Here is a 57671-nt window from a genome sequence, read left to right on the forward strand (position 1 = left end):
TGCTTGCCTCGACTCGAATAAATTTCTTTCTTATCTAATACTTTGAGAATCTTTTTATCTAATGTCCAAAGTTGAAGTTTCTTACCTCTAACTTCATTAATAAGAACTGAATCAATTAATCCTATGCCTTTATCAATATGCTTGTTTTCAAATGAAAGCTTACCTGCTGATAAGAAACTACCATCTGAAGTTAAGGTATTTAGATTTTCCCAATATTCTAAGATAAAAGATACTTCGTTCTTATTTTTACAGCCTTGGAGTAATTCACCAAAGACAACTTCATGAACTATCACTTCTGATGATTCAATAAGATCTTTTAATTCACTGAAATAAGGGTCATTTCCCCGGAAGAATTCGATCCAAACAGACGTATCTACAAGAATCATCTGTTACGGTTCAGATTACGGATATTTTCCCCGGAAAAGCCTTCCTGGAACGAAAGTGGAGATTTATGTAGCTTAGCATTCAAATTCCTTATTTTGGCCTGTTTTAACCACTCTGAGAGCGCTTTCTGGAGGGAATCAGTTATGTTCTTACCTCCGGAATACTTTTGAACCTCAGCAATTAGATCATCTGGCAATATCGCAGTCACTTTCATACGATACAATATACGATATTGATTCGTATTTTCAAGCTTTTAATGGGAAATTCTCTAAATAATGGATTCTCAATTCCCTATTACTAAATTTCCAGATGGATCAAAATTTTGGGCAAGCATGTTCGGCTAACTCTGACTTTCTGCTAGTTCGCCCATCTGGCACAAAAACGGAGCATTGGCGAAGGTGCGTAAATCATAATTCATCCAGCGGACTTTTTATCTTAGAAACCATAGGGTCGACAATGCGAGCATAAATTTCAGTGGTTTTGACGGAAACGTGGCCAAGTAATCTTTGGATTAGCTTGATGGAAGTTCCGGATTCCAGGAGGTGGATCGCAAATGCATGTCGAAGATCATGGATCGAGACATCTTTAGTGATTCCTGCTTTTACCTTCGCCATAGTGAAAATTTTTTCCGCGCTTCGGACACTTAGATTTTGGTTAGGGATTTGGCCTTTAAAAATCCAAGACCTCATTCCTTGCTTATGTAGTATATTCAACAATTCATTTTTGCAACTAGTGGGAAGAAGAGTGAATCGGTCCTTTTGCCCTTTCCCTTGACGGATACGAATTGACTTTCGCTCCCAATCTAAGTCATCTCCTCTTAATTTCACAAGTTCACTCACACGAAGGCCTGCCCCATAGCAAAGCCGAAGAAGAAGGCGATGTTTAAGGTTCGACGCAGATTCAATCATTCTAGCAACTTCGGATCTCGATAAAGATTCTGGAATTCGCTTCTCCCGTTTTGGATAAGGATAAGTTTTTAAATATTTCTTACCAATTACGATATTATAATAAAACTTTAAAGATTGTAGAATGGATTTAATTGAATTGGAAGCTAAGTTCTTCTCATATAAAATCCTGTCCAGATAAGATTTTAAATCAGATTCGGTTACTATATATGGGTTTTTGCCTAAGGACTTTAATAAAGCCCTGTTGTAAAAAAAATAGGATCTTAAAGTTTTCCTACTGTAGTTTCTTCTTAGTAGTTCCGTTTTAAGGGGGATTAATATAATTTCAGGATCAGCATCAATTCTCTCCCCATAATCCGAAATAAATTCGGAGAGAAACGATTCGGAAAATGGAATTTTCCAGACTCTTTGAACATTATCCCAACGAGAATTCAGGACCTTTCTTATTCTTTGATATAACTCCGTGTCATACGAAAACGAAACTACCGAGAAACATTTTCCATTCTCCCAATGTTTCCAAATTTTGATTCGTTTGGGCATAGGGAAAGGATAGAAATATACTAAATATTTGTATAGTAAATTATTTTAATTATAAGATATAGCTCCGCCCCTTCAGTCACACTGAAACAAAAAAAATTCATTCGAAAGGAGATCGTCAGCCCTCATTTGACGTTTCTGGTGAAATTTTGCCTTTTTTATTCGTATTTCGACTTATTGCCAGCAAATTCCGAATTTTCCAGAATATTACCTGAAAAATATCCGTTATACGCTTTTTTAGGACAAATTAATTGAAGCTAACATTAGAAAAAATTTTACAAGGCTACTTACCTCATTTTTGTATTCGCTTATACTGTTTTGATGGAGAATTTCGGAATTTTTCTCTAATACCTCATTACTCAAAGGATAATTCTTTACTGACAAAAGTTATTCGGTTCTTTAAAAACGGAGTGATTCTAATGGATCTTTTGCGGATAATAGATATTATATTTTCTTCGTATTCTTTAATTTTGAAATGAGTTCGTTTATTCTTAGATCAATTTGTATCCCTGTATTAGGCAAACCAGATGGATCGTTCTGACTCATTAAGCCCTGATTTTCGCCTTCTTTTCGAATCTGTGCCAGGCTTGTATTTGGTACTTTCTCCCGAGTTCAAAATTATAGCAGTAAGCAACGCCTATCTCAAAGCAACTCTGACTGAAAGGGATAAAATTCTAGGCAGGGGAATCTTTGAAGTTTTTCCGGATAATCCGGACGATCCGGATGCAACCGGTGTAAGTAATCTTCGAAGCTCCCTCCTCCGCGTTTTGGAAACGAAAGCTCCGGACACCATGGCAGTCCAAAAATACGATATCCAACTTCCGGAAGAAGAAGGTGGGGGTTTTACCGTTAAATATTGGAGTCCTTTAAATATTCCGGTCTTAGACAAAAAAGGAAAGGTACATTGCATCATCCATAAGGTGGAAGATGTGACCGAGTTTGTTCTCCTAAAAGAAAGAGGAGAAAAACAATCGGAGATGACCGAGGCTCTTCGTTCCCGCACAGAAGAGATGGAAACGGAGATCATCCGACGTTCCCAGGAATTACAATCCGCGAACAAAAGCCTAAGAGAAACCGAAAGGATCAAAAACGAATTTTTTGCGAACGTTTCCCACGAGCTTAGGACCCCTCTCAGTTTGATCCTAGCTCCCGTGGAATCCATCCTTCTAGATAAAAGATCCGGTCTTTCTCCCAATAACATCCAAATGTTAGAAACGGTTCACAACAATTCCGTACGACTTCTTCAAATGGTGAATAGTTTATTAGATTTTTCTAAATTTGAGGCGGGGAAGATGAAGGTGGAATTGGAATCCACGAATATCGGCGACCTGATCCAAGCCATTCTGAAAGATTTCGAGCCGAGCGCTTTGGAGAAGAATATTCGGATCCACCATGAAATACCTTCTTCAGATCTTAATGTTTTGATCGATCGTTATCTTTTCGAAAGGATCGTCTTTAACCTTCTTTCAAACGCGTTAAAATTCACGCCAAAGGACGGGAATATCTCCGTTATCGTAACGTATTCGGAAGATCAACTTTTTCTCTCCGTTCAGGATTCCGGAATTGGGATCTCGGAAGCGGACCAGAGGATCATCTTTAAAAAATTCCAACAAGCCGAAGGTTCTACCACCAGAAGGTTTGGCGGAACAGGACTCGGTCTCGCAATGGTAAAAGATTTTTCGGAACTTTTGGGCGGTTCTGTGGAGGTTTCCAGCAAACTCGGATTAGGGAGCAAATTTAACGTAACCATTCCTGCCCAAAAAGTAGACCCGGATGAGAAGGGAACTTCTTCCAAAATTTTCTCCCATTCTCCTCAATATTCTAGTTTAGAGATCTCTAATGCAGCAGATTACAACTTTTCCGATAAGCCGAAAGTTTTAATCTGCGAGGACAATGAGGATCTTTCCAATTATATTTATTCCCTTCTCTCTCCGTTATACCGGGTGAAATCCGCTAAGAACGGAAAAGAAGGGCTTAAGTTGGTATACTTCTGGGAACCGGATCTGGTCCTTTCCGACGTGATGATGCCTGAGATGGACGGATTACAACTCTGCAAAGAGATCAAGGCAGATCCTAAAATTTCCAAAACTACCGTAGTATTACTTACCGCATTAACTCACAGAGAAGCCATGTTAAAAGGTTGGGAAGCCAAAGCGGACGAATACTTGTGTAAACCTTTCCATCCGGAAGAATTGATGGTAAGAATGAAGTCACTTCTGACCATCGCAGAGGATAGAAAGAAAAATTTAGAGGCTTTGGAGCAGAAAAATTTCGAATTAGAATTTGCAAATGCGGAATTAGAAGCGTTCTCCTACTCTGTTTCCCACGATTTGAGAGCGCCTTTGAGGGCCATCCAAGGTTATACTCAAATGATCTTAGAAGATCATAGTTCTGTTTTGGACGTTGAAGGGATCCGATTCCTGAATGTGTTAATCGAATCCGCAAAAAGAATGGAAAATCTGATCGATAACTTATTAGAATTCTCTAAAGTAGGGAAAAAGGAACTAAAAGACTCCACCTTCGATCTCACGGAAGTCGCTCAAACCGTTGCAAGCCAGATCAAGGACCAAACGGATCATAACGCGGAAATTATTGTCCATCCCCTTGCTAAAGTGACTACCGATAGGGATATGATGTCTTACGTGTTCCAGAATCTGATCTCGAACGCTGTAAAATATTCGGCTAAAAAAGAAAAACCTAAGGTGGAGATCGGGGTCACAGATACGGAAAAAGGGAAAACATTTTTCGTAAAAGACAACGGCGCCGGTTTCGATATGAAATATTATAACAGACTTTTCGGTGTTTTTCAAAGGTTGCATAGACAGGATGAATTTGAAGGTACAGGTGTGGGACTTGCCATCGTACAAAGGATAGTCACCAGATACAAGGGTTCAGTCTGGGCAGAAGGTAAACCGGGAGAAGGCGCCTCCTTCTTCTTTACCTTGGGAGAAAAAGCAGGGACCGCGGTCGGTTTTCATAATTGAAAAAACCCGTCACTCTATAATTTCTTTACTTAAGAGATAAATTTCATTTTCAAAGATAGGAATCTATCCGGCGAAAACGTCTTATATTTTAAACCTAGAAACTTTCTCCTTGAGCCGAAGGAGCGGCGTTCGAAATTAGTTTTCATGGGAACGGAAGTCCAAACTTTATCCTGGTTCAAATGGACTCCTTACGCGATCCTTCCTCTATTTAGTCTTTTTCTTTCCATTTTCACTTTTCGTTTAGGTTTCAAAAATAGACAAACTTCCGGAGCGCCCGAATTCATTCTCGTATGTCTCGGAATCACACTTTATAGCTTCGGATATTTTTGGGAAATTGTCAGCACCAAACCGGCAAGTATCATTTTCTGGGACAATTTTCAATTTATCGGCCCCGACATTCTGATCGTTTCTCTTCCGTTCCTATGTTTGAGAATTGCCAATTTAAGTAGGTTTATTCATCCGATCAGTATCGTTCTTTTTTCAATCATTCCAATCTGCACTGAACTTGTAGTCTGGTTCGGACAAGAAGAATGGATCCGCCCTTCTCTCAGATTCGATAACTCTGCTCCCTGGCTGGCCTTGATCTATGAATACGGTCCTTGGATGCAGATATACGTAGTCAATTTCCTTTCCGTATTCCTACTTTGCATTATAATTTTATTATATGGAGTCTGGTCACAAAGGGCATTTCATAGAATAAGATGTTTGGTATTCCTGATCGGCATTTCCCTTCCATTTGGCAGTCAAATAATGACCGCCGGAGGTTTTGTGCCGTTTATCCATCCGAAGTTGGATATTTTTCCTTTGGCGGCCGGTTTCGCATTACTTGTCTGGATGTACGGTCTTTTTTATTTTAGGATATTAAATCTGATCCCTTTGGCAAGAAATCAGGTTTTTGAATATATACAAGATGCGGTTTTTGTAATGAATTCCTCCGGGGTCCTTCTGGACTGTAATGTTTCCGCTTTAAACCTTCTCGGAACGGCTAGATTAAGACAAGATCAGAAACTTTCCGAATTCCTTCCGGATTTGGACACTCTTGTGGAAGAATGCCATATTTCCAAAAAAACCAATACGGAATGGAGAACAAACCACGGAAAATACTACGATGTTTCCGTTCGTTCTCAGAAAGCGGAAGGTTCTCAATTTAAAATTGTCGTACTTAGGGATGTGACACAAAGGGCAATTTCGGAAAGAAAACTTTCCGAAAGAAGGGACATTCTACAGAGTATTTTGGACTCAACTAGTATTCTTTTCTTGGTCTTGGACGGCGACGGAAAATTAATTTTATTGAATAAAGCCTGTTTGCAGATCACAGGATTCGACCTAATGGAGTTGGAAGGAAAAGTTTTTTGGGAAACGGAACTATTTACGGACGAAAGAAATTCGATCGCGAAGGTTTTCGAGAAACGTTTTGCAAAGAAAAGATTCCCAAAACATACAAGCGTACTTCTAAGGACCAAAGACGGAAAATCCAGGAGGACACTTTGGGAGCATAAGGAAGTCAGAGATCGGTACGGTCTTTTGCAATACGTAATTTCCACAGGAACCGATGCTACTGGTTTGGAGGAAGCGGAATTCAGGATCGATACATTACAAAGAGCGAATAAAGAGATCTTGGCTCAAAAAGCGATCATTGAATCCCAAAAATCCGATCTGGAAGAAGTTCTACAAAATCTGAAAAAAACCCAGGCAAAATTGATCCAGGCGTCTAAGTTAGCGGATCTCGGTCAGCTAGCCGCAGGTATAGCGCACGAGATCAATAATCCGATCGGTGCCATCCAAGCGGCAGGTTTTAATATACTTTCCTATCTGGAAAAGATCAGAACGGAATTAAGATCTATCCTTCCTCTTCTCTCCTCTTTATCCGATGATGATTGGAATTCCTATAAAGAACTGATCTCAGTCGGTGTTTCTTCCAAAGAAATACTGATCGGCCTGGAAAGAAGAAGAGTTCTTGCGGAGATCAAAATGGAGATGAAATCCGTAGACATCCTTTTTCCGGAAGAAACTGCGGAATTTTTTGTGGATTTCGGGGTAGCTTCTTCTTGGAGAAATTTCGAGAGTATATTAAAAAATCCGAATGCAAGGGAACTTCTCCCCTTCTTTTTGAATCTTTTGGGACCGGAACAATGTGTGGATACGATCAAAACCGCAGTGGATCGTTCCGCAAAAATTGTATACGCACTTAGAAGTTTCGCACATTTCGAGTCGTCTCATAAGAAGAGAAAATTCTCACTTAAAGAAAATATAGATACCGTACTGACATTATACCAAAATTTATTTAAACACGGTGTCGAAGTTTCGACTAATCTGGAAGGGATCCCAGAATTTTTGGGTTTTCCGGACGATCTAATGCACCTATGGACAAACTTGATTATGAATTCCGTCCAGGCAATGTCGTATAAAGGTTCGATCGGGATCAGCGCCTATTTGAAAGAAAATGAGGTAATCGTTTCCATCCAGGACAAGGGGCCCGGGATTCCGGTGGAAGTGCAAGACCAAGTATTCGATGCATTCTTTACAACTAAACCTTTGGGTGAAGGTTCCGGTTTAGGTTTGGACATTGCAAAACGTATTGTGGAAAAACATAAGGGAAGGATCTGGTTCGATTCTTCTCCCGGGAATACTATATTTTATGTGGGGCTTCCCTTCGAGGTTTGAGTTTTTGTGATCGCATTTTTAGATAATTTTTTCATCTATAATACTTCTGCTAAACTTCTTACGGCTACGTACAATCCTTGGTTAGTTGTCCTTTCCGTTTTGATGGCGATATTCGCTTCTTATATCGCTCTTCAGATCGTAGGACAGAAAGTACCGGAATCCGCTCCGCCTATTACCAAATATTTAATTTCATCCGCTGCTAGCCTGGCACTAGGTTGTGGTGTTTGGTCCATGCATTTTATCGGAATGCTTTCCTTCGAATTATGTACGACCGTTCAATATGATAAAAGCCTGACTATTTTGTCCGTCGCTCCAAGTATTCTTGCTTCCGCAATCGCATTGTCATTCGTGAATAGACCCAAAATTTCAGGCGCAGAATTAATATTAGGCGGTCTACTTGTGGGTTCCGGAATAGGGGCCATGCATTATACCGGAATGGCTGCCATGCAGACAAGCGTGTTCTTACGTTATGACCCATGGTTCTTCGCGTTATCCATAGTGGTTGCCGTAGTTCTTGCGATACTCTCTCTTTGGGTACGATTCGGTTTGGAGAGTTTACAATTACGGACTTTCTGGCCTTCTTTTATTTCGGCCTGCACCATGGGATCTGCTATTTCCGGAATGCACTATACGGGTATGGCCGCTGCAAGATTCATAGGAGAAGCGGATACTAACCTGGCTTCACAAGCTTCCGATTCCACCTTCCTTGCTCTTGCAATTTCTTTGATCACGATCGCTTTCACTCTTTTTGCATTCGCAGTCAACTGGTTCTTAAGATATAGGGATCTTGTGAATAATCTCCGGGTAAGCGAATCCAGACTTAGGACCATCATCACTACGGCGGTGGATGGTGTGATCACTATGGACTCTCAAGGTAAGATTCGGGAATTCAACCGTTCCGCCGAGTTGATATTCGGTTATAAAAACAAAGAAGTGATCGGGAAGAACATTAGAGAGTTAATGCCGGATCCGTACTATAACGGCAGAGACAAAAATTCCCAAACAATGTTGAGCGCTGGTTTCGCTAAAATTATAGGAAGTAGTAGAGAAGTTATCGGGATCAGAAAAGACGGCTCCGATTTTCCAGTACGTTTAGCGATAGGACACGGCAAATTCGCGGGGGAAGATCTATTCGTAGGTTTTGTAACGGATATCAGCGAAAGAAAAATGATCGAAAACGCATTAAAACAAAGCGAACAACAGGTGCGTTCCTTGATAGAAAATATACCCGGCATTACTTACAGATGTCTTCCTAATAACGATTGGAAGATGTTATTTATGAGCGACGCTTCCGAATCAATCACGGGATATCCGGTCCAGGATTTCGTAAGTGCAAACTCGATAAGATCTTTCAAAGATATTATCCATCCGGACGATCTAAAAAGAGTGGAGTTCGAAGTCGATGCGGCAGTTTCAGGCAAAAGGGCCTTCACTTTAGAATACAGGATCCTCCACCAAAGCGGTGAGATCCGATGGCTTTGGGAAAACGGTTGCGGAGCTTACGGTGGAAATGGAGAAGCGATCTTTATAGACGGAGTTATTCTAGATATTACCGAAAGAAGAAGAATCGAAGAAGCGTTACGTAAAGAAAAAGAAAAAGCCGAACTTGCGGCGATCACTAAAACTTCTTTTTTGGCAAATATGAGCCATGAGATCCGTACTCCCATGAACGCGATCCTCGGATTTACGGAAGTACTTCTTTCGGAAGAATTGGAAAAAAATCATAGGAGCCATTTGGAAACCGTCAAAAGTTCCGCGAAATCTTTATTAAGACTTTTGAATGATATCTTAAACACCGCGAAGTTGGAAAAAGGAGCGGTGGAATTGGAAGAAATTGACTTCTCCCTTTTGAAATTAGTCGCGGAATTAAAATCCACTTTGGGTATCAGTGCCAGAAAGAAAAATCTGGAATTCGAAGTTATCCAAGATCCGGAACTACCTGAATTTTATAAGGGAGATTCTTTGCGGATCAGACAGATCCTGACGAACCTGATCGGTAACGCCGTCAAATTTACGGACAAAGGAAAAGTCAGTCTAAAAGTGACTAAAGAAGCAGGGAAACTCCATTTTGCAGTCCAAGATACCGGGATCGGGATCCAAGCGGATCGATTGGATAAAATTTTCGAACCCTTCACGCAGGCGGATATTTCCACCACTAGACGTTTTGGCGGAACGGGACTCGGCACCACAATTTGTAAGCAGCTAACGGAATTGATGGGTGGGAAAATTTGGGTCGAGAGCAATTTAGGGAAAGGTAGTACTTTCCATGTTCTTCTCCCTTTAAAAGAAGGAAAACATAAACAGGAAAACAAGATCCAAATAGGGATCAGACTTCCTCCTTTAAAGATCCTAGTCGTCGACGATGTGGAAAAGAATACGGAACTCGTAAGCCTTCTTCTGCAAAACCTAGGACATCAGGTAGAATCGTCGTATAACGGAGAAGACGCGGTAAAAAAAGTCACGACCGGTTCTTTTGATCTGGTCTTAATGGACGTACAGATGCCGGGACTGGACGGTCATCAGGCAACTAGGGTTATCCGAATGCATGAGATCCAGGGGAATGTTCCTAGAACCCCTATTTTAGCATTGACTGCAAGTGTTTTTGAGGAGGATAAAAGTGCGGCAAGTTCCGCCGGAATGGACGGATTCGTCTCTAAGCCGGTGGAAATGGACCAAATGATTGCCGAGATCGCAAGAGTATTAGGTTATTCGGAAAGAATTGCCGATCCGGAAATCTATCTTAACGAAAAAGAAGTGGAATGGGATCCGGAAAGAGCTTCGATTCTCGCCAAAGAATTATCCGACTCCTTTCAAAGAGGTTCGATCGAAGAAGAATATGTGGAAGAATTTTCGGACCTGATCCGAACAAAAGTGGAAAATTCCGATTTTAAACTTTTTAGTTCTAAAATAGAACAATTCGAATTCGAAGAGGCTTATACTCTTCTCAAAAAATTCAGCACCCAACTCGGATTGGACACGGATCTCGGAAAATAGAATGAGCCATCTACTCGATGACAGACCGAAAATTTTAGTCGTAGACGACGAAGCGGCAAACCTACAAGTACTCAAACAAATATTACAAGAAGATTATAGACTATTTTTCGCAAAAGACGGGATCAAGGCTTTAGAGCTTGCGATCTCCGAAAGACCGAATCTCATCCTTTTGGACGTGATGATGCCCGGAATGACAGGACATGAAACCTGTAAAAAACTCAGGAATGAGTTCTCTACCTCCAGGATACCGGTGATATTTGTAACGGCAATGGCGGAAGAAGAAGACGAGGCGGACGGTTTCGAAGCGGGGGCCGTCGATTATATTACGAAACCCGTTAGCCCCGCCATCGTAAAAGCCAGAGTAAAAACTCATCTTTCCCTGGTTCGGAACGATGAACTAAAAGAGACAAGACTTCAGATCATTCAAAGATTGGGCCTCGCCGCGGAATACAAGGACAATGAGACCGGACTTCATGTGATCCGAATGAGCCATTATTCCCAAACTTTAGCAAGGGCCTTGGGTTATTCGGAAGATACCGCCGAAAAAATATTACATGCTTCTCCTATGCATGATATCGGTAAGATAGGTATTCCGGATAGTATATTACAAAAACCTGGTAAACTTGATCCGGAAGAATGGGAAATCATGAAAACTCACCCTACGATCGGAGCCGAGATCATCGGAGACCATGATTCGATACTTTTGCAAATGGCGAAAAGTATCGCTTTGAACCATCACGAAAAATGGGACGGGAGCGGTTATCCGAACGGGATCAAAGGAGATACAATTCCGGTGGAAGCGAGAATAGTCACGATTGCGGACGTATTCGACGCACTAACAACAGAAAGACCTTATAAAAAAGCCTGGAGTATAGAAGACGCAGTCAATCATATACGAAAGGGAGCCGGGTCCCATTTTGATCCGGGTCTTGTACCGGTATTTCTGAATCTGATGCCTGAACTTTTGGAGATCAGAGAACGTTGGGCAGAAACTTAAAATTTATAGTCCGTCCCAAAGTATAAGCTATCGGTCAACCAAGTCACGGGCTTCATGAGACTGAACCTTTTGGGACAGGCCCTTATAACACACCCTTAGGTGGAAGAAAAAGGATCTCGTCCTGATTAAAACTTGCAGGAAGAGAATACAAACTTTCCAAAAAGATCGCAGCATCCGAAGCAGGGATCATATCTTCTCTTTTAAATCCTTCTCTACCGTCCCAGATCGGAGTGTCTATCGCTCCCGCAAACACGGTAGTCACTCTTATCCCACGATCTTTTACTTCTTCCCGGATCGCTTTTGCAAAGCCGGCAATACCGTGTTTAGAAGCACAATAAGGAGAAGACCCCGAGAATCCTTGCCTCCCAGCGGTGGAAGAAAGATAACAAAGTAGAGATCCCTTCTTTAATAAAGGTAGAAGTTTAGAAGTCAGTAAAATAGGTGCGCTTAAATTCAGGATCAGATGTTTTTGAAGATCTTCCCATTCCAGATCTTCTATTTTTAAGAATAGACCGTCTCCGGAAGCGAAATAGATCGCATGGATCTCTTCCCAACGCTCCGAAATAAAAGAGGAAATTTTTCGTATTTGATCAGGCTCAGCAAGATTGCAGTTATAATTCTTTCCTCTTTCGAAACTTTCCTCCAAGGGCCTGCCTCTCCTGGAGATCCCGATCGGAAAATATTCGGGATTTGCATTCAATTTTTCTAATAAAGATCTGCCGATCCCGGAACCGGCCCCGACTACCAGGATATTCTTGGAACCCATACTATTACTTGGACATCGCCCGCACTTTTAATAAAAAATCGGCGGCTTCTAAATGCCGATTCGCCTGGACCAGATCCTTTCCCCAAACGGTAATCCCGTGTTTTTCTATAATACAGAAGGGGACCCTAGGTTTTGCCTCGATGAGATGTTTCTCCAAATGATCGGAAATATCCTGCACATTCGGATAATTGTATAGGACAGGGACGGATACGTTCGGATCCTCATCCCAGATACCGAACGCCTTGATGATCTCTAAGGGAAGAAGCGGAAGATCCTCGATCGGATTCTCTTTGGAAACTCCTATTTCGATCAGATTGGATTCCGGTGTATGGACATGAAGAGAACATCCCATTTCTGGAAATGCTTTATAAACTGCTCTGTGTATGGAAGTTTCCGCGGAAGGTTTCAGACCTTCTCGACCTTTCCAACCTTCTAGTACTTTTCCGGATTGGATCTCTACCGGAAGAAAATCTTTTCGGGTCAGTTTGTTCTTATCCAAACCGCTTCCGCTTACCCAGAATATGTTAGGATCTTTTTCGTCCTTGATGGAAAGATTGCCCGCAGTTCCGGGCATCCATCCTTTGGAATGATACAGGACCCCCGACTCCGCGAGGCGGGTCAGGATCTTTTTTTGGGACATTTTTCAGACTAGGGCCGTAGTTTCTTCTACGTAATTCGGGACCCAGCCGCTCATGTCTTGGAAATAACGGACCGCCTTAATTCTTTTGTTCTCGTCCAAAGTGAACCAATGGTTCGTATTCTTTGGAACGGAGATGAAGTCGTCCTTCTCCACCTTTACTAAAAACTTTTCACCCGCAAGTGAGAATCCGAAAATCCCGGAACCGTCCACGATATAACGAACTTCGTCGTCGGTATGATAATGCACTTTATCGAATTTGGCCAACATCTCGTTCAGGCCTGGGACTTGCGGATGAAGAACGATCAGATCCCTGGATTGATAACCTTCTTTTTCCTTTAAGGTTTCGAAACGACTGTCCAAATTTTTGAGAAGAGTTTCCTTCTCCTCGTCCACGAGAGTCAATTTATCCGTAAGAGAATAAGAACTAGTAGGAACCGGCCAATGATCGTACTCGATCCCTCTCTTATTCAGAAAAGATTTTACTTCGGAATTGTCTTTGATTTCCGGAAGTCCCGGTTTTTGGATAATTATCGCCATTTGTTCCTCCTTTAGGTGGTTTCCCTTTTTTTAGCTCCGCACCCTCAAGCGGCAGTGACGGCCTAGTTTGTATGTAAGGCCGCTTTCAAGTTCCTTATTTATTGACCCTTTCCACGTAGGTAAGATCTCTCAAGTCGATCCGGATAGAATCTCCTTGTTTGATAAAAATAGGTACGTTGATCTCTCCCCCGGTCTCTACGGTAACTCTTTTCAGAGCGGTTCCGGAGGTATCACCTTTTAGACCTTCTTCCGCATACGTTACTTCCAGGATCGCAAAGTTCGGAGGAGTCACTCCGATCGGTTTACCTTCGTAGAAGGAAACTTCCATAGCCGTCTCTTCCTTTAAGAACGGAAGAATATCTTCCAAGTATTCTTTAGAAACAGGAATCTGTTCGAAGTCGTTTGTGTCCATGAAGATGATATCATCACCTTCGGAGTAACAGATAGTCATCTGTCTTTTTTCCAATTCTACGGATTCTAATTTTTCCGCAGCCTTGAAGGTCCTTTCAATGGAACTGTTACGGACCAGGTTCTTTAATTTTGTACGGATAAAGGCGGATCCCTTTCCCGGATTCACGAATTCGCTTTTTACAACGGAATAAAGTTCTCCTTCTACCTTGAGGACCATTCCTTTTCTAACTTCAGTGATGCCTAAGTTCATAAACGACCTAAAATAAAGATTACGCTCTTTCTATATCCTTGTAGGAAAGCCGGGTGTCAAGCGATGTACTCCGGCTACCTTCGTTAATTGTAATATTTCAGGACTAAAATTCGGTTCGACTTTTCCCCTTACAAGAGGAGAATCCCCTTTTGGAAAAGATTTCCGGAGAACCAAAGATTCGATGAAACAAAAATTAACGCTCTTACTCCTTCTGTTTACCGTGTTAACGGTTACCAATTGCAAAAAAGAACCCTTACTGATCACCGGCTCCGAAACCATGCATACCTTGCTAAACGTGGTAGCGGCCGGATACGCTAAAAAGAATCCGAAGATAGAAGTTACCGTCCAAGGTGGAGGTTCCTTCGAGGGGATAGAAAAATTATTCGAATCCAAAACGGATATAGCTGCCTCTTCTAGAACATTAACTCCGGAAGAACAGACCCAATTCGAAAGAAAAGGAAGATTCGAGAATGTATTGATCGGCTATGATGGGATCGCAGTTGTAGTGAACCCTGCAAACCCCGTTTCCAAATTTACCTTAGAGCAGATCTCCAAAATATTCTCCGGAGAAATAAAAGATTGGTCGCAAGTAGGCGGAAAGCCCGGACCGATCCATGTGGTCCTTCGAAATGATAAAAGCGGAACTGCCGCTTATTTCGAAACTCATATCTTAAGACAAAAAGACCTGGGAGAAAAAGAATACCAAGCTTCCAAAAAGAAAGAGTTCACTACCGATTCCAAGGTGGTGGCGGATAACGATGAGATGGCGGATCTGATCGAAAAAGATGCAGCCGCAGTCGGATTTATGGGGATGGGAAGCGCACAGATCCAAAATAAAGGAAAAGTGAAAGCGGTTTTTTATTCGAAAACAGGAAAGGATCCTTATGTGGAGCCGACGATCCAAAATGTTTCCGAAAGAAAATATAAACTCTCTAGAGGGTTGTATCTATTCTATCTATCCGATAGAGGTAAAAAAATCGATGAGTTCATTACCTATATCACTTCCGAAGAAGGGCAAGCTCTGGTATTAAAAAGCGGCTATTTACGAAGTACTTTAAGTACTGTGGAAGTGGAAGCTACCAAACAATAAATTCCGATTTTCCCCTCGAAAAAAGGTTGCGAAAGCCGTTTTGTTCCGTCTAAGTTTAGGTAGTTATGAAGCGGCTTTGGCTTTTGCCTATAATCTTATTCATGGTAGTAGCCCTCTTTAGTGAGGTCGCGTCCAGAGATTATAGTACGGTCAAAAGTTATTCCTTCCAAAAGAAATCAAGGACCCAATCCTTCCGAGATGGCGACGATCAAGGACTTCCTTCCTTGTTCTCCGCGGGCGCAGACGATGCGGTCTTCGGACTTATCGCTAAATTCTCTCAAACTGCCTGCGGATTAAAGAGCAGTCTTCTGCCAAACGATCCAGGTCGCAATTTTTACTTTCACACCCTAGCCTATCGTTATCTTTTCCTTCCCCCTCCGGTCTGACCGGTTTTCATTCTGTAAGTCCTCGGGAGGACTTTTCCCCGTAAAAAGCTAGATAGCGGTTTCGGGCAAAATTCCGCTTCGGCAAAAATAGAAAACGGGAAATCCGGCTCATCCTTCTCCTAAGTCTCCAACTTTAATCGATGGGCATTCTCCTTGAGGTTATATAAAGAAACAACTCGAATGGAAACCTATGTTTGGTTTCCTTCTTTTTTATACGGATACTCGGTTGACTATAATTGCCGGCATGAGAATCCATCAGTAAGAGGGCTTCTTGGAACTCGTTTCCTCATATCAAAAACAAAAGACCGGTTCCGGTCCGGAATGGTTGGATTGGAAATGGCAGATCCAAAATCGGATCAAAGATTCATCCGAGTTAGAAAACTATATCCGGATCAGTTCGGAAGAAAAAGAAGCATTGCTAACCTGTGGCGAAGTGTTCAGCTTCTCCGCTACTCCTTATTATCTTGGCCTCGCGGATCCGGAAGATCCGAACTGCCCTATTCGATTACAAGTCATACCAAGAAAGGAAGAGTTAGATACGAGAGCCTGGGATAGAAAAGATCCGTTGGCGGAAGAATCCTACATGCCGGTCAAAGGAGTGACCCATCGTTATCCGGATCGTGCACTTTGGTATCTTTCTCATGTATGCGCGGTTTATTGTAGGTTCTGTACGAGAAAAAGAAAGGTGTCCCAGTCTGCGGAAACTCCGGGAACAGAAGATTGGAAAGACGCAATCCATTATTTTAGAGAACACACTGAGATCAAAGAAGTGATCCTTTCCGGGGGAGATCCTTTAAATCTTTCCGATTCCAAGCTGGACTATCTACTTTCCGAATTAAAATCCATCCCGCATATCAACCAGGTGCGGATCCATACTAGGTATCCTGTTACACTTCCCATGAGGATTACTCATGAGCTTTGCCAGGTCTTAAAAAAACATTTTCCGATCTATCTGGTCACTCATTTCAACCATTCCAAGGAACTTACGGAACTTGTGAAGGAACGGATCGGGATGTTAGCGAAAGAAGGTGCCGTTACAGTCCTAAATCAGGCTGTACTTTTGAAGGGGATCAATAATTCCGTAGGAGCTTTGACGGATTTATTCTACGGACTGACCAAAATAGGGATCAAACCCTATTATCTGCATCATTGCGACGAGGTATTCGGGTCTTCTCATTTTAGGGTCCCAATAGAAGAAGGTGTGGAACTCATGAAGCAGATCCGAGGAAGTATCAGCGGACTAAGCGTTCCGTTATATGTGGTGGATCTGACGGGAGGAGGAGGAAAAGTGCCTCTGCCTGCGAACTATCTGGAAGAAACCAAAAATTCTTCCTATGTATTCCGAAATTATAAAGGAGATCTGTATGAGATCGGTTTCTAGAATTGTAATTCTACTCATATCCGCCCTGGCCCTAGAGGTATGTAAAAGCCACCAAGAGAATCCAAGCTCAGTCACACCTGAAAATCCGTCGGCACTTCGACTCAATTACGATGTAGTATATTATACCGGAGGACATTCCGTTTTACTCAACTCCGGAAGATTATTCGCCCGGGGTCTATTTTACGAATGTAAAATATCGGACAGCAATTCCAGTTTTGAAAGTTTCCGGGCCTCCTCTTACACGGAAGATAATTCCAACGATTTCAGACAATTGGTATCCGAAACGGACCAGTCCAAATTCAATTCTAGACAATTCCAATATTTCCCTATGGGAGAAAATTCCAGAGCCACAGTATTCTCAGGTTGTGCCAAAGGATCCGGGGCAGAAAAATGTTACGTCCGATGGGAATGGCAGAAAGAGACCTTCATTTTTGTGTTCGAAACCCAGTTGGAAAACAAAAAGGGATTGGGCACTGCGGAATTAGGAAAAGAATTCCACGAATTCGTAAGTCGGGGAATAAAAGCGTTTTAAGAGCGTATTTTCTTGACCGATTTCGATCCGGAAAGTATTTTATCCGGCGGGGAGAAGAGATCCCGGGGATAAGATAAAATGTGGTTAAAATTGGGGGATACCGAGGTCATTAATCTAGACTATATCTCCTCGATCAAAAAGAACATGGCGGCAAACTCCATAGAAATCACCTACCATGACTTCAACCATGTTAAATCATTACCCTTCGGAGATCCGGAAGATAGAGATCGGGCCTACAAAGCCATTTTGGAAAATCTTTCCAGAATGCGTTTGTTTTTCGAATAGAAATATCTTCTTATATTCCTAGAGTAGAGACCAAAGCGATCTTAAGTCATGGAACGTATTAAAGAAAATCTATCCAGTGTCTCCTCCCTAAAACCATTCGAACTTATATTTTTCGGGTCCAGACAAAGAGGAGAAGGAGACGAATTATCCGACTTCAATTTTCTTGTGCTCGCAGATCCTTCCGATCAGCTCAAAGGAAATTTTATCCGAGAGATTAATAGAGCTATGGAACCTCTCCAAAGCCAGGGACAGGTAAATTTACTCGCAGCAGACTGGGACGGATTCCGCACCAGAATGAAAAGTTACGACCCGGGAGCCATCCATATCTGCGAATTGGGTGAGCCTTACTTTGGATCGGAATACTTCCCGGTAATTAAAGAAGAATGGGACAAATTCAAATCCGAGCCTATCGACGGAAACACCGCTGGCAAATATTTAAGAAAACGTTATAGATTCTATAAAGGGATCGTACCTCGCAACACGAAGGAAGACGTGGTTCGGATGGAAAGACTTCTAACAGTCTATCTCCAAAACTGGATGTTCCGGTATATTGAAGATCTGGGAATTGCTGAGATCGTAAACTCGGATATTCCTTCTAGGATCGGGCCGATGTTCCGCGCCCTTTACTCTAAGGAAGCCAAGGGAAATACTTTGGAGCTACTTGAACTATATGAAGAAGTTCTAAAATTGAAAAAGGAACTCCGTTCTCCCGAGTCTCCTTTCTCAGTGGAAAGATTCAACCAACTCAAAGAAACTCTCCGCTTCGAAGAAAAAGAGATCCGCATTTTAAAACTGAATTATTGAAAGGCGGCCCCCACCCTGCTTTGGGAGGGGGGAGAGGCTCGTGGGAATTTCGAAAATTTCTATATCACAAAAAAAGCATTTTCACAATGCATATTTTTGAGGGGCGCGTGTAGGACCTCCTACAAATTTTTCTTTGAAAAATCGTTTACCTCTTTTGCAAAGATTGAAACGGCAATTTCACCACATCGTTTGCATCCAACGCAATAACGATCGCATCCGGAAAAAGTTCCGGTAAACGTGAAATCGTTTTACGAGCCTTTAACACCTACATAAAAGTATGAGAGACAGAAGAAGGCTCGTAGTATAGCAAGGAACTTTTTTCATTAGGATTTTCTAATTTCTTAATTCTCTCAGAATATCCGCATTTCCAGTTACCGCTAACGCGGCGGCCAAGCCCCCCATCATTGCCCCTGCAATGCCGGGAGAAGCCGCGTCCGCGCCGGTCAAATACAAACCCTCGATCGGGGTCCGCACATCGAACCAAGGACATTTTTCCTTCTTGTATCTTTCCGGCACACAGGCCAAACCGTAGATAGCTCCGTCCGGATGAGAAGTAAAGTGTTCGTTCGTGATCGGAGTGGAAAGTTCCGCAAATTCCACCAATTTAGTGAGGCCCGGGAATCTTACCTCCAAGGTGGAAAGTATACGATTTATAATTTTCTCTTTTAAGTTTTTATAATCTTCTCCCCTCTTCTTCCAAGGTTCGTCTTTCCAATCCGCAAAATTGGAATAATCCGTGAATGTGATCACATCCATCGTATGAGACTTCGCTTCCGGATTTTTTAAACTCGGAAAAGAAAGATATAAGTTCGGTATCTCTCCACTTTCCGAAAGCCAATCATTTCTTTCCGAAAAATTCTTATCATGGTCCGGAGAAGAGAAAATCCAATAATTCTCACCTTTAAATCCGAATTTTGCAGGACTCTCGGAAAGACCAAGATAGAGACAAATACTTGTGGTCATTCTTTCTCGATTATAAAAATCTTTTAGCTCCTTTCTGAAAGGTATCGGAACGGAATCCGGGATCAATTTTGTATATGTAGGATAGGCTCCTGCACATGAGATCACCAACGGAGCAAAAAAGTCCCGCTCATGGCCTTCTCCCCTCAACGCTTTTGCCTTAACACCTACTACCTTTCCATCCTTGATCAAGATCTCCTTTGCTTCTACGGAAGATAGTACTGCGCCTCCTTTTTCCTCAAGGATCGGTTCTATAGAATCGAAAATTTTACCGGCGCCTCCCACAGGATAATAACCTCCGTTTAGATAATGTTGCACTAACGTTGCATGCATCGCAAAAGCAACTTTAGAAGGAGGAAGACCGTAATCTCCCCATTGGGCTGCTAAAATTCCCTTCAAATCCTCACTCTTGAAATTTTTATCGAAATAATCCTTGAGAGTTACTATATTCCCCTCTCCAAGCAAGCCTGTAAGAGAATCTAGTGGAGGAGGAGAAAGCCTCATCATGATCGCTTTTCCAAAAAGGCCCGAAGTCCTTTTGATATCCTTGAAATATCTCTCGATGGCCTCTAATTCTTCAGGGAATTGACTGATCAAATCCGATTTGAACTTTTCCGGATCTCCATAAATATCGAATTTTCTAGACGGAAAGACCAAACGTTCAAAAGGTTCCGGCATTCTTTTCCAAACAAGTTGCCCTCGAGTGATCTTATCGGAGATCTTCCTGCAAAGCCCACCTTCATGCATGTCGCCTACATAGTGAATACCCACATCCCAATGGTACTTTCCTTGTTTTCTCTGGAATTCATGAGTAAAACCTCCCGGTTGAAAATGTTTTTCCAGGACCAGAACCTTCTTCCCTGCCGATTGGGCCAAAAGACTGGCGGTACATAAACTTCCCATGCCGGAGCCTATAAATATAATATCGAATTCGCTGCCTACTTGATCAATATTCATTGACAAACCTCTTATTCGCATTCAATGTGAACACTGAACACATTAGTAAGTATAATTAGACCCTTTAATGTAATACGTGTCAACATGAAAAATCTCCAAGAAAAAAATTCCTACCACCATGGGGACCTAAAAAGAGCCTTATTGGACGCCTCTATAAAGATCTTAAAGGAAGAAGGTTATAAGGCGTTAAGCCTCAGAAAGGCTGCCACCTTGGCCGGAGTCAGCCAATCCGCTCCCTATAGACATTATCCGGACTTGGAATCCTTATATGCCGATATTGCGGAAGAAGGATTTAAAATACTGGCCGAACGACAAAAGAGGTTAAGAGGGAAATATAAAAAGAGACCTTTACTTCTATTCAGAGAATCGGGAGTTTCTTATGTGGAATTCGCATTAGAAAATCCTGATCTATTTCGTATCATGTACGGAAATCAAATAGAAAGCCACCTAAAATACGATTCTTTGATCAAAACAGAAGACGAAACCTTTCAGATTATTGTAGCGATCATTAAGGATTGTCAAAAGGCGGGTTTGATCCCGGAAGGAAATACGGAAAAAGCGGCCACCTCCGCCTGGACTATGGCTCACGGAGTCGCAGTACTTTTATCCGGACAGCAGATGATGTTCAGGAATATCGATATAAAACAAGCAAGAAAGATCACTAAGGATCTAATCCAATTCTTATATACCGGACTGAAAGTGTAATTCGTAATTTAACGGCAAGACTACGAATTACACTGTTTTTGTACAAAAGCGAAAGTTTTATATTACGGAAGATATTCTACCTCTTATCAAAAAGATAATGAGAAACAATCCATTCTTCTCCGTTTTTGTATTTCCAAAGTTCTGCACAGGCCATAAAGAATGTTTTCCAATAGACAAACCATTTCACCGCCTGTTCTTTACCGTAAGTTTCCCCTAAAATTTTCAGGACTTCTTCTTTATTCTTATACATATTGGAGAGCCATGCTTCCGAAGTAAGAGCATAATTTTTACCGTTTACCACCCATTGGTTACGGATCTGAAAATTTTTCTGGAAATATAAAAAGAGATCATGAGAAGGCATTTGCCCTCCCGTAAAAAAATATTTAGCCATCCAATCCGTATCATCCACTACTTCGAAAGAATAAGCGAACTTTTTGTGAGTGAATATGTGTACAAAAAATTTTCCTTTCGGTTTTAGAAAATTTGCCAACCTTTCAAATAGGGCTTCGTAGTTTTTCATATGCTCCAACATTTCTACGGAGACGATCCTATCGAATTTCTGACTTGTTTTAAATACGTTCATGTCAGCGGTAATTATATTCAGATTCTTTAATCCTCTTTTTTTGGCTTCCGCATCTATGTACTTTTTCTGGCTTTTAGAATTGGAAACTCCCGTTACTTTGGATTTCGGATACTTCTCCGCTATATAAAGAGAAATAGATCCCCAACCGCAACCCAAGTCCAAAACGTTCATCCCATTTTCGATTTCCGCTCTTTCGCAGGTCAGATCCAACATTGTTCTTTCGGATTCATCTATTCCAACATCGGGAGAAGTCCAGTAACCGGAGCTGTACTTCATGTATTTTCCCATCACCAACTTAAAAAAAGCGGCAGGCACTTCATAATGTTGCTCATTCGCAGCCTGCGTATCTACGGCGATAGGAGATTGTTTTAGCGCATTCACATATTGAATGAGATGTTCTTGATTTTTCTCCAGACTTCCCTTGTCTTCCGTACGAAGTCTTTGACGCAAAAGTTGACGTATCCTGAATCGGATCAACCAGTCTGGGAAAACGTCTCTTTCCATTAAAGTATAGATCAGACTCATATTCAATTTTCCTATATTCTAAATTGTGGATCTACTTTTTGCGGAACCAAGGGAAGAAAGAGCTGGTCTTGGATTTGTATTCCAGGTAAAGATTACCTTTGGATCTTATTTGCCCGATCTCGTTTAAAGGGATCCCTGTGATCTTCGTTAAAAGGATCAACATGATTAACGGGGAGATAAGACCGATCCATCCCCAAGGCGAAGCGAGAGAAACAAGACCGAAAGAGACCCAGATCACCCATTCAAAAAAGTAATTCGGATGTCTACTGTATCTCCAAAGACCAACATCGCAAACCTTTCCTTTATTCGCTGGATCCAATTTGAATTCCGCCAATTGAAAATCGGCTACCGATTCCCCCCAAAGCCCTATTATAAAAACACAGAGACCGATCAATTCCAATGGATGTGTTTGTATGGAAGGATTTAGCGCGGGAAATAAAAAAGGAAGGCTTAAGATCGTCCCTAGGATTCCCTGGAATTGGAATACGTTCGTAAAAAACTTTCGATCCACCTGGTCTCCGTATTCTTTTCTGAATTCGGTATATCTTGCATCTTCATGGCCTGTCAGAACTCTTGTGGTAAATATAAAATAAGAAAGTCTCCAACCCCAAACTGTTGCCATAAAAGCAAAAATCGCCTTTCTAACCGAATAAGCGTCGCCTAATAGAAAATATATGATTGCAATCGTGGAGATACAAAGCCCCCATCCCACGTCTACTATCGCGTAGTTTTTGATCAACTTCCCGATCAACCAAAGGAAGCTCATCAAAAAAAATACGACCACCCAGGCAATGAACATCAAGGATACGGCTTTTTCGTACATTAGGATACTCCGATATATATGGATCTTACTTACGAACGATCCGGCTTGCTTTTCTGACCAGGATCAATAATAGAAAATACGAGATACCTGCAGGTATAGGTACCATACAACTCCAACCCAAAACCGCATATCCTGCGGAATGAGAAAGACCTTCCAAAACCTGGGAATTGTCCCCTTCTACAAGTTTATAAGCCCAAGCCAGATCCAATTCCTTACCCGATAAATAAGCCCCTAGTTTTAAAAAAGGGACAATTAGAATAACTTGAAATGGATACATCGCATAATTCGCAATCTGGATCGAGACCGGGTTTAATCTTAGAATGAAACCTAAGAACGCACATAACGCCATAGTAGTCCCGATCAAAGGAAAAATTCCTATTGCTCCTCCTATAGCAAGAGACAACGCGATCTTTTCCGGGCTGGTTCCGGTTTTTAATTCTTCTAAGATCCTTGTTTTTGTCTTAGTCAAAAAAGAAGGTTTCCATTCTTGGTTTTCTAATTTTGTCACTGGGTATTCAATCCGAGATTATTCGGCCTGGTATACACTACCTGCACCACGCTGATGTTTCTCATATAGAAGGCCGCGGCGCAATACGAAAAATAATATCTCCACTTACGCAAAAAGGATTCGTTATAACCCATGTTAGCGATCGCAGAAAGATTCTCTTCGAATCCCTTCTGCCATGACATTAGAGTACGATCATAATATCTTCCTATATCTTCCACTTCGTGGAGGAACATATCTCCAGTTTTATTGATCGCCTGATTGATCCTTGCAATGGAAGGTATAAGCGAACCGGGGAAAATATGTTTTTGAATAAAATCCACGCCCTTTCTAAAAGACTCATATCTTGAATCCGGGCAAGTGATGATCTGGTGAGCCATAAGTCCGTCTTTTTTCAGGACCCGATTACACATGGCAAAGAAATCTTCGAAATATTCGTGCCCCACTGCTTCCAACATTTCCACAGTTACGATCTTGTCATAAGATCCTTGCACTTTCCTGTAGTCTTCGAGCCTGACTTCTATTTTATCTTCGAGACCCATTTCGGAAATTTTTGTTTTTGCAAATTTATATTGTTCTTCCGAGATCGTATAAGAAGTTACTTTGCACCCGTAGTTTTTAGCGGCATACGTAGAGAAAGCCCCCCAACCTGTTCCAATCTCCAAAAGGTGATCAGAGGGTTTAATTTTTAGTTTTTTACATAAATTTTCTATCTTTGCAATCTGTGCTTCCTGCAATGATCTTGCCGGATCGGAAAAATATGCGCAGGAATAAGTCATTGTAGGATCCAAGAACTTCTTATAAAAATCGTTCCCTAAATCGTAATGTTCCGTAATATTCTTTTTACTTCCTCGAACGGAATTTTTTCGGAATAAATGTAGGAGTCGATTCCCCAAATTCATTAAGGTAAGATGAAGAAAGTTCTTATTAGAGCCGCTGACAGAAGGTGTACTTTCCAAATTTAAAAGAAACCAACAGATGATCGCACGAATATCATCCGTATCCCAATCACCGTCCATATAAGATTCTGCAAGACCAATATCTCCGTACAATACCAATTTTTTGAAAAACTTTCTGTCTTTTACTTGTAAGATCGCATGATGAAACTCAGGAGGATCAGAAGAATTCGGATTTCCTAAATATCTTTGTCCACCGTCCGGAAAAAGAATGCGTAAAGACCCTCTTTGCATTCCCGACAAAGCGGAGAAAAAGAGTTTTTCATAAAAACTTAAAGTTCCGGTTTCGGAACCTGAAGTTTCCTGTAACGGTTCTACTTTTACAATATTATCGCCTTCCAAGATGCAAACCTCTTTGTTTGTCCAACCCTTCGTTCTTTCGTATGAAAGGTAGTTTTTTTAGGTAAAGAAGTAAGGCCTGCCAGTGAATGAGTCCGATTACCCTAATAGTTACGAAAGGATATTTTAGGAACATTCGGATCAGATTTAGATCCGTTAGATCCAAAACCTTTCCGGTATAAGTTGTCACCATGACCCTTTCTCCTTTTTCGAAAGCGTCTATCCTTAAGTTTATCTTTCCACCTTGGGGCGGATTTAAATAAAATTCGAACTCCGAGTCCAAACTGACGAACGGAGACACATAAAAGAACTTCCCCTCTTTTTTTTTAAATCCTTTTTGATCAAAGGATCCTTTTCCAAGGAAGTATAACTTCATTTCTCCGAATGTATTTCCAACCTCGGCAACGGCGCAGAGTGGATTTCCGTCCTTATCCTCGGCAAAATAAAACGATACCGGATTGAAGACGTAGCCGAATACTCTTAGGTTGGTGATTAGCGTTACCTTTTCTACCTTTTCTTTGACTCCCTCTTGTCTTAAGTACTCTAAAAAATTTTCTTTTAACCCTTCTTTTCCGAAGTTTAAATGGTCCTTATCCTTAAAAGAAAATACTCGAAACTTATTATTTCCAAGCATCCATAAACGATCGTTTACTCGATCAAGTTCGTCCAGGTCCAATTGGAATGTAAAGATCCCGTAATTAAACCGATTCGGTTTAGGGGTCTTACGATCGTGCATAACCCTGGCTTCGACTATCTTGGAATTTAGTTCCATACCTTCCTTCCCAGCAGGGTCTCCGATAATTCTTTCGCGGACCAAAAGGCATCTTCATGGAATCCGTATCTAAAATAACTTCCGCAGAAATAGATCGGTCCCTTACTATTCAATTCGGATAATCTTTCTTGGGCTTTCAGGGATCCGACGTGAAAAAGAGGATGTTCGTATTTTATCCTTTTCAAGACCTTTTTAGGATCCAGAAGCCCAGGGTCTCCTATGGAAAGAAAGTAATCCTTCTTTTTGGAAACTCCTTGTAAGCTGTTCATCCAGTAGATCGTATGCGGACGTATCTGTCCTTGGATCAGGTCCATTCTATAATTCCAAGAAGACCAGGCTGACCTTGTATTCGGCATCACAGCATCATCCGTATGTAAGGTTGCAATATTCTCCTGGTATTCGAATTGAGATAATAATTCTTTCTGCAAAGTTGACGGCTTTTTTAAAATATTTAAGGAACTGTCTGCATGGCAGGCAAGTATCACCTTGTCGAATACTTCGGACTTCTTTCCTTTGAAAGTAAGTTTGGCCTTTCCGGCCGGAGTAACTTCTACACCTAAGACCGGTGAGTTAGTATGAAATCGATCCCGATTTGGCGTGATCAACCTCTTTACATACTCAATCGAGCCTCCATCCACAGTGTACCATTGGTGTTGAGTGTTTAACCCTAAAAATCCATGGTTTAAGAAGAAGCGAACTAAAGAATAGGCGGGAAATTCCAACATCAAATCTTCCGGAGTGGACCAAACCGCCGAACTCATCGGTACAAGATAATATGTCAAAAGATCAGGATGATACCCTTCTTCTCGGATATATCTATGTAAGGAATACTCTTTATATTTAGGATCTTGTAATATTCTAGGGGATTCCTGGTTGAATCGATTGATATTTAAGAGCAAACGTAAAAATCGAAAATTGAATATATTCTTTCTTTGGGCGAATAAGCCACCCAATCCGGAACCGCAAAATTCCAAATCATCAGGAACATGTTGGACGCTGAAAGACATACTCGTCTTTTTTGTAGGAACGTTTAACTCTTCGAAAAATCGTTTTAAGTTCGGATAGGTAACGTGATTGAATACTATAAATCCGGTATCTATAGGGATCTTCTTTTGTTCTTCCGGAACGAATACGGTGTTTGTATGCCCTCCTACATAGTCGGCTTTTTCAAATACCGTAATTTCGTAATGGTCCCGTAAAAAATAAGAACAGCCCATTCCGGCAATACCCGAACCTACAATGGCAAGCTTTTCCTTTTTTTTCTTGGGGATTTGTTTAGATTTCTTTTTGAGGGGAGGATTCTTTTTCAAAAACTTCCTTCTTCCTTACTGTTCCGTATCTCATTAGAAAACCTTTCGAGAAAAGATTCCGAAGGTTTCTGTATAGACTCGGTTTTTACGAATACGGTTTGGAAAATTTTTTCCAAAACTCCGCCATTAAAAGGAAATTCCTGATTTTAGTAAAAACAAATTCGTATCCGTTTAGATTCGGTTTGTTTAAACCTCGTAAGAATATTATAAGCTCTTGTATTTCTTAAACTTACAAGCCGAACCCATAAGCAAGAGTAATATATCTTAAGATACGAAGCGAAAACACTACCAATGCAAAGATCCAAAACTTCTGGCGAAAGAATCCGGAAAGTACAGTGATCGGGTCTCCTATAAATGGGAGAAAAGAAAAGCCCAAGGCCCAGTATCCCCATCTGGACATTCTTTCGGCCCAGCCGGCATACGTTTTCGATCTGGAAATCCTATCTTCTATTTTTTTTCCGAACCAATAGCCCAGAGAATAGTTGAATGCGCAGGCGGCACAGTTCCCGATCGAGGCCCAAAATACCGCTTCGGCTGGAGAAAATCCGGACCAGATCGCCCCCATAAGTGCTGCCTCGGAACTGAATGGTAACAAGGTAGCGGCGCCGAAAGAAACAAGGCTTAGTCCAGGGCCTGCGTATGCCTGTAGAAGTCCCGACAAAAATTTTGATAATTCCAACGGAGACTCCAGGGCCTATATTTTTTTCAGTACAAATCCAATTTCAAATGACCCCTTCGAGCCTTGAAGAGGATATGTAAAGTAAGACAATTTTGGTATAAGAGCGCCTAACCTAGTAAACAATAAATAGATTTTTATACTATAACGTTCTTCATCCATTACATTTTTGACCGGAGCCCGATACGTGAGATCCACAAAACTCGATAAAAAGATAATATTCTACCTTCTAGTTTCCCTTTTTACTCTTTTTCCATTCTCTTTATTTGCGGAACCTTTTACCCTAATTGGAGAGGGAACTCAAACCTCCCCTTTCACTGCAAAGATAGGAGTCGGAGCTGGACAAGCAGAATATCAATACGGTCTTGCGGGTAGATCCGAAACTTTCAGAGCGGGCATCGAATATAATCCCAGAAATTTGGGTTTCGAACTCGGAGTCAACCGTGCTAGTTATTTCGTTCCCCAAGACCGTTCCACGGAGATGGCTTCCGCGATGATTCTTTCCGCTCCGTCCTTCGAAAACTTCGGATATTATTTTGCCGCGGCGGCAATGATCGATAAGGTTACCTTCTCCAAAACATTTTTAGATCTAGGACCCACATTCCATTTCCGTCCTGGATCCAAATTCGATCCATATATCGGAGCGGGACTAGGGATCGCAGATATGGGCGCAAAACAATCCACATTAAGAGCTTACGGTAAACTAGGAGTTCGTATGAACTTCGAACGCAGCTTTGTGTTTTTAGAAATCGAGGGCGCTTCTATCAACCGTCATTTCCAAGGAGAAAAGTACATCTACGGCGAAGGTTCTGGAATTTTCGGATTCGGTTATTATTTCGGATCGGGCTCCGCATCCGACAACAAGGAAACTCCTCCCAAAAAAGAGAAAGAAGAAGAACCAGCACCTAAGCAGGAGGAGATTAAAAAAGAAGAGGTAACCCCTTCTACGACATCTACGACGGAAGAAGATAGATCCACTGAAGAGAGTCGTTGAACCTATCTCAAAAATACTTTAGAATAAGCCTGGAGTAAATTCTTCTTATCTTTTAAGGGGAAATAACGCAATTTTTCGTTTTACCTCGGCAAACGACCTAAAAACAATACGAAGCAAGCGATAAGAGCCTGCTTCGTATGGACATCTTCCAGTTTTCCTATCATTCTATCGGCTATATTTCCGGGACCATCTTTACCGTTTTTCTAATCGTTTCTTTACTGAAGTTAACGGGTAAAACTTTACAAGCTTGGATTTTGGTAGTTTATCTATTTTTCGTACTATTTTTAAATTTCGGATTTTTAGTCCGAACTTCTTTTTTTCTGCCTTCCTTATCTAAACCGGCATGTTTCCTGATCGCTCTATATACATCCTTCTCAAACTTAGTACTTTTGTATTTTATATATTCCTTTTTCGGAATAGATCGTACAAAAGAATCTAGGCTCGCATTATTAACGATATTTGCAGCCGGGATGTTCGGGTTTTCGTTCTATGTATTGAAGAACATCAATTCGGAAGTTTCTTATAATTTCAGCATTCAAATGTTCGAATTTCAAAAACCGGAGTCTACAGCTCCGATGGGGTCCATCCATTTTTTGACATTTATTTGGATCTTAGTAGTGATCCTTAAGCAGAACATAAAGGTAAAAAATGAACTTACCCTTGGACCCGATGCCGATTCGAAATTAAATAAGGAAAGAACCGTCCAAATGTCCCGCAATTTCGGGTTGGCGATCTCGGTTCACGCGTTGTTCTCCCTTACTTATACTTTTTACGGATTGGGCTATCTTTCTTTTTCCAATTTCCAACTGATATTGACTTCTGCCACAAGTTTACAACTCTTCTTGTATACGGTTCTGTATTTGAATTACTTTCCGGAACCTTCTTCTTTTATGATCAAGATACTGGGCGTCTCGCTGGCTACGGTATTGATCTTATTTTGTGTGGTTTCTCGGATCAGTTTTGTTCTGATCGAAAGTCATTATGACGAGGCAAGAAAAACGGAAATAGAGAACCTAAGAGAAAATTTAAAATTAGGAAGAGGCAATATTCTGCCTAAGGATGTGTTATATTTAATTTCCAGTTCGAATCCTAATAACACATCTCGATCGTACCTTTCCCGAAACTACGAGGGGGAATATATCTCCAAAAGAATGTACAGATCATTATCACTTCCGGAAAGTAAACCCGTATACATTATCTGGTATACATTTTACTCGGAAGGAAGGATCTACGAAATAGGCTATCCGTACGAATCCTATAGCAAAATGGTCCATTCCATCGTTTCGATTATTGCCTTGATCTTAATTTTTTCTTCCCTCTTTTTGGTCCTCGCACTTCCTTATTTGATCCGTAAAGGACTTAGAGATCTGCAAACAGATCGAAAGATATCTTGAACTTCCGATCTTCTTTATATTAAACCAGGAGCTTTCGCATCTGCTCCGTGACGGAAGCTGCCGCTTTTCGGGCCCCTTCCGCAAAATCAGGGCCGGAAGAAGAAAATATGATACTTCTGGAAGAATTGACCAAAGAATTTTTTCCGCAAACGGAGATCACTTCCTCTAAAGAAGCTCCCTGTGCACCGTAACCTGGGATCAAAAAGATACGATCCGGATGGGCTTTACGAATTTCTAATAATTCCTTGGGATGAGTCGCTCCCACTACCAACCCCACATTCTTAACAGGAAATTTTTCGCTCAATGCAGCCACTTCTCTGTAAAGCGTCCTACCTGTTTCGGAGAATGTTTTTTGTTGGAGTTCCGCAGAATCCGGGTTGGAAGTTAAACAAAGTAAGAACACCATCTTGGACTCGTCCTCGATAAACGGTTTGATCGTATCCGATCCCATATAAGGAGAAAGAGTCAGTGAGTCCACTCCCAGCTCTTTAAAAAAGAACTTCGCATACTGTCTTGCGGTATTATCCAAGTCTCCCCGTTTTGCATCCGCAACGATCGGGATCTCGGGATAATTCGTTTTGATATGAGAGATCAGTTTTTCGAATTGTTCGATCCCTTTGGAACCGAACGCTTCGAAGAAAGCGATATTCGGTTTATATGCGACTGCGTATTCTGCGGTAGCGTCTACAATCTCTCTGGAGAATACGAAAAGTTTGTCCGGAAATTTTTCTAAGGATGGCGGAAGTTTAGCGATGTCAGGATCGATTCCAACGCAAAGAAGGGAGTTTAACTTCTCCCTTCTTTTTACGAATTTGGAATAAAAATCCATTATTTCCTTACGATGTACTCTTGCGCGAATGGAGGAAGAGTAAACGCAGCCTTATGGATCTCGGCAGAGTAATATTTTAAACCTTTCGGAACTCTTTTAGGATCCGGCTCTACCTTATAAGGGTCCGGTCCTTTGGAGCAATACGTGAAACCTATAATCCCGGAAGGATACGTAGGAACCACCGTAAAGTAATATCCGCAGTGATCAAATACCTGAGGAATGAACTGAAATAATTCCTTAATTACTTTTCCGTGATAGTAAAAACTTTCCGCCTGAGTGGTACAGATCCCTCCTTGTTTCAAGGAAGCGGCCATCGTCTCATAGAAAGGTCTTTTAAATAGAACTTCCGCAGGGCCGACAGGATCGGAAGAATCCACGCAGATCACGTCGAAATATTCCTTATAGTCCTGTACGTATTTTGCTCCGTCTTCGTATGCGTGTTTGACTCGAGGGTCTTTCATCGCATTTGCGATCTCAGGGAAATACTCGTAACAAACGTCCACAACTCCCTTGTCAATCTCGCAAAGATGTACTTCTTTTACGGAAGGGTGTTTTAGGATCTCACGAACGGTTCCTCCGTCCCCACCACCGATCACTAAAACTTTTTCAGGATTCGGATGGCTCATCATAGGAACGTGAGCGATCATTTCATGATACGCGAACTCATCCGCTTCGGTCATCATGACCACCCCGTCCAAGGTGAACATACGACCGAAACTTTGGGATTCGAATACGTCTATTTTTTGAAAAGGAGTCTTACGGGAATGTAAGAACTCCTTCACTCTAATCTTGAGAGCCCTTCCGTTGGGTAACTCGAGGGTCTCGTCCAGCCAAAGTTCCAATAGTACCTCTTAGAAGCGGTTTGTTACCGTAAGACGCATTGCGGCGCCTTTAAAAAATTTGCGAGTAAACTCAGCCGCAACTTTAGGATCGTATCCTTTACAAGAGAAGATATCGATATAAGAAGTATTGGTATCGTTTGCGAAGTGAGCGGAGATACAAGAAGTCTCGATCAACTGCACCATAGAGTAACCGGCAACACGATCGTCTTCTCCGAAATAAACTACTTGGGTCTCGCCGAAACGTTTCATTTCGATCAGATCGCAGAGTTCGATCACATATTGTTTGATTGCATCCGCGTCACGGATCAGAGCCGCATCACAGTTTTCCAGATCGATGGAAGTTAGAAGTCCCCAAGCTCCGTCTTTGAAAGGTTCATACACTTTCAATTCAGGATCCGATTCGATCTTGGACTGGATATAAGTAGGGAAACTTCCGTTGAAACGTTTACGGACAATTTCTGCCTCTTCGTTGCGAGCCCATGCGAGTTCAGGGTTTTTCATCGCAGGATGATACGTAATCTCTTGGCCGGCTTCGATGTCACGAAGAGCAACCAGGGTGATATCTCCCTGAAAACCGCAATTTGCATCCGCAGACTGGCGAATATAATGTACGGAATCAATTCCGTCATCATGCAATGGAGAAACCAGATAGAAATCCTTATGAACCCTATGCGGAGAAGAAAGTCCGGAAAGTCCTGCAAGTTCATTCTTATGAACTGCTTTTCCTCCCCAAACTGCCACAACCTCTCCCGCAGAGATAGCTTCCTTCGTATAAAGGAAAGCTTCGCCCTTGTCGGTAGTAGCGATTTCGATACTGTTTCTTAAATAAGAAAAACGATTAACAATTTTAAGTTGGTCTTGGATCTTTAGGCTCATTCTCTGATACCTCTCCTCATAAAAGTTTGAAAATAAGTGAAGTCGACCCTTCCTCCCGGAGAGGGGAACTCGTCTTTATCAATTAGGGTGTTTCCGGCTCTGCCGGAGAGAAGATACTTATTTCCCAACTGGCTTGTGAGGTAGGTCTACGCCAAGTTTCAACAAACCGCGCTTCATTTCCACTACGGAGATGCTCTTTGAGCCGAAGCGTTCCTTGAGATATTCCAAAGCTGCCTGATTATCGATCAAGTCTCCGCAAGTGAAGACGTCGATAGCGCAATAACCGTATTCTGGCCAGGTATGTATGGCAAAATGGGACTCGCTCACGACAACCACACCGCTCACACCAAACGGACTAAATCTATGAAAAACAGATTTAACTGTGGTGGCGCCGGAGAGGTCGACTGCCTTCAACATGATATCTTCTACCAATTCGTGATTGTTGATGGTCTCGTAATCACACTCATAAAATTCTGCAATTACGTGCTTTCCCAATGCGTTCATCTACTGCCTGACACCTCCGAACCGGTTTTGGTTTAGTAACCGAGCATGCGTATGACTATGTTTTTTTGTCAACTCTCTACGTAAATTTATATTTATTTTTTCTGTTCAGCTTTTTCTAAGATCGGAAGATCCTAGAAAGATATTATATTAGAATTTTCTGACGAGTCTTAGTCGGAGATTCACACAAGGAGCATTATCATCAAAAATACACGAATTCAAAAATGGGTCCTTTTGAGCTTTTTCGGGGTTTTTTGGGTTATTTTAGGTACGCTACTTTATACAAATAGGGAGAAGTTCGGTTTCTTAAAGACTTCTTCTTTTGTTTTTCATTCCAAACAAGAAGCGATCTCTAACGCGGAGAAGAATGGAAAAAAAGGGATTATACTAATCTTAACTCCTAACTCTTGCGGCGAGTGTGGCGTAAGTACCACATTCCTAGAGGAATTAAATACTTTAGGTTGGACTATCTTACGATTGGAAGAAGAAGATCCCGACTACGAAACCATCCTCTTGGACGATAGATTTTCGGAAATACTGCCTGCAATCCAAGAATCTAAACCAGCTTGGGGAGTTTTCAATTTGGGAGAAGGGCTTTTGCTGACAAAACCTGGATTGCCCAACAAATCGGATCTAGAAACGATTCCGTAATATTAAGAAGAGGCAAAACTCTTTTCGGTTCGCACGGAGACCACAAAATTCACTGAGGGAGTTGGTCCTACATGAATCACTCTGTGTGCTCCGTGTTCTCTGCACGAAACGTCTTTCTCTAAACGTTTAATCTCCCTTTTTCAGGAATTCGGAGATGGAGTTCTTGTCCTTCTCTAACGAATGTCTATGGATCTCTTCAATCACAGTTTCGATCACGGAGCCCATTAAGAATACTCCGGAGTTTACTTTTACGTCGTAACTTCTCTCGGATTCGCCCGGACCAATCTCCTTGTATACGGAGAATCCCTTGATGGTGACGATGGAATCGTTTCCTGGGGGTGCGATCGTAAATTCATGGGTGTTGGTGGAAAGATCGAATACGGAATCTTCCAAAAGAGAAGGATCGGAAAGAAGTGTAGCAAGCACCTTTGGCAGGGATTCGGCTAACTTTACCTTTCTTTTTTGGTAAACTTTGTTTCCCTCTTTTCTTTCCTCTAATAATTCCACGTTCTTTAATTCGGGGAATCTATCTAAATATTTGTATCTATCTTCTCTCGCTCTGAGTAGATCTTGGAGGGGAACTGGGAAAGTTTGTACTACTTTATATTGTTTCATCCGTGGTGCCTGAGGATTTGTTTAAGCCGTTTCCCGGGCAGTTTGTTCATATTTCCCCGCTCGGGAAACCCTTTTTTCCTCCCGGTTGAAAGGAAAAATCCGAATGACAGGCTGGCCGTAAAAGGGGCTCATGACTGAAGATCTTGCGCTAATTTCAAAGAATGAAAGACAGAACTTGGATAGAACTTTCCAGAGCGGCGATCTCAGCGAACCTGAAAAATTTTCGCGCCCTTCTCTCCCCCAAAACCTTACTAACTGCGGTCATCAAATCAAATGCGTACGGTCACGGACTTTTAGAAACTGCGGAGCTTGCCTCCCAAGCCGGAGCGGATCTTTTCGGTGTAAACTCTTTGGAAGAAGCAAAACTTCTACGCGCAAAATATCCCGAGTTTAAGATCCTGATCATGGGAGAAATCCCGGAACTTGCAGAAAGAAGTTCCGAAGTTTCGGACCCGAATTTTTGGATCATCGTATCTCGAACCGAAGAAGTAAGAATTTTAACAAATTGTAAACCTTCTCCTCAGATCCATCTCAAGGTGGATACCGGAATGGCTCGCTTGGGTTATTCAGGTACGGATTTGGAGAGAACACTTTCAGAGATCAAATCGGAAGGGCTGAAGGTAGATGGGATCGCGACCCATTTCGCAAGCACAGAAGATGTATTAGAGCAGAAATACTCCAAAGAGCAGATGAAATCTTTTTCGGAAGCGATCCTTCTCGCGGAAAAATTCGGATTCAAAAATTTAGTCAAACATGCATGCGCTTCCGCGTCTACCATGTTGTTTCCGGAAGCACATTACGATCTGGTACGTGTAGGGATCTCCCTCTACGGACTCTGGCCTAGTTTACAGACTAGACTTTCTTTGCATCTAAGCGGCAAAAAAAATTTTAATCTTTCTCCCGTTCTTTCGTGGAAAACCAGGATCGTTCATATCAAAACCGTTCCGGAAGATAGTTATGTGGGTTACGGATCCACATACCAAACAAGCGCCCCTACGAGGATTGCAGTCGTGCCGGTCGGTTATTACGAAGGATTGGATCGAAAACTTTCCAATAATGGAGCCATGCTCGTAAAAGGGAAACGAGCGAAGATCCTTGGAAGGATCTGTATGAACATGACCATGTTGGACATCACACATATCCCCCTGGCCCGGATTGGGGACGTGGTTACGATTTTAGGCAAAGAAGGGGAAGAAGAAATCTCCGCCGACGATTATGCAAACTGGACTTATACGATCAATTACGAAGTTACCACTCGGATCAGCGAGTCGGTCCCTAAAAAAATAACAGAGTAAAAAGAGAAGAGGAACTGTATGGATCCGATTATGGAAAAGGAAACCGCAAAACAAGTTCAACCCGTATATACTACAAAAACTTACAGTTTTATGATCAAGATCGTATTCAAAGCAAGAGGGATCCTTTTTGATGCTTTTGAAGAACATTTTCCTGCAAGTAATCCTAATAAAATTTTAGAAGCCCCCTATCCTTCCATTCTAATGGCAAATCATGTTTGGGAAGGGGATGTCCCGGCTCTGGCGGCAGTCTATCCTCATGTTCATCCATCTATCAAATTTGCGATCCCAGCCAGAGAAGATATTTTGGGAAAAAATTTTTTAATGAAGGAGTTCAAACCGAAGGGACTTCTGAAACTTTTCTTTTTTCTAATAGATAAATCAGGGCTTATTCCTAAATATATGGATTATATCGGCTGTGTTCCGATCAAAAGACCGTTTAGAGATAATGCAAGGGAACTCCTGAAAAAAGGAATGCTCAGAGATATGGTAGACCAGGAATGGAGTTATCTTTCCGATCGGATCTCCGAAGGAAGAAACCTTTTTCTATTTCCGGAAGGGGTTTTTAACCAAGACGGGTATATGGCCCAGATAAAAAAGGGAGTATATTTTCTTAGATCTAAATTCAAAAATTTGAATTTTACATCCTTCACTTTGACCTACGATTATTTCTCCTCCAAAAAGTCGGAACTTCATATTGGCTATGGAGAACAATTCCCTATTCCGGAAAATGCGGATGCGGACCAGGTTTCCGGGATCGTAAAAGAAAAATTAGGAAGCGGATATACGATTACTGCAGGAAATTTAGCTTCGTATATGGTCCTAAAATTCGAAGGCAAAGCGAAAGAAAGTAAGGAAAAATTATTTTCTCTCCTTATATCCTTAGCGGAGAAGATCAGGAATGCTCATCCTGAAATTTATATCTCGGAAAAATTTAAAACGGATGCGTTGAAACATGCATTCGATTCTTTTTTAGAGAAAGCTAAAAAAGGAGGTTTCGTCCGACTAGAGGGAAACGATATCGTTTTCTTGGAAAAATTATTTCAGATCCCCAAAGATCTTCATAATTTAAAGAAAAAAAATCCGGTCTTATATCACAGAAACCAACTCACGTATCATATTCCTAAACTAGATACGGTTTGGTCCACGATCGGCGCCTGAGGAGATACTTTTGGCATTTTGGAAAATATTCGTTTCCCGTAAAACTAGGGTAGAGAACTGGATCACTAAACCCGGAGCCTTGGAAACTAGCATACGTAAAAGTTTACATTTTTTATTTAGATCCAGCTTAGAGGAAATTTTCCCGGAAGATCTTGCCATCTCTCCTTCCGTTTTGGGGCTAGTCCGTCTGCCGGAAGAAAAGTTAAAAGTTTTAGCCGAAGAATTTCCAATAGAAAAAGCGTTCCCCTACACTTCTGCGGATGAGTTCCTATCGGAAGAATCCATGGATTCTATCGTGGAATTTATCGCGGGAACTCAAGCGGCGCCTTCTAAAAATCTGATCCTAGGAATCTTAAATCAGCCGGAAGTCCAAGCGATCTTCTCCCAAGGATTGGAGAAAGTCCTGAATGAATTTCATAAAAAGATAAATCCTTTACATGGTGTATTCCAAGCCGCCGGTCTGGAAAAACAGATCTCTCAATTTTTATCTTCGCTATTACCTACGTTTACGGAAAGAATTGCGGACTTTGTTTCCATCGGTTCCGGAACCCAAGAGATCCAAGCAGTGATCCGAAACACATTGAAAATCCTTTTCCAAACGGGCTTTAACGATCTAGGACGATTGGAAACTTCCAGATTCGGTGCAGGAACGGATCGGATCCGACGAGCGATCGCAAGCGATGAAAAAGTCCGCGGAGCCTTGGAAAATTTATACTCGGTAAGTAGAGATACATTACTGAATCATTATAGAAAAGAAACTTTGAAAGAGTTTATAGGACTTTCCGAACCTGAATTGGATCTATGGATCAGTAAGATCGCGGAAGATACGGCATCTAATATCAGAAAGGTCCACACTAAAAGATCACTCTCTCCTTTAGTTCTAGATCTGCTCTCGGATATTTTGGGATGAAGAAGGTAATATCCACCATCCAAAACGCATTAGAATACCTGGATAAACTGGGACCTCAGAAATCCTTTCAGTTATTCCGTAATCTAGGTTATGAGGCGTTATTTTCCATTTCGGAAAAGGTGGATCATAAGAGGCTTTTATACCTAAGCCAACATCTGAGTGAAAAAGAGATCGTAACCCTTTTACAGTCTATTCAGGAATCCATCTTAGTGGATTTGATCCAAAACACAGTACCTTCCGATCTGGTATACTATGTAAAACACCTCGGCTTGAAAGACCTGCAATTTTTAGCGGAATCCATTTCTCCTTTAGATGTTTCTAAGATCAATAACACGATAGGCTCTAAAACGATCGTAGAGATCTTAACTCATATAGGTCCGGATTCTGCGATCGATTATTTGAATTCTATCGGTATAGATTCTTTCCTGGAACTGACCAAGGCTCTGCCGGTAAAAGATTTTGTTCCTTTAACCAAGGCTTTAACTCCGGAAGAATGTGCCGAGTGGATCCGAAAAAGATCCATTTCGGAGATCCCCGCTTTGTTGAAAGCATTAGGAACTAAAAATGCAGTCGGTCTTTTACAACAGGTGGGCTTTCAAAAGGTAATTTCCATCCTTTCCGTTTTGAACCAGGAAGAACTCGTTCATTTAATCCATACTTTGAACAAAATGAAACTACCTTCGGTCAAAAAACCTGCCGCTAAAAAATCAAAAATCGTTCAAACGAAAAGAATTTCAAAAAGAAAACGTAAAGGTCTTTAGGACTTCTAGTTCGCTTTTTGAGCGGAAATTACTTCTTCCCTACTTTTAGAAAGTCCATCCAATCTTTCCTTTAGCAGTTTCTCATATTCTAGATTGGCATTTTTAGGGTTTTCGCCGACTAACTTTTGATAATTTTCCATTCCATATTTTAGGATCTCCAACATATCGTCGGATCTTTTTAGTTTTGTATTCAGGTAGAAGGACATTTCTTCCTTGGAGACATCCTTTCTTTCTAAAATTTCCCTTTGGATCCTGTAATAACGGTCTTCATTCTCTTTCTTTTTAGCGGATTCTTCTTCCGATAGTTTTTTAGGAATGAGAGAATTGTTCGGAAATTTTTCGGTAAGAGGTTTGAATTTCTCGTAAAGTTGATCGTATAATTTGGCCTTTTCTTCCGGACTTAAACTTTCCAGATAAGATTTTGTTTTACTAGGTTTAGAGCCCGATTCCCCGACGATCGCAACAGGTCCAGATACAGTCTCTTCTACATGTCCCGAAAAATCCAAGAAAGACCCTCCTTCGAATAAGGAGTTTTCTTTTTGAGTCAAGGTCTCCTCCGAGAGACCACCTTGGTAATTTGTATTTTCGTTTGTGGAAGTTCCCGGAAATAGAAGATAAAAAATTCCGATCAAGGAAACAGTAAGTAAAAATAGGATTAAATACGTTCTTTTTTGGTTCATTCAGAATACAAAGGTAAAATCACCTTAAAAATACTGCCACCTTTTTGGTTCGGCTCTAAGATGACTTCTCCTCCCATTTTATTGATCAAGGTACGACTGATGGAAAGCCCGAGTCCGGTGCCCCCCACTGTTCTGTTTCTTTGGTCCGGGACTCGAAAAAATCTTTCAAAGATCAGTTCCTTGTATTTAGGATCTATACCGATCCCGGTGTCAGTAAATCGGACCTCTACTTTTTTATCCGAAATTTTTCTAAGTGAGACGTCGATTCCGCCTTTTTCCGTATATTTTATGGCATTCACGAAAAAATTCGTTATGATCTGTGAAAACTCGAATCTTACTCCTTTTAGTTTTAGACCTTCCGAAAGATTAGTAGTAACCGTTAGTCCGCTTTCGGACGCGGAAGGAGAATTGATATATAATACTTCTTCGATCACAGTCAACGGATCAAATATCTCATACATCTCTTCCGAAGTTTGAGAGTCCTTCTTTTCCAATTGTAGAAGGTTATCTATCAGGAAATTCAACCTTCTTACGTTCTTACGGATTACATCCGTCATTTCCTTCTGATCCTTGTTCAAGGAAAGTTGTTCATCAGCGAACAGAAGGTCAAAATATCCTTGGATATTCGTCATTGGAGATCTAAGTTCATGAGATATATTGGATATGAACTCGTGTTTGATCTTCTCGGATTCCAAAATTAACGCGTTATCGTTTACTTGGATCTGATAGAATCTTTTTGTCTCCGCACTGAAGCCGGTCACACTAAGTCCCACCGAAAATTTTGTCCCGTCTTTTAGGATCAAACCCGCTTCCGGAATGAAAGTCATGTTTTGGTCCTTTCCTCCCGGAGATTTCAGTTCCGTTTGTTCTAAAATATCCGGGAGGACCCTTGCTAACCTTATATTTTTAATCTCGGAGGTTTGGTACCCGGAAACTTCCCTGAACCTTCTGTTGGCATCCACGATCATTCTAGTGTCCGCGTTCACGATGATCATCGCGTCGGTTGCAAACTCGAACATATAACGGTATCTTTCTTCGGTGGTTTGGCGTTTTAGATCGCTTATATCCAACCTAGTTTCCAAAAGATAATTGTCTTCGGAAAGCCTTTTGTTCTTTTCCTCTATGTCGCGGATCTCTTGATTCAAATAATCTAATATTGCGTTCACCGTGGAACGTATAAAAAGGTACGGGCTTTTGGGCAGTTGTGTGTCCAAAGAAACTTCTCTTCTTCCTAAAAAAAGAGAAAGAGCCAATTCTTTCATTTCGGAGACCAGACTTCTGAGAGGAGAAATATCTTTTACAAAATTCCCTAATTTGGTTTTCCCGTTGGAATAATAACTATGATAGAGTTTCGAATTTGTTTGTGTAATCGAAGATGGAAATTTAGGGAAAGGATTGTCGGCAACCGAATGGGCCAGATTTTCCAAGACCTTCTTTCCTCCATCCAAACCCGGAAACGTTTTTCCGTACATTTCCGTCACGAACCGGACATCTTCGAAGGAAGGCATTCCCGATAAAATTTTTCCAAGCTCCGGAACGGGCCTTCTATAAAACCCGTCCAGCTCTCCCGGTCTCCAAGGACAAGGGCCTACCCAATCCGCTACAAACGAATCCCCTTCGTATGCTACGTGATTGGCAAGATCCTCCATTGCCTTTTTGATCGCCCTGGAAACCCTATTTGCTTCCTCCGGAAACTTAGAAGCAAATCTTCCGGTAAATACGAGCATATTCGTAGGAAGATAATATGGAGGGATCTCGTTCTCCACTGTGAGGCAGTAACCCTTCTCCCCAAAAAATGGATACTCCTGGAGAGAAGCGGCAGCTCCCAAACACTCTGCACGGATGAACTCATGAGCGAGTAACGTAGGCCTTGTAGTAAGATAAGGCACCGGTTTTCTGCGATGATAATTTTCGGAGCGAAAAAATTCCTCCGCTACGAATCTATCCAAGGAATAAGGGTGTAAGATGGGTAAAAAACTATGATAGGAATCCCGGATGGACTCCGCTTCCATGTAAGATGCCGAATAAAATCCATGCACCAAACAAGACAGAATGACTCCTCGATAAAAAGTCCAATGAGGAGAGGTTTTTCGTAGTTGTTGGTCCATCCATGCCGTGAAAGGAATTTCTCCGGCTTCTGCCCGGCCTTCTCTCAAGTGAGCAAGAACTGCTTCGTAACTTTTGAGTGCACGGACTCTGACGAGTACGTCTTCTTCCTCAAAGTATCCCCGACTAAAAGCTAGAAATACCGGAAATGCTGTGAGTCTTGGTGTTGTGACTATCTCTATTTCTATCACGCCCGTCTATCGTTCTTAGGCCGCGGGTTTTTTCAAGAAACCCTTGGATTTCCTTTCTAAAACCTGCAAAAAAGACTAAACGGATCCTGGTTTTCTTCCGAGAGACATAATAAGGACGTGAAGATTAGCCATTTCGGCATAGGTAGGAACTCCTGAGGATTGTATGAAGTTAGATGATTTAGAATCTTATCGTAGAATTGTCTCCAGAATGGAAGAAATCCAGGGAATTACCGAGAGATTTCAGCCAAGATCTCCTGCTCAGGAAGGAGATCCTACACCTAAGAAGATCGAGTCAGAATTCTCCCAAGAACTGGACGCCAAAATGAAGGGAATTTTCTCCCAAGAGAACGATCCAATTCCTAGGGACCTAACTAGTATTATAGAAAGGGAATCCTATAAAAATCATCTGGACCCGAATCTCGTCAAGTCTGTGATCAAGGCGGAGTCCAATTTTAGACCGAATGCCGTTTCTTCGAAAGGCGCGATCGGTCTTATGCAACTTATGCCTGGCACGGCGGACATTTTAGGAGTGGAGAATCCTTTTGATCCGGAAGAAAATATTGCCGGTGGGACCAAGTTTCTCGCGGATATGATGAAGAAGTTCGGAAATACGGATATGGCGCTTGCGGCTTATAACGCCGGACCAGGTGCCGTCCAAAAATACGAAGGGATCCCTCCATACAAGGAAACGAAAGATTACGTAAAAAAAGTGAATCGTTTCTGGAAAGGGAAATATTAAAAAAGGTTTAATAATACTTTTTTAATTCTCCGAACAGACAGGAGGTTAATTCGGAACAACTTACCATTTTGTCCGGCTGGAGACATACCTGCATTTTATCGAAATGTTTTCTGCAACCTCTTAAACAGGAGTTTTCCACCTTATACAATTGGTCTTCCGAAGTTTGGGGATATTCCTTTTTCGTACATTTCGCAAGATTATCGCAATAATCCAGGCAGATCTCTTTTCCTTCCCATTCCATTCCCGACTGGACCACAGTTCCTCTGGAATATTTAAAAGCGATAAACGTGCCCACGGCCAGACCCAAAACAAAAATGGGAAGATAGGGGAAAATTTTTCTGAAAGAGATTGGGCTCATCGACTCTCCGATTCGGAATTCTTATTCCAAGAAGGCTCATAAAAATAGATCAATTCTTTTCCTTGGTTTGGGCCCAGGAGTTCCTGCAGGGTGACATCTCTTTTCCAAACAGTTTGGGTCTGAATAAGTCGGTATCCGGAAGGGATCCGGATCGGCTCCTGGAAAAAGACTAGGTATCTCTTCCCATCCACACAATTTCGATCCGCACCTGGAACGGAATGGATGATATCGGCTCCTGGAAGTGCGTTCCTAAAAGTAAGCGCTGTCCAAGGATTTTCCGAAACGATGCAGATCTGTTTTGCGCTTGTGAAAGGTCCCTTTTCCGGCACCTCGCTTAGGTTCACTCTGGGAAGAATAGAAAATTGGATATAAGAGAGTAAGCCCGCTGCGAGCACCAGATTCAGGACAACAATGGAAGGAACTCCTAATCTTTGCGATCGAACCCTTCTTCCCCATACAAAAATCAAAAGTAAAAATGCAGTGAATACAAATTCCGCCAAGATACTTTGGCCCAATAGAACCCCGAAACCCCACATGCCAACCAGGATCAAAACCCCGATCCCGAACGAGAAAAAGAAATTCAGAAACAATATTTTCGAGAATTGATATTCCTTTTTTCTAATGAAGAATAATCCGATTCCCAAAAAAGCCAAAGGGATCAAAGGAAGAAGGTAATAAAAATCCTTACGGTTTGGTGCCAGGTGAACCAAGCAGACGGTAAGAATTGCCCAGAGGTAGGAACTCCCGATCGTTTCTCTTACAGATTTCGGCTTTTGGAATAATTTAGAAGAGAATCCGGAAAAAACGGCCAAACTAAAAGGAAAACTATAAAGTAAGAATCCGAGCGGGATAATCCACTCAGATTGGTTAGCTGTGGAAGCTGAAAATTTTCCGAGATTCTCCGTGAAGAAGAAGATCGTTAGGAATTCTTTCCCCAATTCCGAATAGGAAAGAAGGACAAGTATCCAAATTGCAGGAATGATCAAGGAAGAAAAATGGAAGATGAGATGAGAAAGGAGTTCCTTTCCTATTCTTTTCTTACCTGCCCATTCCCCATTTGGGTGAAGCAGAAAAATTCCGATTACGGAATAGGAACCTAAAATAATTCCGGAATAAACTTGGAACACGGGACCTTTGACCAAAATTGCAATTCCGGAGAAGAGGCCTCCCATAAATAACCAGATTCGTTTCTTAGTAAGTCTGAATTCTAAGATCGTGATCGAGACCAAAATGATGAAAAATGTCAATAAGGACTCCATCATCACCAATCTGGAAAATTTGAACACTCCCAAGGTTAGAGTGTAAGCTGCAGAAATTGTGAACGCTTGTTTAGAACGCCCACCTGCCCTTCTAATTCCTAAGTAAATTAGGACGGAAGATCCGAAAAAAAGTAGAAAAGAAGGAAATCTTTCCGCAAAAAAACTGACACCCAAAAGTCTGTCCGAAAAAATTCCGAGCCAAAATAACGCGGGCGGTTTGTAGAGATTTAAAACACCTTCAAATTTAGGGAAAAGATAGGAAGAAGAAGTTAAACTTTCTCGGATTGTGGCGATATGCATCGCTTCGTCACCTTGGGTCAAGATCGTATTTCCACCGGATCCGGGAAGGAGGAGGAATACGTTTAACAAAATGAGCAAAAAAATAAATAATTTATCCTCATTTAAGCTTTTTTTAAAAAACGAATTCCAAACCATAAATTTGAAGAAAGTTCCCTTTTTTCGAAGTTTCAGATCGAAACAGATCGATAAGTCCACATGTAATCGTTTACTTACTTATCGCCATACTGCGAAAATAAACGGAACAAGCAAGAGTAAAGTTGATCTAAAAAGTAAAAATGCGCTTGGCTGATTAGTCAAAGGTCGGGATACATCCTATATAGGCAGTTAGATGGTTCGAACCCCTAAAAAGAAGGTCAAAAAAACGAAAGCATCCAAGGCAGGTGCACACGGTTCTCATAAGGGCCCTAAAAAAAGGGACCGAAAAGCAACCGAGACTGCTTTGATGAGAGCTGGGATACAAGTTTTTGCCAAAAAAGGTTATGATGCAGCTACCACTAAGGATATCGCCAAGACAGCGGGAGCAAACGAGGCGCTTATCATGCGTTACTTCGGCGGAAAAAAAGGACTTTTAGAAGCTATCCTAACGCGAACCGATGACCTGGGCGATTCTACCGTAGGAAAGAAAGAAGTAGAAACCAAGCCGGAACTTCATTTGGATGAGGCCTTGGTCGAGTCCATCATGGAAAGATGTTCCGATTTCAAACATTATTCCGACTTCATGAAAGTTGCAGTCAGTAGGATCATCCTAGATCCGGACGTTAGTAGGATTATCCAGACTAAAATTTATACCAAGGCTCTCCCTGAAATGATCCATGAGCTGGAAAAATTTAAGAAGGGAGGAGAGATCGACCCTAAAGCGGACCTGAAATCGGTTGCATTCGGGATTTCTTCTTTGACCTTTGCGTTAGGATTTATGGCCCAGGTAGTTTATAAAATTCCGGAATCGGAAATCAAGGCCACTATTAAAGAGATGGTGAGGATCCTACAGAAAGGCCTAAAACCGGACTCCAAATAAAAAAGCCGAGACCAATATTAAAGGCCTCGGCTTTCTTCGGAAAAGTTTTACTTTTTGCCGCCGATCAGATTCAAAGCACTTCCCGCCTTAAACCATTCAATCTGCTGTGCATTATAAGTGTGGTTCACTTTAAATTCATCCTTACTTCCGTCTTTATGATGTAAAACTAAAGTCAGAGGAGTTCCTTCTTTAAAATCGGTAAGTCCGATAATGTCGATCTTATCGTCTTCCTGGATCTTATCGTAATCCGCTTTATCCGCAAAAGTCAGAGCAAGCATTCCTTGTTTTTTCAAGTTTGTCTCATGAATACGAGCGAATGATTTTACAAGCACTGCTCTTACTCCCAAGAATCTTGGCTCCATAGCAGCGTGTTCTCTGGAAGAACCTTCTCCATAATTCTCGTCTCCAACCACTATGGAGCCGATCCCTTTCGCTTTGTACTGGCGTTGTACTTTTGGGACCTCATCGTAAGATCCATCCAGCTGATTTTTCACGCTATTGATCTTCTCGTTGAAGATGTTCGTAGCTCCTATCAAAAGGTTATTGGAAATATTATCCAAATGTCCTCTGAATTTCAACCAAGGACCTGCCATAGAGATATGATCGGTCGTACATTTTCCTTTTACTTTGATGAGAAGGTTCAAACCTTTTAGATCCGTACCTTCCCATTTAATGAAAGGAGCAAGTAATTGTAGACGATTTGATTTCGGATCCACAACCACTTGTACGTTAGAACCGTCGGCCGCAGGTGCTTGGTAACCGGGATCTTTCACATCGAATCCTTTTTTAGGAAGTTCGTCTCCATTCGGAGGATCTAATTTAACCTTCTCCCCTTTTTCATTGGTAAGAGTGTCGTTGTTCGGATCGAAAGTAAGATCTCCAGCAATCGCAAGTGCAGTCACAAGCTCTGGAGAAGCTACGAATGCAAAAGTGTTCGGGTTCCCATCGTTCCTAGATTGGAAGTTGCGGTTAAAAGAGTGAACAATTGTGTTTTTCTCCTTCTTCTCCGCTCCTACCCTGGACCACATTCCGATACAAGGACCACAAGCGTTTGCAAAAACTTTTGCCCCGATCTTTTCGAAAATTTTAATATACCCGTCTCTTTCTATCGTAAAACGAACGAGCTCGGAACCGGGAGTGATCGTAAACTCAGCCTTTGGCTTTAAGGATTTTTCCGCAGCCTGGTTCGCAAGAGAAGCAGCGCGAGCGATGTCCTCGTATGAAGAGTTAGTGCAGGAACCGATCAGACCAACTTCTACTTTAGTAGGCCATCCGTTTTTCTTAGCTTCTTCTTTCATTTTAGAAATAGGAGTCGCCAAGTCGGGAGTGAAAGGTCCGTTCAAGTGAGGCTCCAACTCGGAAAGGTTGATCTCGATCACTTGGTCGAAGAATTTGTCAGGGTTAGTGTATACTTCCGGGTCTGCGGTGAGGTGTTCCTTCACCCCGTTCGCCAGATCCGCGATATCCGCTCTTGCGGTAGAGCGAAGGTATCTTTCCATGGACTCGTCATAAGCGAAAGTGGAGGTAGTTGCTCCGATTTCCGCCCCCATATTACAGATAGTACCTTTTCCGGTACAGGAAAGAGATGAAGCTCCTTCACCGAAATATTCTACAATTGCCCCTGTTCCACCTTTTACGGTGAGAATCCCCGCTACCTTTAAGATAACGTCTTTTGCAGAAGTCCAGCCGTTGAGTTTTCCGGTCAGTTTCACTCCGATCAATTTAGGCCATTTGAGCTCCCAAGGAAGACCAGCCATCACGTCACAAGCGTCCGCTCCCCCGACCCCAATCGCAACCATTCCCAATCCACCGGCATTCACCGTATGTGAGTCGGTGCCGATCATCATTCCCCCAGGGAATGCATAATTTTCTAATACTACTTGGTGGATAATACCAGCTCCCGGTTTCCAGAATCCGATCCCATACTTGTTGGAAACGGAAGAAAGAAAGTCGTAAACTTCCTTGTTTTCGGTGGAGGCAGTCGCTAAGTCCTCGGAGGAACCGATTTTCGCAGTGATCAAGTGGTCACAGTGCACAGTGGAAGGAACTGCTACCTTACTTCTACCTGCTGACATAAATTGTAATAAGGCCATCTGCGCAGTTGCGTCCTGCATTGCGACTCGGTCCGGGGCAAAATCAACGTAAGACTTTCCTCTCTCGAAATTGGAGGAGGGAGTTCCTTCCCAGAGGTGGGAGTAAAGAATTTTTTCGGTCAGAGTGAGAGGTCTGCCGACCACTTCTCTGGCTTTTTTAACCAGGGTCCCGAGTTTTTCATACCGGGCACGAATCATATCTATATCAAATGCCATTGTCATCTCCGATGATGGTTTCATCGTCTCTTAGGGTCGGGGTGCTTGTATAGGATTTTTCCGCCAAAAGGACAATTTTAAAAATACGGAATATCCGTTTACTATTTAATTAGACGGAGAATGTGGAGAAGTGTCTGGAGTTCCTACCAGAGATTGGGAGAAAGCAGAAAAGGGAGATCACTCCCCTTTCACTTGACGATTTGGATATCCACTCGTCTATTTTTTTCCGGACTCTGCCCCTTCCTTTCGGAAGAAGAAACTATCTGAGAACCTTTTGCTTCCAAAATGAAACGAGAAGTTTCCAAACCATTGCCCAATAAATAATCCCTAACCATTTCCGCTCTGAGCTGGGAAACTTTCAAATTCACCTCTTCGGTTCCTTCGGAAGAAGCGTGTCCAATCAACACGACCTTCACTCCCGAATTTCTTTTAAGAAGAAGAGTAAGGGAATCCAGGATCCTTCTCTGTGACTGAGGCACCTTTATATCATTTTTATCGAAAAGGATCGGGGAAGATTGGATTTTAGAAACAAGCTCCCCGTCCTTCCCAGGAAGATCCGCAGGTTCATGTTTCTGAGAGAAGAAGCCAAAAATATTTCCCTTTTCCGAAGAAGGACTCTCTTTCTTCTCAGCCGGTTGCTTAGATTTACTTTCTTTAATTTCTTCGGTATGACTAATAGATCTCTTTCCATTGTTTCGGAATGCAAAATAGATTCCTATTCCAAACCCTGCTAGAATAAGAAGAGAGAGGACGAGAACAGGAATTTGATTCTGCTTTTTTGCCTGGCCTGCCGAAGGAGTCGGAATATATCCTCTGTATGATGCTTCTGTGTGCTGAGAACTCATGAGACTAATCGCTTCATCATGAGAAGTGTATTCTTCTTCTTGAGGGGAGGATTTAGTATGAGAAGATTTTTCTGCGGCCCACTTGCGGATCTCTGTGCGAAACCATTCATCCGCTTTTGTAGTAAATTGAAAATTCTCACGGACATATTCCATCGTTTTCTTTTCGATATCCGTGTAGGTATTATTATCCTTTACAGCATTAAGCAGTTTCTTTGCATCCGCGATTGAGATCCGGCCGTCTTTTTTACCTGAGGTAGCCTTCTCGGCTAATTCGATGAGGCCTCGATCATATTTTTTGCCTTTTATAGTGACGTAATAATTCTGCTTCTTAGTCATATTCTCCGTCCACACTATATAGGCCTGGGATCTTTTCAGTCGACGAACCCTTTTTCGGGTAAATCGAATCTTAAGTTAATTTGATAGACAATCCGTGCAACAAAAGTTTTGCGAGGCCTATATTCATTATCGAACCGTCTATGACTCTTTCTTGATTCGAAATGAAGTCGGAGAAGAATAAAATCCTGTGTTTTTAAATTTCTCGCCAATATGGGCTAACTTCCGAGAGGGAGTTCCTTCCCAAAAGTACCATTAAAAGACGATCCAATCCGATCGAAATTCCGGAACATTCCGGAATACCTCTTTCCAATGCATGAAGGAACCCCTCATGAACAGGAAAAACTTCCTTACCCAACTTTCTTCTCAGTTCTTGCTCTTTTTCAAAACGCGTTCTCTGTTCCACCGGGTCTAAAAGTTCGTAAAACGCGTTAGCTAATTCTATTTTTCCGAAATACAATTCAAATCTTTTTGCTACTCCATCTTCAATTCTGGAAAGAGCGGCCATTTCAGGAGGATAGTCATAAATGAATTGAAATTCCGAAGTGAAGTTCGGCTCTAATAAGTTTAAGAATATTAGAAAAAAACAGTCTTCATATTCCATGGCGTCGAAAGAAAGATTCGTAAGGGATAATTCGGTTATTTTTCGCTCCAATGAGTTTCTATCCCAAGGTATTCCTGCCCTCTGGGAGAGGAGTTCCTTCACTGATTCTCTTTGGAATTGTTTTTCCGGAAGGGGAAGGGTCAACTTGCAAGCTACCCACCGAATCAATTCTTCCAAAAGGTCCATTGCTTGGTGTAAATCTATATTTGTCTGGTAGAATTCCAGCATCAGGAACTCCGCGGTATGGAAGGAACTCCCCTTCTCCCCTGACCGAAACGTATGTGCGATTTCGTAAACCTTTTCCGCGCCTAAAGATAAAGCTTGTTTGAGCGAATATTCCGGGGAGGTAATTAAGTACCCTTTCTCCTCTCCAGAAGGAGATCCTACCATAAATGGATCCAAATAAGGCTCCATTCCAGGGATTTTTTTTAAAGATGGTGTATCAATCTCAAGGAATCCTTTTTCATGAAAAAAAGTTCTCGTAGCATGTAAAAATTTGGATCGAAATGACAATATTTCTAAACTGTTCAGATTCATCTTTGAATACGATTGTTCAAAATAGTAAACTAATCCTTTAGAAAGGGAACCGATTGTGGAGTATATCCGAAAATACAGCTACTTTGAAATAAGGAAAAAGACCAAAGCCGTGGAGATTGAGCCACTCGTTGCTGAAGTTAACGACCAAGTATTGAACGAGTTGAATTCTGTCTTAGCCATGGCTTTTTATGAAACAAATCGACATGTAAAATTGGAAATTTCAAAATTCGACACCTTGCCATTTACAGTAATAGAAAAATTGATTAAATATGCTCTAGATCTGAGAGAAAAAAACCGAGTATTAATTCTTTCCAAACCGAAACCTCCGATTCGGAAATACATTAAAACTTTTTCTTTAGAAGAATTAATTCTGATCCTCTGACCTTCTCCTTCTTTCAGGAACATTCCAAGCGTGAAAGGTCAATTTCAATCCGAGATTTCCAAGAAGTAACAGTGTCCGTGCACTTAATGCCGTTTCTTCCAAACTACCATTATTAAATTCAACGGAACAATAAAGTACGACTGCATGTTTTTCGCAAAAACTTTGAAATTCCTTGCGACGAGGAGCTATTCTTTCCAATAATTCTCGGATATGGTCTTCCAATGGGGAACTTGCATCTCTTTTCGAATGAATTTGCCATAGTGAGGAGGTGATCGATTTTCCGGAAATGGCAGGAACTCCTCTATTCACTGACAAGTCCGGTCGGATTCCCAAAGTTCTGGTTACTTCGTGAACATCCAATCCAGGCTCCGAAACCGCAATAAGAGCCCAGCTTCGTGGAAAAGAAGGATTACTAATTTTCATAAACTGCCCAAAATCGGACTTTTCACATCGTTAAATCGAAATTCTTTGGAATTGCCATTAAAGCCAAATCTCAGGACGTCCAAAAACGCCAAACATATAGCATTTTCCGAATTTTTGTTTTCCAATCAATACATTTAAAATCCCATTTTTTGCTATGTTACAATTTTGGTGGGAATAATATGTTGTAATGAGGTTAAATTTAACATCCAATACATCTGAGGCGCTTATGAAGAATATTCTGGTAATTGAAGATGATCCGGACATCGGGAATTTGATACGAAAGTCATTGGATTCTGCTCATTACCGAACAACAATTCAAACTTCTGGCGAAGAGGGGCTAAAATACTATAAAGCAAACCACCCTGACCTCTTGATTTTAGATCTTTCTTTGCCTGACATCGACGGGATGGATGTATGTCGAACCGTCCGAAGATCTGATGAAAATACTCCAATTTTTATCGTTACCGCTCGAAATGAAGAAATCGATAGAATAATGGGGCTCGAGTTGGGAGCTGATGACTATATCACCAAGCCTTTCTCGGTAAGGGAATTAAAAACCAGAGTAGATGTATTCTTCCGCAGGTGGGATAAAAAAGCGGGAATTAAACCAAATATCGGAAGCGGCGGAGAAATCATCAGAGGTTCTCTGAAAATCGATCCAGTGCGCCGAAGGGTCACCTTGAAAGACCAAGTGATCAATATTTCGCGAAAGGAATTTGATATTTTACAGCTGATGGCAACTTCTCCAGGCAAAGTTTTCTCACGAGAAATGATCTTAGAAGCTGTTTGGGGAATGGAATGGGATGGATTTGAAAGAATGATCGATTCCCATATCAAAAGGATTCGTTCTAAGTTAGAGAAAAATTCTGCCCAACCGGAATGGATAGAAACAATATGGGGTATAGGTTATAGATTTACCGATAACTATGAGGGGATTGTAATAATCGATTAGATTTTTTCCCACATATCGTAGAGAATCCGCTCTAAAACTTTTAAGAGCGGATTCATTAAAGGGAGTTCCTTCCTAAAACAATCTCCATCATCCTCAGAAATTATAAATCCTTCAAAAAAATCCGCTCATCCTTTCCATTTCGAGACCAGTCTTTTTTATGGAAAAATTAAAACCTGTTTTTCACCGCTCCTTTTCCCAGAACATTTCTTTAGGAAATATAGTTCAAAAAAAGCGTAAAGTCTCTACGCTTCTAATTCCTCCATATTTATCGAAATATGTTCGTAAACATGGGATTAGCAATTTGCTAAGAAAGACACTTGCAAGACAGCAAAAATGTTTTCATTCGAATAAACGTATTAATTCCGAATCCATATATACCAAATATCAGAACGTTCGGGGAAGATCGAAAGAGAATGGATATGTAGAGTTCAACTTCAGGCCAAGGCCGGAAGATTGGACTCAACTTCGAAGTCTCGCCATTAGTCACGGAGTTTCAATGTGCTATTTATTTGTGTTACTACTGGAAGAATATAAATCGAAAGGTTTTTCAAATCCAGAAAAAATGATTTGGCAAGTAAAAGCCGCGATACATGCAAATTTTAATTCAAAGATCTTCTTTCGAGAATTATGGATTTTAGAATATCAATCAGCAAATTCAGATTTTAGAGTAAAGATCCTCATGGGCCAAAAATTGCATAAAACATAAGTTATTATTTAACAATTCTATTCTAAATTAAAAATTATTTAAAAGATTTTCAGCAGAGATCGCAAATTGCAAATCAAAGCTGGACAATCCCTTCAAGGTGTGGGTGTATAGTTCCACTCTAACGGAACGATAGGAAAAGAAAATTTCCGGATGGTGATCCATTTCGTTAGCTAGATTTGCTAACGCTTTTATGATTTTGATTCCGTCAAGATATTGAGATAAATCATATACTCTAACAATTCTCGGAACTATATCTCCGGTTGCTATCTCCCAAGTTGCGGGGAGTTCCTTCCTAATTTGCTCTATCGAAAGCGAAATTGGAGAATTATCCATAAAAACCTCGGAATCAAAGGACTTTTTTCAAGGCTTGCTTGATCTTCTCCGCATCATCGATTGCACCATTTGAAAGAGATCCTGCACGTGCCATTAAATTGACAGCTCCGTCCATTCTGGCTTTTAACTCTTCTATTTTATGCAGTTGATCATTCAAAAAGGCGAGTTTAGACTCGATTTCCATTTCCTTCCTCTCCAGAAGTAGTTTGTAATTCTCTAACTCCTGAATTTTTTTGCGGGTTTTTTTAGCCTCACTGTCCACATCTTTACGATAATATTTCTCTAACTCTTTCTCAGCTTGTGCGTGACGATCAGCCTCTGCCTTGAATTCTCGTTTTAGGTGTTTCAGTGCCTGACGATACGCTCTGTTGTATATTCTTTGTCTTTGTGTTCTTCTTATCTTAGCTATTTTAGATAAAAAATTCATGTGCCATCCACCTTTTACCTTGCATATACCGGAATGGTTTTCGCTTCAATTTATATCCGTTTGGTGGTTAGACCTAATATATCGACTTATTTATCCCTACGGTCAAATTTAAAGTCCTTAATTTTTGCAATTGTATGAATTCAAGATGTAAAATTCTTGAAATTGATAAGCTATACTAACATAAAAGTATATGGAGGGCGTTCTTATGTCTAAAGGTGATAATCTAAGCGAAGAACTCCAAATTTTGAAAGATAAGGCCAAACAAATCACAGGTAAGGCCCGGGAGGAATACTTGGAACATGTATCTGATCTTAAGGAAAAGTTAAAGCAAGTAACTGGTGAAACCAGCGAAAAGGCCAAACAAATTATCGATCAAACGGGAACTTATATCAAAGAAAACCCACAGAAAGCAACTTTGATCGGACTAGGAGTCGGAGTCGGGATAGGCGTGATCATTGGTATGCTTATCGGTCGAAAAAAGTAATACGGAAATAGTCCATTGGCCGCTAAAAAAAAGGATTCGGAAGAAATTCCTTACGAAAAAAGTGAAAAGCAGGAAGGAACTTCATTTTCAAGTTTCGAATTGAAGGAACACCTTCTCGCTTTTATCAATTCGATCTCAGAATATTTCGAAACTCTTCTTCTTCTCGCAAAAAAAATTGCAACGGAAAAGATTGTATTAGGCATTCAAGCCTATATATTCTTCAGGTTCGCTCTTTTCTTTATAAGTTTAAGTGCTTTATTCTTTTTGGCTGCTTTTTTCCTCTTTTTGCAGAGACAATTTGCAGGAGATCCGTTACCTGCAGCTTTAGGGACTGGAGGTCTTTGTCTTTTCATCTCTCTAATAGGCATTTTCGCTCTTGTCCGGAAAGTTAGAGCGTAAAGAGTGAAGGAACTCCCGCCGTATGCGTAAGCGAAAATCCAAAGAAAATCTAATCTTCTCCCTAAATCCCCTTTCCGGAGAAGATTACGCTCCCTGGAAAGACCCTTCCAAAATGAACAAGGAAGAACTCAGACTCTATCTACAGATCAAAAAATTACAGGTACAACTAAGTTTCGAAAAATTACAATCTTCCATTAGTTATACTGGAATGATAATCGAGGCCTTCCAAAGTCTCGGGCTTCAAGATTGGGTCCTAAAATTGCTAAACCAACAAGTCGAGGATACTTCAGAGTAAGTCTGGAGTTCCTACCACTCTATTTCACCTCTCTAATCTGGATCGTCTCCACCCTATCCGCACCTGCAATAATATCCGACAAGATCACCACCTGGTCCCCATCCTTCACTCGACCGCTCGACTTTAAGGTCTCAATTGCCAGTTTAATCGTTTTTTCAGGGTCACTGGAAAAATCGATTCGATAAGGGATTACACTTCGAGTTAACCAAAGTTTACGTCGAACCGTAGTCATATTAGTGAAAGCATAGATGAGTGGGAACCTAGGATGGAAGGAAGCCACATTCAAAGCGGTAGTTCCTCTCCGGGTAATCACTATAATGGCAGGAGATTTGATGGAATCGGAAAGCATAGCCGCAGATTTGGCCATTTCTTCCTTCTTGTTGGAAGGAACTCTTTCCAAAACGTATCCAAGCCCTGGCGCCTTCTCCACTCTTTCCGAGATCTTATGCAGCATATCCACACAACGGACCGGAAATTTTCCTGCCGCGGTTTCACCAGACAACATAATTGCATCAGCTTCTTCAAAAACTGCGTTGGCAACATCCGTGACTTCTGCTCGAGTAGGAGAAGGATTATTGATCATGGACTCGAGAAGGTGAGTTGCAACGATCACTCGTTTACCTTTGATCGCACATTCTCGAATAATGGAACGTTGGATCAAGGGAAGTTCCTCGATGGGAAGTTCCACTCCAAGATCCCCCCTTGCTACCATCACACCATCTGCGGCTTCCACGATTTCCACCATGTTTTTCACTGCTTCTTGGTCTTCAATCTTGGCGATAATGTCCGTATGACCGTTATTATCTTCGATAATCTTGCGGAGTTGATGGATATCTTCCGCGGAACGGACGAATGAAAGTGCAATAAAATCCACATCTTCTTCCAGACCGAAAAGAATGTCCTTTTGGTCCTTTTGAGTGATCGACGGTAGATTTACACGGATCCCCGGAAGATTGATATGTTTACGAGAGCCTAGTTTACCGCCATCTACGACTTTACATTTGAGAGCTGTTTCTTGGATCTCTTCCACCACAAGATTGATCAAACCGTTATCTACGGTGACCCTGTCTCCGATCTTCAGATCTTTTACGATATCGCGATAATTTACGAAAACGGATTGTTCTTCGGACTCTTCTCCCGGGATAATATGGAAGGTAAAAGATTCTCCCACTTTCAGATCCAAATGATCTACTTGCAAATCCCCCGTACGGATTTCAGGACCTTGGGTATCCAATAGAATAGCGATCGGATGTTTTAATACATCTTTATTCAAAGATTTAATGGCACGGATAACCGATCTATGAAAGTCGTGATTTCCGTGGGACATGTTCAATCTGGCGATATTCATCCCCGCTTCCGCAAGGGATTGGATCATTTTTTTATCGGCCGTTGCAGGGCCGATCGTGCATATAATTTTAGTTTTTCTGAAATTAACTAATTCATTTTTCATGTATATTCGGTTTTATTAAAATTGCTCCAATGATCCGAGCTCAAATTTTAGGAAGGGTTCTGTTCAGAAAATCTTCTAAAGAAATATAAAAGTCGAACTTTTCCTGTTCCGGCATGCCCGCATTTTTCTGCTCGTCCACGATCCTCTTCGCTTTATCCAGCAAGGCCTTTCCGTTCTTTTTCAGGAACCTTCTCGAAATAAGGATCGGAAAAGAATACTGCTCTTCCTGATTTCTAACCATAAAGGAATGGATTTCCTTTTTTGCATTCTTTTTCAGGAAGTTGATCAGAGTATTTTCGTCCATATCTCCGCCTAAAGCTTGTAAGAGATATTCCCTGTCCGGAAGTTCGTCCTGACTCCAAGCATGGTCCAAAACATCCAAAACTGCGGAAAGATTTCGTTTGATCTCTGCCTCTTGCTCCGAGCTCAATCCGGAACTTCTTGCAGGAGCGCCCGACTCGGAATTCGCAACGACGGCTACAGCTCTCGCCTTTGCAGTCGCCTCGGCAGCTTCTCTGTCCTTTACTCTTTTTTCGGCAAGCTTGACCTTTTCTTCCTGGGCAACCTTGGTCCTCGCTTCCAGGATCTTTTTATTCTGCTCCGCAGCGAGCCTTGCTCTGATCTCTTCCGCTTCAAATCTATGAACTACATTATTATTCCCGAAAAGAGATCTGAAAAATCTGGTGATAAAAGGAAGATATTTAAAAAGAGAAGAATATTCCAACTTCTCAAATTGAGAACTTGCCTCTTTGGACTCCATCATGTCCCGGATATTCATTTTTGCCAAAACACGGATCTCACTATCGTTCCCGGTAGCAGTAAAAACCCTTTTAGCAGTCTCGACCGCCCCGCTGATACATTCCTTATGAAGAACAAATATATATAGCCCCTTCTTATCCGCAAAATCAGCGTTCAAGATCATATCATGGTTGATGATCAGATTTTTGACTTCTTCTTCGATCGGTTCCCCCCGGAAGCGAAGATAATTCAGATCCACTAATCGATTTGCGGATTTAATATAGTCGAGTAACTCGGAAAGTTTGGCCTTTTTCTCTTCCTTCTCCTTTTTCTCCTTTTCCTCTTCTTCAAAATGGATGAGAGAAAGAAGTTCTTCGACTGCTGTTTTTTGGTCACCGTAAGCAGGGCTTAAAAAAGGAAGGACTTGTCCTGCAATAGAACGAGTATTCTGAAGATCATGTTCGGAAAAATTGCCTAGTACACCAATCCTTTGTAATTCCGGAATGATCCTTTCGTTCAGATATTTTTTATAAGCATCCAATCTCGCAATGATCTCGTCCTGAACATTATAATAAAAAACGGAACGGTTCCCGGGACTCAGAGCATTTTCGTTTCTAAAAAAATAAAGAATTCGGGAATCCACCAGCTTTTTGAGTACCGGCTTTAAATGAATATTGATCGTGGTTTGTTTCAAAACAGGAGTAACGTCAAAATTATCCTGAAACAGATTCCCTATCTCGGAAGAAGCATAGGTCTCGCTTAATTTATTATTATCAATACAGTCAAAGATCCATTTCTGGAAGCTCTCCTTCCCTGGGAATTGCCTCTTCTCCTTTACCCACCTTTGGATGGAACTGAAAGAAGTTTGGTTCACTCCGTCCACGTATCTATGGCTAGAACCTGCATCCGTTTGAGAAGGCCTAGCAAAAACGGTGATCAATCTTAGAAAAGAAGCGATCCTTCCGTCGGATGAATCTCCGGTAGGATTATAATCCACCATGCAGATCTTTTTTACGATAGGGGGATTTTGGCGTGCACTCATCTCTCTAAGATAAGCGTTTACCCTTTCCTTATCCAATGTCAGTTCTCTTGCGAGCTGTTCCGCACTGGGAAGAATTTTATTCGCTACAAACTTTTCCGTCCAATCGCCAATGATCAGTACTAATTTATGAATTCCCTTGTACTGGAAATCCCCTCTGGCCTCTAACGCTTGGGTTAACTGTAAAGCCGAGTTATAATCCGCTACCTTGAGTTCCGGAGATTGGGGATCCAGCATGAGTCATCCTCTTTGACTAGAGTAGGTTTTTCCGATACATCAATTC

58 protein-coding genes (1 of these 58 running past the window's edge) are annotated in these 57671 nt (G+C 41.5%); 25 read left to right on the plus strand and 33 right to left on the minus strand.

Features of this window, described 5'->3' with window-relative positions; genetic code table 11:
- The 3 genes from LEP1GSC192_RS10300 to LEP1GSC192_RS10310 all read right to left on the minus strand — a co-directional run.
- On the minus strand, window positions 1-386 hold a 386-nt coding region (locus LEP1GSC192_RS10300; protein ID WP_036089738.1), incomplete at its 3' end, for a PIN domain-containing protein.
- Complete coding sequence (locus LEP1GSC192_RS10305; RefSeq protein ID WP_024864045.1) at window positions 383-598, minus strand: DUF2191 domain-containing protein; 216 nt, start codon at window positions 596-598, stop codon at window positions 383-385. The genes LEP1GSC192_RS10305 and LEP1GSC192_RS10300, both read right to left, overlap by 4 nt.
- A 193-nt stretch (window positions 599-791) precedes the next feature.
- Window positions 792-1829 (minus strand): tyrosine-type recombinase/integrase, encoded by a 1038-nt coding sequence (locus LEP1GSC192_RS10310; protein ID WP_020770103.1) that lies wholly within the window; start codon window positions 1827-1829, stop codon window positions 792-794.
- Between the two features lie 524 nt (window positions 1830-2353).
- Between LEP1GSC192_RS10310 and LEP1GSC192_RS10315 the strand changes: the two genes are divergently transcribed.
- The 4 genes from LEP1GSC192_RS10315 to LEP1GSC192_RS10330 all read left to right on the plus strand — a co-directional run bounded on the left by LEP1GSC192_RS10315 (window position 2354) and on the right by LEP1GSC192_RS10330 (window position 11465).
- Entirely contained in the window at window positions 2354-4810 is a 2457-nt protein-coding gene (locus tag LEP1GSC192_RS10315; protein ID WP_020770063.1) for an ATP-binding protein, read from the plus strand.
- Between the two features lie 144 nt (window positions 4811-4954).
- Window positions 4955-7474, plus strand: a complete 2520-nt coding sequence (locus LEP1GSC192_RS10320; protein ID WP_020770110.1) for a histidine kinase N-terminal 7TM domain-containing protein — start codon at window positions 4955-4957, stop codon at window positions 7472-7474.
- Window positions 7475-7480: 6 nt separating this feature from the next.
- Entirely contained in the window at window positions 7481-10468 is a 2988-nt protein-coding gene (locus tag LEP1GSC192_RS10325) for an MHYT domain-containing protein (protein ID WP_020769912.1), read from the plus strand.
- A 1-nt stretch (window position 10469) separates the two neighbouring features.
- Window positions 10470-11465, plus strand: coding sequence for an HD domain-containing phosphohydrolase (locus tag LEP1GSC192_RS10330; protein ID WP_020770004.1), 996 nt, complete (start codon window positions 10470-10472; stop codon window positions 11463-11465).
- Between the two features lie 82 nt (window positions 11466-11547).
- On the opposite strand, the gene LEP1GSC192_RS10335 is transcribed toward LEP1GSC192_RS10330, so the two are convergent.
- The 4 genes from LEP1GSC192_RS10335 to efp form a co-directional block, all read right to left on the minus strand.
- Window positions 11548-12231 carry an SDR family oxidoreductase gene (locus LEP1GSC192_RS10335; protein ID WP_020770168.1) on the minus strand — a complete coding sequence of 228 codons (684 nt, stop codon included), beginning with the start codon at window positions 12229-12231 and terminating at the stop codon, window positions 11548-11550.
- A 4-nt stretch (window positions 12232-12235) separates the two neighbouring features.
- Window positions 12236-12871, minus strand: coding sequence for a methylthioribulose 1-phosphate dehydratase (gene mtnB, locus LEP1GSC192_RS10340; RefSeq protein WP_020769925.1), 636 nt, complete (start codon window positions 12869-12871; stop codon window positions 12236-12238).
- Window positions 12872-12874: 3 nt separating this feature from the next.
- Entirely contained in the window at window positions 12875-13408 is a 534-nt protein-coding gene (locus tag LEP1GSC192_RS10345) for an acireductone dioxygenase (RefSeq protein WP_020769979.1), read from the minus strand.
- A 94-nt stretch (window positions 13409-13502) separates the two neighbouring features.
- Window positions 13503-14069, minus strand: a complete 567-nt coding sequence (gene efp, locus LEP1GSC192_RS10350) for an elongation factor P (protein WP_008589168.1) — start codon at window positions 14067-14069, stop codon at window positions 13503-13505.
- A 181-nt stretch (window positions 14070-14250) separates the two neighbouring features.
- On the opposite strand from efp, the gene LEP1GSC192_RS10355 reads away from it, so the two are divergent.
- The 6 genes from LEP1GSC192_RS10355 (at window position 14251) to LEP1GSC192_RS10380 (ending at window position 18547) form a co-directional block, all read left to right on the plus strand.
- A complete protein-coding gene (locus tag LEP1GSC192_RS10355) occupies window positions 14251-15159 on the plus strand; it encodes a phosphate ABC transporter substrate-binding protein (RefSeq protein ID WP_020770079.1) in 909 nt (302 codons plus the stop codon).
- A 65-nt stretch (window positions 15160-15224) separates the two neighbouring features.
- On the plus strand, window positions 15225-15545 hold the full coding sequence (locus LEP1GSC192_RS10360) for a hypothetical protein (RefSeq protein ID WP_036089748.1): 321 nt from the start codon (window positions 15225-15227) through the stop codon (window positions 15543-15545).
- A gap of 271 nt (window positions 15546-15816) precedes the next feature.
- Complete coding sequence (locus LEP1GSC192_RS10365; protein ID WP_020769981.1) at window positions 15817-16926, plus strand: KamA family radical SAM protein; 1110 nt, start codon at window positions 15817-15819, stop codon at window positions 16924-16926.
- Complete coding sequence (locus LEP1GSC192_RS10370) at window positions 16910-17458, plus strand: hypothetical protein (RefSeq protein ID WP_020769953.1); 549 nt, start codon at window positions 16910-16912, stop codon at window positions 17456-17458. The genes LEP1GSC192_RS10365 and LEP1GSC192_RS10370 overlap by 17 nt, the downstream gene beginning before the upstream one ends.
- A gap of 78 nt (window positions 17459-17536) precedes the next feature.
- Entirely contained in the window at window positions 17537-17743 is a 207-nt protein-coding gene (locus tag LEP1GSC192_RS10375) for a hypothetical protein (RefSeq protein ID WP_008589214.1), read from the plus strand.
- A gap of 48 nt (window positions 17744-17791) precedes the next feature.
- Entirely contained in the window at window positions 17792-18547 is a 756-nt protein-coding gene (locus tag LEP1GSC192_RS10380; protein ID WP_020770113.1) for a hypothetical protein, read from the plus strand.
- A gap of 333 nt (window positions 18548-18880) precedes the next feature.
- On the opposite strand, the gene LEP1GSC192_RS10385 is transcribed toward LEP1GSC192_RS10380, so the two are convergent.
- On the minus strand, window positions 18881-20464 hold the full coding sequence (locus LEP1GSC192_RS10385) for an NAD(P)/FAD-dependent oxidoreductase (protein WP_020770084.1): 1584 nt from the start codon (window positions 20462-20464) through the stop codon (window positions 18881-18883).
- Window positions 20465-20548: 84 nt separating this feature from the next.
- Here LEP1GSC192_RS10385 and LEP1GSC192_RS10390 point away from each other — a divergent pair, with 84 nt between their 5' ends.
- On the plus strand, window positions 20549-21169 hold the full coding sequence (locus tag LEP1GSC192_RS10390; protein ID WP_020769939.1) for a TetR/AcrR family transcriptional regulator: 621 nt from the start codon (window positions 20549-20551) through the stop codon (window positions 21167-21169).
- 76 nt (window positions 21170-21245) lie between these two features.
- Here the strand turns inward: LEP1GSC192_RS10390 and LEP1GSC192_RS10395 are convergent, their stop codons facing one another.
- From LEP1GSC192_RS10395 to LEP1GSC192_RS10425, 7 genes are all read right to left on the minus strand, one after another.
- A complete protein-coding gene (locus tag LEP1GSC192_RS10395; RefSeq protein WP_020769920.1) occupies window positions 21246-22277 on the minus strand; it encodes a cyclopropane-fatty-acyl-phospholipid synthase family protein in 1032 nt (343 codons plus the stop codon).
- A gap of 31 nt (window positions 22278-22308) precedes the next feature.
- The gene (locus LEP1GSC192_RS10400) at window positions 22309-23100 is read right to left on the minus strand and encodes a DUF1295 domain-containing protein (RefSeq protein WP_020770087.1); all 792 of its coding nucleotides are present in this window, start codon (window positions 23098-23100) and stop codon (window positions 22309-22311) included.
- A 25-nt stretch (window positions 23101-23125) separates the two neighbouring features.
- Window positions 23126-23608: a DUF2062 domain-containing protein gene (locus LEP1GSC192_RS10405; protein ID WP_020769919.1), complete on the minus strand. Its 483-nt coding sequence runs from the start codon at window positions 23606-23608 to the stop codon at window positions 23126-23128.
- Window positions 23605-24903, minus strand: a complete 1299-nt coding sequence (locus LEP1GSC192_RS10410; protein WP_020770137.1) for a cyclopropane-fatty-acyl-phospholipid synthase family protein — start codon at window positions 24901-24903, stop codon at window positions 23605-23607. The genes LEP1GSC192_RS10405 and LEP1GSC192_RS10410 overlap by 4 nt, the downstream gene beginning before the upstream one ends.
- Complete coding sequence (locus tag LEP1GSC192_RS10415) at window positions 24890-25672, minus strand: DUF1365 domain-containing protein (protein ID WP_020770047.1); 783 nt, start codon at window positions 25670-25672, stop codon at window positions 24890-24892. Before LEP1GSC192_RS10415 ends, LEP1GSC192_RS10410 begins: the two co-directional genes overlap by 14 nt.
- Window positions 25663-26982 carry an NAD(P)/FAD-dependent oxidoreductase gene (locus tag LEP1GSC192_RS10420; protein ID WP_020770001.1) on the minus strand — a complete coding sequence of 440 codons (1320 nt, stop codon included), beginning with the start codon at window positions 26980-26982 and terminating at the stop codon, window positions 25663-25665. Before LEP1GSC192_RS10420 ends, LEP1GSC192_RS10415 begins: the two co-directional genes overlap by 10 nt.
- 229 nt (window positions 26983-27211) lie before the next feature.
- Window positions 27212-27661, minus strand: coding sequence for a YqaA family protein (locus LEP1GSC192_RS10425; protein WP_020770062.1), 450 nt, complete (start codon window positions 27659-27661; stop codon window positions 27212-27214).
- Between the two features lie 184 nt (window positions 27662-27845).
- On the opposite strand from LEP1GSC192_RS10425, the gene LEP1GSC192_RS10430 reads away from it, so the two are divergent.
- On the plus strand, window positions 27846-28652 hold the full coding sequence (locus LEP1GSC192_RS10430; RefSeq protein ID WP_020770106.1) for a hypothetical protein: 807 nt from the start codon (window positions 27846-27848) through the stop codon (window positions 28650-28652).
- A 137-nt stretch (window positions 28653-28789) separates the two neighbouring features.
- A complete protein-coding gene (locus tag LEP1GSC192_RS10435; RefSeq protein ID WP_020770032.1) occupies window positions 28790-30046 on the plus strand; it encodes a hypothetical protein in 1257 nt (418 codons plus the stop codon).
- A gap of 19 nt (window positions 30047-30065) precedes the next feature.
- Here LEP1GSC192_RS10435 and pyrF read toward each other — a convergent pair whose 3' ends face one another.
- The 4 genes from pyrF to speD form a co-directional block, all read right to left on the minus strand.
- The gene (gene pyrF, locus LEP1GSC192_RS10440; RefSeq protein WP_020769929.1) at window positions 30066-30875 is read right to left on the minus strand and encodes an orotidine-5'-phosphate decarboxylase; all 810 of its coding nucleotides are present in this window, start codon (window positions 30873-30875) and stop codon (window positions 30066-30068) included.
- Window positions 30875-31717, minus strand: a complete 843-nt coding sequence (speE, locus tag LEP1GSC192_RS10445; RefSeq protein ID WP_020769997.1) for a polyamine aminopropyltransferase — start codon at window positions 31715-31717, stop codon at window positions 30875-30877. The genes pyrF and speE overlap by 1 nt, the downstream gene beginning before the upstream one ends.
- A 9-nt stretch (window positions 31718-31726) precedes the next feature.
- Complete coding sequence (locus LEP1GSC192_RS10450) at window positions 31727-32593, minus strand: S-adenosylmethionine decarboxylase (protein WP_020770061.1); 867 nt, start codon at window positions 32591-32593, stop codon at window positions 31727-31729.
- A 117-nt stretch (window positions 32594-32710) separates the two neighbouring features.
- Window positions 32711-33097 carry an adenosylmethionine decarboxylase gene (gene speD, locus LEP1GSC192_RS10455; RefSeq protein ID WP_008596834.1) on the minus strand — a complete coding sequence of 129 codons (387 nt, stop codon included), beginning with the start codon at window positions 33095-33097 and terminating at the stop codon, window positions 32711-32713.
- Between the two features lie 231 nt (window positions 33098-33328).
- Here speD and LEP1GSC192_RS10460 point away from each other — a divergent pair, with 231 nt between their 5' ends.
- Window positions 33329-33745, plus strand: a complete 417-nt coding sequence (locus LEP1GSC192_RS10460; RefSeq protein ID WP_020770085.1) for a hypothetical protein — start codon at window positions 33329-33331, stop codon at window positions 33743-33745.
- Window positions 33746-33871: 126 nt separating this feature from the next.
- Here LEP1GSC192_RS10460 and LEP1GSC192_RS10465 read toward each other — a convergent pair whose 3' ends face one another.
- Entirely contained in the window at window positions 33872-34360 is a 489-nt protein-coding gene (locus LEP1GSC192_RS10465; RefSeq protein WP_020770141.1) for a DUF2505 family protein, read from the minus strand.
- 161 nt (window positions 34361-34521) lie between these two features.
- Between LEP1GSC192_RS10465 and alr the strand changes: the two genes are divergently transcribed.
- The 4 genes from alr to LEP1GSC192_RS10485 are packed head-to-tail and all read left to right on the plus strand — an operon-like array spanning window position 34522 to window position 38484.
- A complete protein-coding gene (alr, locus tag LEP1GSC192_RS10470; protein ID WP_020769969.1) occupies window positions 34522-35655 on the plus strand; it encodes an alanine racemase in 1134 nt (377 codons plus the stop codon).
- Window positions 35656-35673: 18 nt separating this feature from the next.
- Entirely contained in the window at window positions 35674-36813 is a 1140-nt protein-coding gene (locus LEP1GSC192_RS10475) for a 1-acyl-sn-glycerol-3-phosphate acyltransferase (protein WP_020770012.1), read from the plus strand.
- Window positions 36814-36823: 10 nt separating this feature from the next.
- Window positions 36824-37723 (plus strand): hypothetical protein, encoded by a 900-nt coding sequence (locus LEP1GSC192_RS10480; RefSeq protein WP_020770172.1) that lies wholly within the window; start codon window positions 36824-36826, stop codon window positions 37721-37723.
- Window positions 37720-38484: a hypothetical protein gene (locus LEP1GSC192_RS10485; RefSeq protein WP_020769955.1), complete on the plus strand. Its 765-nt coding sequence runs from the start codon at window positions 37720-37722 to the stop codon at window positions 38482-38484. The genes LEP1GSC192_RS10480 and LEP1GSC192_RS10485 overlap by 4 nt, the downstream gene beginning before the upstream one ends.
- Before the next feature lie 5 nt (window positions 38485-38489).
- Here the strand turns inward: LEP1GSC192_RS10485 and LEP1GSC192_RS10490 are convergent, their stop codons facing one another.
- Both LEP1GSC192_RS10490 and LEP1GSC192_RS10495 read right to left on the minus strand, forming a co-directional pair.
- Window positions 38490-39164 carry a hypothetical protein gene (locus LEP1GSC192_RS10490; protein WP_020769932.1) on the minus strand — a complete coding sequence of 225 codons (675 nt, stop codon included), beginning with the start codon at window positions 39162-39164 and terminating at the stop codon, window positions 38490-38492.
- Window positions 39161-41461 carry a cell wall metabolism sensor histidine kinase WalK gene (locus LEP1GSC192_RS10495; RefSeq protein ID WP_020769963.1) on the minus strand — a complete coding sequence of 767 codons (2301 nt, stop codon included), beginning with the start codon at window positions 41459-41461 and terminating at the stop codon, window positions 39161-39163. The genes LEP1GSC192_RS10490 and LEP1GSC192_RS10495 overlap by 4 nt, the downstream gene beginning before the upstream one ends.
- Window positions 41462-41624: 163 nt before the next feature.
- Here LEP1GSC192_RS10495 and LEP1GSC192_RS10500 point away from each other — a divergent pair, with 163 nt between their 5' ends.
- Window positions 41625-42200, plus strand: a complete 576-nt coding sequence (locus LEP1GSC192_RS10500; RefSeq protein WP_020769931.1) for a lytic transglycosylase domain-containing protein — start codon at window positions 41625-41627, stop codon at window positions 42198-42200.
- 7 nt (window positions 42201-42207) lie between these two features.
- Here the strand turns inward: LEP1GSC192_RS10500 and LEP1GSC192_RS10505 are convergent, their stop codons facing one another.
- Both LEP1GSC192_RS10505 and LEP1GSC192_RS10510 read right to left on the minus strand, forming a co-directional pair.
- Complete coding sequence (locus tag LEP1GSC192_RS10505) at window positions 42208-42558, minus strand: Cys-rich protein (protein ID WP_020770147.1); 351 nt, start codon at window positions 42556-42558, stop codon at window positions 42208-42210.
- The gene (locus LEP1GSC192_RS10510) at window positions 42555-44195 is read right to left on the minus strand and encodes a glycosyltransferase family 39 protein (protein WP_232421005.1); all 1641 of its coding nucleotides are present in this window, start codon (window positions 44193-44195) and stop codon (window positions 42555-42557) included. Before LEP1GSC192_RS10510 ends, LEP1GSC192_RS10505 begins: the two co-directional genes overlap by 4 nt.
- Window positions 44196-44445: 250 nt before the next feature.
- Here LEP1GSC192_RS10510 and LEP1GSC192_RS10515 point away from each other — a divergent pair, with 250 nt between their 5' ends.
- Window positions 44446-45132: a TetR/AcrR family transcriptional regulator gene (locus LEP1GSC192_RS10515; protein WP_020770030.1), complete on the plus strand. Its 687-nt coding sequence runs from the start codon at window positions 44446-44448 to the stop codon at window positions 45130-45132.
- 47 nt (window positions 45133-45179) lie between these two features.
- Here LEP1GSC192_RS10515 and LEP1GSC192_RS10520 read toward each other — a convergent pair whose 3' ends face one another.
- The 4 genes from LEP1GSC192_RS10520 to LEP1GSC192_RS10540 form a co-directional block, all read right to left on the minus strand.
- Entirely contained in the window at window positions 45180-47441 is a 2262-nt protein-coding gene (locus LEP1GSC192_RS10520) for an aconitate hydratase (RefSeq protein ID WP_020770014.1), read from the minus strand.
- 188 nt (window positions 47442-47629) lie between these two features.
- A complete protein-coding gene (locus LEP1GSC192_RS10525) occupies window positions 47630-48622 on the minus strand; it encodes an OmpA family protein (protein WP_020770088.1) in 993 nt (330 codons plus the stop codon).
- Between the two features lie 193 nt (window positions 48623-48815).
- Window positions 48816-49760 carry an EF-P lysine aminoacylase EpmA gene (gene epmA / locus LEP1GSC192_RS10530; RefSeq protein WP_020770151.1) on the minus strand — a complete coding sequence of 315 codons (945 nt, stop codon included), beginning with the start codon at window positions 49758-49760 and terminating at the stop codon, window positions 48816-48818.
- A 364-nt stretch (window positions 49761-50124) separates the two neighbouring features.
- Window positions 50125-50565, minus strand: coding sequence for a DUF4279 domain-containing protein (locus tag LEP1GSC192_RS10540; protein WP_020770002.1), 441 nt, complete (start codon window positions 50563-50565; stop codon window positions 50125-50127).
- 226 nt (window positions 50566-50791) lie between these two features.
- Here LEP1GSC192_RS10540 and LEP1GSC192_RS10545 point away from each other — a divergent pair, with 226 nt between their 5' ends.
- Window positions 50792-51517, plus strand: coding sequence for a response regulator transcription factor (locus LEP1GSC192_RS10545; RefSeq protein ID WP_008588853.1), 726 nt, complete (start codon window positions 50792-50794; stop codon window positions 51515-51517).
- A gap of 157 nt (window positions 51518-51674) precedes the next feature.
- Entirely contained in the window at window positions 51675-52223 is a 549-nt protein-coding gene (locus tag LEP1GSC192_RS10550) for a DUF1564 family protein (RefSeq protein WP_020770116.1), read from the plus strand.
- 27 nt (window positions 52224-52250) lie between these two features.
- Here LEP1GSC192_RS10550 and LEP1GSC192_RS20200 read toward each other — a convergent pair whose 3' ends face one another.
- Both LEP1GSC192_RS20200 and LEP1GSC192_RS10560 read right to left on the minus strand, forming a co-directional pair.
- A complete protein-coding gene (locus tag LEP1GSC192_RS20200) occupies window positions 52251-52556 on the minus strand; it encodes a 4a-hydroxytetrahydrobiopterin dehydratase (protein WP_036089758.1) in 306 nt (101 codons plus the stop codon).
- Between the two features lie 13 nt (window positions 52557-52569).
- Window positions 52570-52983 carry a hypothetical protein gene (locus LEP1GSC192_RS10560; protein ID WP_020769974.1) on the minus strand — a complete coding sequence of 138 codons (414 nt, stop codon included), beginning with the start codon at window positions 52981-52983 and terminating at the stop codon, window positions 52570-52572.
- Between the two features lie 205 nt (window positions 52984-53188).
- Between LEP1GSC192_RS10560 and LEP1GSC192_RS10565 the strand changes: the two genes are divergently transcribed.
- Genes LEP1GSC192_RS10565 through LEP1GSC192_RS10575 form a run of 3 tightly spaced genes read left to right on the plus strand, consistent with a single transcriptional unit; the run spans window position 53189 to window position 54161 of the window.
- Window positions 53189-53467 carry a DUF883 family protein gene (locus LEP1GSC192_RS10565; protein ID WP_020770038.1) on the plus strand — a complete coding sequence of 93 codons (279 nt, stop codon included), beginning with the start codon at window positions 53189-53191 and terminating at the stop codon, window positions 53465-53467.
- Between the two features lie 15 nt (window positions 53468-53482).
- Window positions 53483-53866, plus strand: a complete 384-nt coding sequence (locus LEP1GSC192_RS10570) for a hypothetical protein (RefSeq protein WP_020770095.1) — start codon at window positions 53483-53485, stop codon at window positions 53864-53866.
- 22 nt (window positions 53867-53888) lie between these two features.
- A complete protein-coding gene (locus tag LEP1GSC192_RS10575) occupies window positions 53889-54161 on the plus strand; it encodes a hypothetical protein (protein ID WP_020770153.1) in 273 nt (90 codons plus the stop codon).
- Window positions 54162-54180: 19 nt separating this feature from the next.
- Here the strand turns inward: LEP1GSC192_RS10575 and pyk are convergent, their stop codons facing one another.
- The 3 genes in view from pyk to asd are tightly spaced (at most 40 nt apart) and all read right to left on the minus strand, a layout consistent with a single transcriptional unit that may run on beyond the window.
- Window positions 54181-55611, minus strand: a complete 1431-nt coding sequence (gene pyk, locus LEP1GSC192_RS10580; protein ID WP_020769945.1) for a pyruvate kinase — start codon at window positions 55609-55611, stop codon at window positions 54181-54183.
- Window positions 55612-55651: 40 nt separating this feature from the next.
- Window positions 55652-57625: a hypothetical protein gene (locus LEP1GSC192_RS10585; protein ID WP_020770009.1), complete on the minus strand. Its 1974-nt coding sequence runs from the start codon at window positions 57623-57625 to the stop codon at window positions 55652-55654.
- A gap of 16 nt (window positions 57626-57641) precedes the next feature.
- Window positions 57642-57671 carry the end of an aspartate-semialdehyde dehydrogenase gene (gene asd / locus LEP1GSC192_RS10590; RefSeq protein ID WP_020770022.1) on the minus strand. It continues 1017 nt past the right edge of the window, so the window shows 30 of its 1047 coding nt (coding positions 1018-1047); its start codon lies off the right edge, out of view; its stop codon occupies window positions 57642-57644.

It is taken from the genome of Leptospira sp. B5-022, assembly GCF_000347035.1.
GTDB lineage: Bacteria > Spirochaetota > Leptospiria > Leptospirales > Leptospiraceae > Leptospira_B > Leptospira_B cinconiae.

Excerpts from the sequence above, each read along its gene's own strand:
- LEP1GSC192_RS10515 (WP_020770030.1), top strand. The coding sequence starts at position 44,446 with ATGGTTCGAACCCCTAAAAAGAAGGTCAAAAAAACGAAAGCATCCAAG.
- LEP1GSC192_RS10375 (WP_008589214.1), top strand. The coding sequence starts at position 17,537 with ATGTGGTTAAAATTGGGGGATACCGAGGTCATTAATCTAGACTATATC.
- LEP1GSC192_RS10385 (WP_020770084.1), bottom strand. The coding sequence starts at position 20,464 with ATGAATATTGATCAAGTAGGCAGCGAATTCGATATTATATTTATAGGC.
- LEP1GSC192_RS10560 (WP_020769974.1), bottom strand. The coding sequence starts at position 52,983 with ATGAATTTTTTATCTAAAATAGCTAAGATAAGAAGAACACAAAGACAA.
- LEP1GSC192_RS10330 (WP_020770004.1), top strand. The coding sequence starts at position 10,470 with ATGAGCCATCTACTCGATGACAGACCGAAAATTTTAGTCGTAGACGAC.
- LEP1GSC192_RS10395 (WP_020769920.1), bottom strand. The coding sequence starts at position 22,277 with ATGAGTCTGATCTATACTTTAATGGAAAGAGACGTTTTCCCAGACTGG.
- LEP1GSC192_RS10500 (WP_020769931.1), top strand. The coding sequence starts at position 41,625 with ATGAAGTTAGATGATTTAGAATCTTATCGTAGAATTGTCTCCAGAATG.
- efp (WP_008589168.1), bottom strand. The coding sequence starts at position 14,069 with ATGAACTTAGGCATCACTGAAGTTAGAAAAGGAATGGTCCTCAAGGTA.
- LEP1GSC192_RS10475 (WP_020770012.1), top strand. The coding sequence starts at position 35,674 with ATGGATCCGATTATGGAAAAGGAAACCGCAAAACAAGTTCAACCCGTA.
- LEP1GSC192_RS10390 (WP_020769939.1), top strand. The coding sequence starts at position 20,549 with ATGAAAAATCTCCAAGAAAAAAATTCCTACCACCATGGGGACCTAAAA.
- LEP1GSC192_RS10360 (WP_036089748.1), top strand. The coding sequence starts at position 15,225 with ATGAAGCGGCTTTGGCTTTTGCCTATAATCTTATTCATGGTAGTAGCC.
- LEP1GSC192_RS10380 (WP_020770113.1), top strand. The coding sequence starts at position 17,792 with ATGGAACGTATTAAAGAAAATCTATCCAGTGTCTCCTCCCTAAAACCA.
- LEP1GSC192_RS10355 (WP_020770079.1), top strand. The coding sequence starts at position 14,251 with ATGAAACAAAAATTAACGCTCTTACTCCTTCTGTTTACCGTGTTAACG.
- pyrF (WP_020769929.1), bottom strand. The coding sequence starts at position 30,875 with ATGGATTTTTATTCCAAATTCGTAAAAAGAAGGGAGAAGTTAAACTCC.
- LEP1GSC192_RS10320 (WP_020770110.1), top strand. The coding sequence starts at position 4,955 with ATGGGAACGGAAGTCCAAACTTTATCCTGGTTCAAATGGACTCCTTAC.
- LEP1GSC192_RS10485 (WP_020769955.1), top strand. The coding sequence starts at position 37,720 with ATGAAGAAGGTAATATCCACCATCCAAAACGCATTAGAATACCTGGAT.
- LEP1GSC192_RS10335 (WP_020770168.1), bottom strand. The coding sequence starts at position 12,231 with ATGGGTTCCAAGAATATCCTGGTAGTCGGGGCCGGTTCCGGGATCGGC.
- LEP1GSC192_RS10505 (WP_020770147.1), bottom strand. The coding sequence starts at position 42,558 with ATGAGCCCAATCTCTTTCAGAAAAATTTTCCCCTATCTTCCCATTTTT.
- LEP1GSC192_RS10345 (WP_020769979.1), bottom strand. The coding sequence starts at position 13,408 with ATGGCGATAATTATCCAAAAACCGGGACTTCCGGAAATCAAAGACAAT.
- LEP1GSC192_RS10315 (WP_020770063.1), top strand. The coding sequence starts at position 2,354 with ATGGATCGTTCTGACTCATTAAGCCCTGATTTTCGCCTTCTTTTCGAA.
- mtnB (WP_020769925.1), bottom strand. The coding sequence starts at position 12,871 with ATGTCCCAAAAAAAGATCCTGACCCGCCTCGCGGAGTCGGGGGTCCTG.
- LEP1GSC192_RS10550 (WP_020770116.1), top strand. The coding sequence starts at position 51,675 with ATGGAAAAATTAAAACCTGTTTTTCACCGCTCCTTTTCCCAGAACATT.
- LEP1GSC192_RS10435 (WP_020770032.1), top strand. The coding sequence starts at position 28,790 with ATGGACATCTTCCAGTTTTCCTATCATTCTATCGGCTATATTTCCGGG.
- alr (WP_020769969.1), top strand. The coding sequence starts at position 34,522 with ATGAAAGACAGAACTTGGATAGAACTTTCCAGAGCGGCGATCTCAGCG.
- LEP1GSC192_RS10305 (WP_024864045.1), bottom strand. The coding sequence starts at position 598 with ATGAAAGTGACTGCGATATTGCCAGATGATCTAATTGCTGAGGTTCAA.
- LEP1GSC192_RS10540 (WP_020770002.1), bottom strand. The coding sequence starts at position 50,565 with ATGAAAATTAGTAATCCTTCTTTTCCACGAAGCTGGGCTCTTATTGCG.
- LEP1GSC192_RS20200 (WP_036089758.1), bottom strand. The coding sequence starts at position 52,556 with ATGGATAATTCTCCAATTTCGCTTTCGATAGAGCAAATTAGGAAGGAA.
- LEP1GSC192_RS10310 (WP_020770103.1), bottom strand. The coding sequence starts at position 1,829 with ATGCCCAAACGAATCAAAATTTGGAAACATTGGGAGAATGGAAAATGT.
- LEP1GSC192_RS10490 (WP_020769932.1), bottom strand. The coding sequence starts at position 39,164 with ATGAACCAAAAAAGAACGTATTTAATCCTATTTTTACTTACTGTTTCC.
- LEP1GSC192_RS10400 (WP_020770087.1), bottom strand. The coding sequence starts at position 23,100 with ATGTACGAAAAAGCCGTATCCTTGATGTTCATTGCCTGGGTGGTCGTA.
- LEP1GSC192_RS10565 (WP_020770038.1), top strand. The coding sequence starts at position 53,189 with ATGTCTAAAGGTGATAATCTAAGCGAAGAACTCCAAATTTTGAAAGAT.
- epmA (WP_020770151.1), bottom strand. The coding sequence starts at position 49,760 with ATGAATCTGAACAGTTTAGAAATATTGTCATTTCGATCCAAATTTTTA.
- LEP1GSC192_RS10575 (WP_020770153.1), top strand. The coding sequence starts at position 53,889 with ATGCGTAAGCGAAAATCCAAAGAAAATCTAATCTTCTCCCTAAATCCC.
- LEP1GSC192_RS10450 (WP_020770061.1), bottom strand. The coding sequence starts at position 32,593 with ATGAGCCTAAAGATCCAAGACCAACTTAAAATTGTTAATCGTTTTTCT.
- speD (WP_008596834.1), bottom strand. The coding sequence starts at position 33,097 with ATGAACGCATTGGGAAAGCACGTAATTGCAGAATTTTATGAGTGTGAT.
- LEP1GSC192_RS10525 (WP_020770088.1), bottom strand. The coding sequence starts at position 48,622 with ATGACTAAGAAGCAGAATTATTACGTCACTATAAAAGGCAAAAAATAT.
- LEP1GSC192_RS10370 (WP_020769953.1), top strand. The coding sequence starts at position 16,910 with ATGAGATCGGTTTCTAGAATTGTAATTCTACTCATATCCGCCCTGGCC.
- LEP1GSC192_RS10465 (WP_020770141.1), bottom strand. The coding sequence starts at position 34,360 with ATGAAACAATATAAAGTAGTACAAACTTTCCCAGTTCCCCTCCAAGAT.
- pyk (WP_020769945.1), bottom strand. The coding sequence starts at position 55,611 with ATGAAAAATGAATTAGTTAATTTCAGAAAAACTAAAATTATATGCACG.
- LEP1GSC192_RS10585 (WP_020770009.1), bottom strand. The coding sequence starts at position 57,625 with ATGCTGGATCCCCAATCTCCGGAACTCAAGGTAGCGGATTATAACTCG.
- LEP1GSC192_RS10415 (WP_020770047.1), bottom strand. The coding sequence starts at position 25,672 with ATGGAACTAAATTCCAAGATAGTCGAAGCCAGGGTTATGCACGATCGT.
- LEP1GSC192_RS10545 (WP_008588853.1), top strand. The coding sequence starts at position 50,792 with ATGAAGAATATTCTGGTAATTGAAGATGATCCGGACATCGGGAATTTG.
- LEP1GSC192_RS10520 (WP_020770014.1), bottom strand. The coding sequence starts at position 47,441 with ATGGCATTTGATATAGATATGATTCGTGCCCGGTATGAAAAACTCGGG.